The organism is Rhizobium mayense (assembly GCF_030272705.1).
Lineage (GTDB): Bacteria > Pseudomonadota > Alphaproteobacteria > Rhizobiales > Rhizobiaceae > Rhizobium > Rhizobium mayense.
In genome coordinates this window covers 1-40,572 of sequence record NZ_JARFYM010000044.1, presented here as the reverse complement: position 1 = coordinate 40,572, position 40,572 = coordinate 1, and the positions used below count along the sequence as shown (strand labels likewise).

Here is a 40,572-nt window from a genome sequence, read left to right as displayed (position 1 = left end):
GGTGCGACCATCGATGCTGACCTCCTCTCAGCCAGCATCTTGAATCACATTCGACATCAAAAGGGTATCCGCGATTCAAACATAATCAGAAACGCTCTAAGTGGCGATCTGCAACGACGGCCTTACGGATTTGTAAAGGGCTCGCGAAGTGCTGGTAACGTTCGTCGCGCAGGGTGTCGTCGCAAGATCGAGAACCCACACCGCAGCGGAAACCATAATGAAAACTGCTTTTGAGACTTTCTCGCGCGATTGCCGCCGGCCGCACGTTTGCGGCTCTTCCGGCTCCAGCATGCGCCGCGCTTCGGTGATGCAAGCGGCACCCGCCCGTGAGAAAATCGACACAAATTGGCGTTGAGCAGTTCGATTTGCGATTTGCCGTCAACCCTTCAAGAAGCAGGGCTATTGTGCCACCTGCTCCGATCCGTCGGAGGCATCTTAAATTCACGGATCTCTATTCGTGTGCCGAATGGCACGATTTACCCCAGCGCCGAAGACCTCAATGCGATTGCAAGGAACTCCGATATTGACAGTCGATCGCCATCGGCTTTGCAGCGTCGGCCGTATTACATCGGGAGATGGGATCGAGCGGTTATCTGCACGATATTACCGATGTAGCCCGAAATGAATGATATCTACCTGCGGAAACAGGAATTCGATAAGCCCCCGGGCTGATGCAGGAATTCACAACCTTGAGCAACAATACGTCACGAGCCCGTTCAGTGGATAAATTACCTGTCATCGCGGGCAAAGCGCCTGTAATTCGGGCTCTCTATGAGGCCTTTTACAATCAAAGAGATATCCCGTCCCTCAGGGCGGCCCTTTTTGAACGCGTCGCTTCTAATCCCGCCGATGCGGCCGCCCTCATGGACCTTTCGATTGTTCTGCAGTCCCTCGGCGAGGCGGAGAAGGCAGCAATTCATCAGCGAGCGGCGCTGGAGGCAAGCCGGATATTCAGGATTCGCAATGGCCGTGGCACGGGGCCGAATATTCTGGTCTTCGTCAGCCCCGGCGACTTCATGGCGAATACGCCCATCGAATTCCTTCTTGAAAGCTCGGATGCTAATATTCTGCTTTACTACGTTGATTCAGAGACAAGAGATTTAGCTGACGTCCCCGAACATGACGTCGCTTTTGTTGCAATTGCCGAGGCGCCGGACAAGCGGCCGGTACTTGAGAATCTCGATCGTCTATTATCGGACTGGCCTGGTCCCATAATGAACAACAGCCCGAAGCGCATTATCGAGCTGACGCGAGACGGCGTTGCAGAAATGTTCCGAAACGAGCCCACAATCCTTGCTCCGAAAACCATGCGCGTTTCGCGCGAACAACTGGAAAAGCTGGCATCGGGCGAGCTCGCAATCTCATCGATCGGTGAGCTGGAATCATTGCCGATCATTGTTCGCCCCATCGGGACTCACGCGGGGAACGGACTGGATAAGATATCAACTCTGCCTGAACTCTCCATCTATTTGACTGCTCAGTCAGAGGATCAGTTTTATATCGCTCCTTTCATCGACTATAGCGGGCCAGACGGGAGGTTTCGAAAGCAGCGCATCGCGTTCGTCGACGGCCGCCCTTTCGCGAGCCATCTTGCGATCTCCGATCACTGGATGGTGCACTATCTCAGTGCCGGAATGACTGAATATGCTGAGCGGCGTGCGGAGGAGGCGGAGTGGATGGCAAATTTCGACACTGATTTTGCCAGGCGCCATGCTCGCGCATTCGACGCACTTCAGTGCCGCATTGGGCTCGACTATTTCACCATCGACTGTGGCGAACTGCCCGATGGGCGCCTACTTCTATTCGAAGCAGACGTGGCTATGGTTGTGCATTCCATGGATTCAGAAGCAATTTTTCCCTATAAAAAGCAAGCCATGCGCAAGCTTTTCTCGGCATTCGAACTAGCGCTGCAGCAATGCGTCGCGCGAACGAAAAAAGCGCAGCAGTGACCTGCGCACCCGCTGTCGTGCGCGGCGAGGCTACGAAGAGACTAAGCAAATTGCCGCCAACTACGATGCCGGATTCCGTCTCGGCGATTCGTATGAGCCTGTTCACCATACTCGCTATCACCAAGAGATGAGGCTTCTGCAACTCACCCACAAGCCGGGTAGAACTCGTCCCGCCGAAACACTCTGCTGTCGCACACGCTTTTCTTCGCTTAGCTACCGTTAAAACGGAGCGAGCGAGCCCCCGCCAGGCTTTTCAGGATCCGACTTACCGAGCTGAGAGAGACATTGTCCGAAGGCCGAGTGCATTGGATAGATCCGCGAGATGGGGACAATCCAGTTCGGCTCTGTCCCAGGAAAATCCAATTCGATATCCGCCGAACCAGACATGGCGCCGGATAGGATTCCGCGCGCGGTATCGGCGTCCGAAAGCATTACGCTGGTTGGGGTTAAAGCCTTGGCTGTGACCTGCCAGGTAGCGTTATGAGCAACAATTCCGATCTTACCTTGACTTGCCTGGGGAAGGTTCCAGGCGGCGTCGCTGATAATCCAGGCGATACTCTTGAAACCTTTGCGGAACTCAACTTTCTGCCCGAGCCCACTATCCCAAACAAACGCGCAATAGCCGCCTTGACTCGCTGTGTAAGCGATGGACCACTGGCCTGGGGAGACAGCGAGGTCTGCAGCTGCAGATGGTCCCATGCAAAATGCGATCGCTGCCATAATTATTGCCAGTTGCCGCATAAGTGGACCTCCAAGATACACGCCCTAGCCAGCATAACGAGCAATCCTTGCCTTTTCATTATTTCGGAGGAGCCTCGCAAAGTTCGAGACCGGTAACTTCTCTGGGGTCGAGCACAGTTTGTTAGGCCGGAGTCCGTCATTCCATCTTCAACAAGGCGCTGAAGTCGGTCGGACTGACGACCAACGATGTGGATTCGCTCAATCTTGCCTTCGAGGCATCCGGCCCGGCGCTGGTGCGCGGCGATGTCGACGCTATCGTTGAGACCGGAGACGTAGCCGCAAAGCTGGTCGATGCAGGTCAGGATCGCGTCCTCCTCGATGCCAACGACCATCCCGAATGGGCCGCGCCCTACATCATTTCCGTCAACAGCGAGTTTACGCGGAAATACCCCGACATCCTCGCCCGCTTGTTGAAAGTCGACATAGAGCTTTCCCGCTGGGCCGAGGCACATCCCGACGACACGACAAAAAACTTCTCAGACGAGACGAAATCCTCGGAGAAGGCGGTCCGCAAGACCTATGCCGACGGACATTTCTATCAGGATCCCCGCATCACGGACGCAGCGGTTACATCGCTGAAGGGTGAAGAGGCGTTCATGGCAGAAGCCAAGTTGCGCAAGGGCTCCGTCGACTACGACAAGTGGATCGATCGCAGCTATCTCGATGCCCGTTACAAACTTGCGGATGCCAACCAATAGAACGGAACGGTCTTCTATCTGACGACTGCGCTAAAACCAGCTCAATTACGGTTGCTCTTGAAGAAATTCGAACTTGCGACCCGTGGTTTGGTCACACGGCAGGCAGCGGATCTGTACCTTCGCTTAGGATTGCCAGATATCTACGGTAGCTGAAGACACGGCCGCGCTTGCGACCGGTCACCTCGTCGACAATCCCCAAGCGCTCCAGGTCAGCGAGTGCTGAATTGACGGTCGGCGCGGAAAGGCCTGTCATTTGAACGATCTGATTTGCCATATGAAAGGGGTTTTGCTGAAAGAGTTCGTGAATACGAAGGGCCGATCCGGCTCTGTCGCTCTCGGTTGTAATCTTCTCTCTATCTTCCTTGAAAAGATCGACAATCCGAGTAGCAGCTTCGAATGCTTGGTTGGCGGTGTCGGCTACACCTGTCAGGAAGAAGTCTAGCCAAGCTTCCCAGTTTCCATGTTCACGGACCTCCTGCAGTAATCGATAGTATTCCCTTCGATGGGCTTTGAGGTAAAGACTGAGGTAGAGCAATGGCTTGCGTAGAACACCGTTCATGCACAGGTAAAGGGTGACAAGCAGACGACCTATACGGCCATTACCATCGAGAAATGGATGGATCGTTTCGAACTGGACATGCAGGAGGCCGGCTTTGATCAGTGCCGGTAGCCGCGATTGATCGTCATGTATGAAGCGCTCGAACGCATCCAGACAGCTTCCCAACTCCGTTACCGGCGGTGGCACGAAGAGTGCGTTACCTGGTCGCGTGCCTCCAATCCAATTCTGCGAGCGCCGAAACTCTCCTGGATCCTTGGTTCCCCCTCGCCCGCTTTGCAGTAGTCGTGCGTGCATCTCTCGGATCAGGCGCAATGACATTGGCAGCGTTTCCAAACGCTCCAAACCGTACATCATCGCATCAACATAATTGGAAACCTCACGAATGTCATCGACGGGTTGCCCCGCTTGAGCCTCGGTCTCAAATCGCAAAAGATCGGAAAGCGTCGACTGTGTGCCTTCAATCTGCGAGGAAAGAACTGCCTCTTTTCTTACATACATGTAAAGGAATAGCTCCTGGCGCGGGAGCAGCATTGTGATGCCATCCAGGCGACCTAGCGCACGCTCTGCCAAACTGAGGCGCTCCAATAGCGAAAGCACATCGATGGATGGTTCAGGCGGCAATGGCGGAGGCACGAACGCCCGCACTGTTTCGCTCGCTGCTGTTGTTTCGACGAAACGGCCGAGGCGCAAATTAGGTTCGGAATCAAACATAGCCCAGTATGAATTCCGTCCGTTATTTAAGCAAGCGCCCCTTTATTTAAATAAGCATCAAGCTTAGGTAAGCGCGCTTAATTAGCGTAGACCATTTTTCGCTGTATCAAGCGCAGGCGCCGGGTTACAAGCTCCATTAAATCCGTGCCAATGGACTTGGCCGCCAGCCGACGGGCTGTCTCCCAATACATCATTTCTTAAAGCTGCGCTCCTATTCCCGCTCGCCCTCGGCATTGGTGCCGAGGGAAACGGAATGAGCATGCCCAAACAAGATCTTTCATCACGTCATTTTCAGCAAAAAATCTCGGAATTCAGTGACGTGCACATCGCATCGATCGCCTCGAAGCGGGCGCTGCGGAATATCCGCCCTTGAACTTAATTATCTATCGGAAGCCGCCGCTCAAGCTAAATGGCCGCATCGACTGGACAGCGATCGGGCAGGCCTGCGGTATCGAAGACGAATTGACCGCAGAACTGAAGAAGCAGCTATGCCCAGGCTTGGACGCGATCATCCGATGGCTCGGTGCTCCACCGGCTGCCGAAGACATTCGGACGAGGCCGGCCGGCAGATCGAGCAAGGCAACGCCGGTCCCACGTGGCCCTTCCGGTGCTACACTATTGCCTTCCTGGGTGCCGGCTTGTGATCGCCGGCGATGGTTTCACCAAAGGGACCGGTATTGACCAATGAACTTGAAGCCTTGACGGGATGGGCAAGTGGCAGATGCGGTAGAACCAATTCGCCGAACCGGTAGGCCTCTTCGAGATGCGGATAGCCAGACATGATGAAGGTGTCGATACCGATCTCGCGGTATTCTTCCATCCGTTGCCTCACCTGATCCGGATCGCCGACGAGCGCTGTGCCTGCACCGCCTCTAACCAGGCCAACGCCTGCCCACAGGTTCGGACTAACCTCGAGTTTGTCGCGCCTACCGCCATGCAGGCGGCTCATGCGGCTTTGGCCGACTGAATCCATTCGCTCGAACACTTTCTGTGCCTTGGCGATTGTCTCGTCGTCTAGAAACTGAATAAGGTCTTCGGCAGCCTGCCAGGCTGCGGCGGCCGTCTCACGTACAATGACATGCAACCGGATACCGAAGGTAACCTCTCGGCCTTCCCTCTCCACCAGCGCTCGAACCTCGGCGATTTTCTTCGCCACCTCTTCCGGGGGTTCTCCCCATGTCAGGTACTTGTCGATTGTTCGGGCGGCAACCTCCTGCCCGATGCCGGAAGAGCCCCCGAAATAAAGCGGCGGATGTGGCGTCTGATACGAAGGATAGAGCACCGATCCGTTTTCGATGTCGAAATGCTTTCCCTTGTGGTTCACCGTCTCGCCGCGGAGCAGCGCCTTGTAGATATGGAGAAATTCCTCAGTGATCTCATAGCGCTCGCTATGCGCATAGTGGATGCCATCGCCTTTGTTTTCGACCGGATCACCGCCGGTCACGACGTTGATCAGGAGCCGGCCTTCCGAGATACGGTCGAGGGTCGCCGTCATACGCGCGGCAAGCGTCGGCGAAAGTAGACCCGGCCTTACAGCAATCAGATAGCGCAGCTTCTCAGTTAGCGGCGCTAAGGCTGAAGCAACCACCCAACTATCTTCGCAGCTTTTACCGGTCGGAATCAGGACCCCGTAATATCCAAGCGAATCTGCGGCTTGGGCTACTTGTTTCAGATAGGCGAGATCCACATTGCGCCCGCCAAACGAGGTGCCCAGATAGCGGCTATCGCCATGGGTCGGCAAAAACCACAGGACGTTGATCTTTTCTGGAGGGGAACTCATCGTAGCGTCTCCAGGGTGAGCGATCGCGCGCCCACTATCGTTTCGACCCCAGACCTTCTCGTAATGTTCATGTCGGACCCTCTATGCAAGATTTGCCCGAGGGTATGGAGGTTTACGCTTAATACATAGAATTAGTGTTCTATTTTATCCAGGAATTGCAGAAGAAGATGATCCAGGTATTTGCAATCGAGCAATGGCATGCCGCTGGCGGAGTGAGGCGTGCTGCACCGTGCGAACGCGAGGCCTGGTTTGCCGTTGTCGCTGCCCCTCCCACACGTCAAATCCGCTAGCGAAGACGGCCGGGAGTTCCGACGCTTTCCAGCGTCTTGCCAAGGTGAGGCTCGCCGGAAGATCGCAGGAGCACAGGCACCGGAGCAAGACTTTCCAAATTATATTAAAACTATAGAAATTACCGCCTTAAGAAATGTACCAACTTCGCGCACCTATTACCCGTTGTTTCAAGGAGGCCCCCATGACCGTAATAACGGGACGCATAGCGCCTACCCGTCTCGTGCCCACTCGATTGGAAAGCGACGACGAGGTGATTGCGGCAGCCCGCACTCTCGCGAGTCGCTTCGCAGCGGGCGCCGCCCGGCGGGATGCTGATCGCATTCTGCCTTTTGACGAACTCGATCAACTGTCACAGTCGGGGCTTCTCGCAATCGCCGTCCCTGCCGAATATGGCGGGCTGGACGTATCGAATTCCGTGCTGGCGGAAGTGACGGCGATCATCGCCGAAGCTGACGGCTCCATCGGGCAGATCCCTCAAAACCATTTCTATATTCTGGAAGCGCTGCGGACGGACGGTAGCGAAGAACAGAAGCGCTTTTTCTTCGGCCGCGCGCTGGCGGGCGATCGCTTCGGCAACGCACTGTCGGAGCGCGGAACGAAAACGGTCGGCCATTACAAAACCCGGATAGTCGCGGACGGCTCTGGCTACCGCGTGACCGGAAAAAAATACTATTCGACCGGCGTACTTTTTGCCGATTGGATCACGGCCTTCGCGCTCGATGCGGATGACCAATTGGTCATGGCTTTCCTGCCGAAGGGAACGGAAGGCATTGAGATCATCGATGACTGGGACGGCTTCGGTCAACGCGCGACGGGCAGCGGTACGACAATTCTCAATAACGTTTATGTCAGCGCCGACGCGGTCGTGCGCCATCACAAGGGGTTCGAGCGTCCGACTACGATCGGCTCGGTCGGCCAGATCATCCATGCCGGCGTCGATCTCGGTCTTGCGCGGGCCGCCTTCGCCGAGATGATCAGCTTCGTGCGCACCAAGTCTCGCCCCTGGATGGATAGTGGTGTGGAAAAGGCATCGGACGATCCGTTGACGATTGCCAAGGTCGGCCAGATCGCGATCAAGCTTGAGGCCGCCGCCGCACAGATCGAACGTGCCGGCAGCAAGGTCGATGCTGCCCAGATCGAAACCACGGAAGAGCGAGTCGTCGAGGCAACGATCGCCGTTGCTGCGGCAAAGGTGTTGACGACAGAGATTGCCATCGAAGCTTCCAACACCCTGTTCGAACTCGCGGGCACCTCATCCGTGCAATCGGGCCTCAATCTCGATCGCCACTGGCGCAACGCCCGCACGCATACGCTCCACGATCCCGTGCGCTGGAAATACCATGTTGTCGGCAACTACCACCTGAACGGCGTTCTGCCTCCCCGCAACGGTGCTCTCTAATTCCTCCCGAGCAAACGAACGCCCCATGCCTGCCTTCAGCCATGGGGCGTTCGTTGAGGTGCTACACCGTCGATCAGCTATAAAGGCTGACGTCTGGAGTCTTGTCGTTCAAGACGAATTCGCCGACTTCCTTCGCTTTGTAGAAGACCGGGTCATGGAGCGTATGCGTGCGCACATTGCGCCAGAAGCGGTCGAACCGGTACTTGTCGGCCGTCGAGCGCGCGCCCGTCAGCTCAAAGACGCGAGACGTGATGTCGAGCGAGACATTGGTCGCGTGGACCTTGGCGGCATAGGCCTCGGCCGCTGCGGCGCCGCGTTCGCGGGCGGTGACGGAGTGCCCTTTCGCCAGCTCCGTTTGAACGGCGGCGGCAGCACTGTCGGCCAAGGCGGCGGCAGCCTTCAGCGAAGCGGTGAATTCTCCGACGCGTTCGAGAATATAGGGATCGTCGGCGGCGCGCTCGACGCCAGACGTAACCCAGGGCCGCGTCGTCGAGCGCACATAGTCGATCGCCGCCTGCAATGCTCCTTCGGCCGTGCCAAGATAGAAATTGACGAAGACCAACTGAATGAGCGGCGTGTTGAAGGTCGAAAGAACCGAGGATGCCGCATCCGGCGCGACAGGCTCGCCGACAAAATCCTCCGCGTAAACGGGGAAGTCGCGGAATTCGACGCTGCCGCTGTCCGACAGGCGCTGGCCGAAATTGTCCCAGTCGTCATTGGCGATGTAGCCGGGCCGGTTCGTGCGGATGGTGAAGCCAACGACCTTGTCGTCCAGTGCTGCGTTTGCATTGATGTAGTCGGAGACGTGGGCGGCCGTCGAGAAGGTTTTCCGCCCGTTCAGGACATAGCCATTGCTTCGCCGTGTCAGAGCGAGCCCGGGATCGCGCGGGTTGACGGCGGCTCCCCAATAGAGGTTTTCCGCGACCGTCTCTTGGCCGAGCGCATCGGCGCGCGCGGGATCGAGCGCCCAGTAGACGTATTGGCTGTTGACGAAATGATAGCCCAGGAGCTGCCCGATGGAGCTTTCGCCCCTGGCAAGTATGCGCACCAGCCGCAGGCCATCGACCCAGTCCAGCCCGCCGCCGCCGATCTCCCGTGCATGCAGCGCGGTCAGCAATCCGGCCTTCTTGAGTTTGATGATCTCGGCAAAAGGAGGTCGGCCCTCGCGATCGAGTTCGGCGGCGCGCTTGGAAAGATCCGCAGAGATCTCGATGGCACTGGCGAAAAGGTCCTTGCGGGTCGTGCCCGGATTGGTCGCGAAAAGGACGTTGGACTGGCTCATGGATTGAGAACTCCCGTTCTATGAAACAAGACCGGTGACGCTCGTACGACTGTCACCGGAAGATCGATCTGGCCGAGCCTAGAAAAGCTTAGCTGGGATCCAGCTCGCAGTTGCGGCGTCGCTGGTGCTAAAGGCTGGAATTTTCTGTGCCAACTCCTCGATCGTCTTGACGCCTGCTGCCCGCAGCGACTCCTGGGTCAGGAGCGCCGGTTTGACCGAGATCTGGTGGGGAACATCCTGCCCGGCGATCTGCAGCGCCGCGGCACGGACCGAGACCGCGCCGACGACGGCCGGATTGGTCGCGACCGTCGCCACCCAGGGGCTGCCGTCCGCAGTTATTTCCTGGATATCGGCGGTCGATACGTCAGCCGAATAGATCTTCAATTTGCCGGCAATGCCGAGGTCGGAAGCGGCAAGCTTTACCCCGCGGGCAAATTCATCGTAGGGCGCAAAGACGACGCTGATATCCGGATTGGCCGTCAGCGCGGCCTTTACCTGGTCGGCTGTGGTCGTGGCGGTCGTATCGCTGACATTGCCGAAACGGGCCTTTTCAACGACGCCCGCATTCTCCGCCTTGAACTTGTCCCAGATCTCGTTGCGGCGATCGAGCGGTGCAAAGCCCGCGACATAGACATAACCGGCATTGAACTTGGTGCCGTTGTCCTTGACGGCCTGTTTCAGCGCGAGGTCGGCGATCTCGTGGTCGCTTTGCTCGACCTGCGGGATTTTCGAGTTGTTGAGATTAACGTCGAATGCGACAACCTTAATGCCCTTGTCGAGCGCCTGCTGTACGACGTCGCCGAGCGATTCCGGCAAGCCATGGTCGATGACGATGCCGGATACGCCGAGATTGATGGCCTGCAAAATCTGCTCACGCTGTTCGGCGGCATCCTGGCGTCCCGGGAAGACACGCAGGTCGATGTCGAGAGACTTTGCCTGCGCTTCGGCACCGGCCTGATAGGCCTGGAAAAAGTCGCCTGCGGATATGTAGCTGATCAGCGCAACCTTGACGCCGCCCTTGTCGAAGGGAGCAGGCGCGCCGGCAATGCCTCCGGCAACAGCAGCTTGCGCAAACAGGAATGGAATGGCAGCGGCAGACAAAGCGAGCTGTGCGGGGGGTTTCATTGTCGCGATCCTCTTGATCAATCAAATGCGTCGTCTCACGGGTCGGCAGCTCCAGCGACGCAAATTTATTAGATATAAAGCCTATAAATTTAGTAGATTAAATCGTCTGATTTTGGTGACGTTGCTAGATTCTTTGTTTCCTTCGACTGACCGCGACAGCAAAGCCTTGCCTGGAGATTCGAGGCTCGGCTGAGCAGTATCAAGTCTTCCAAGCTCACCGGAATGCCGTTTGATGCCCCTGCTGACAGATGCCCCTGCTGACAATTGAAAATCTAACGCATAGCTTCGGCGCATCGCGCGCTCTTGCCGGCGCCGGATTGGCGATCGAACGCGGCGAGATCGTTGCGCTGATGGGCGCAAATGGCGCGGGCAAATCAACGCTGGTAAAGATCCTCTCCGGCGTAATCGCAGCCGATAGCGGGACGATCAATCTCAGCGGTCGGGCCTTTAAGCCGCGCAACCCGTCGGATGCATCGCGCGCCGGCATCGTCACGGTGCACCAATCCACGGATCTGATCGGAGCGCCACGGTTGACGGTTGCCGATGCGCTCATGCTCAACCGATTTGCCGATCGCAGCACCCGCTTTTTCGTCTCGCGGCGCGGTGTTCGTCGCGATGCTCAGGCAATGCTCAACGCGGCCAACATCTCTCTTCCCCTCGATCGCGATTTCGGAGATCTCTCGGCTGCAGACCGCCAGCTTGTGGCGATCGCCCGCGCACTCGCCCACCGCGCCGAACTGCTGATCCTGGACGAACCGACGGCGAGCCTGTCTCTCCAGGAAAGCCGTCAGCTTTTCGATGTCCTCCTGCGGCTCCGCGGCGAAGGGCTCGCCATCCTCTATATTTCGCACCGCACCGCGGATATCGAAGCCATAGCCGATCGCGCGGTGGTCATGCGGGGCGGTTGCGTGGTCGGCGCCTTTGCTCGACCCATCGATTTTTCTGCCGCAATCGAAACCATGATCGGCCGGAAACTGGATGTCGCTCAGGCGAACGCCCGACAGGCAACCGGGCCAATCGTTTTGGGGCTGCGCGACGCGCGACTGCTTCCGACGAGCGAACCATTCAATCTGACGCTTCGCCAAGGCGAAGTCGTTGCCATTACCGGCGTTCTCGGCGCCGGAAAGAGCCGATTGCTTTCAGCAATCTTCGGTGTTGGACGACTGTCTGACGGCGAAATGTTTCTCGATAGCAAGCCACACCTTCCGCGGTCGCCGGCGGACGCGATCGCCGCCGGCATCGCCATGGCCGCGGAAGATCGTCATAGTTCTTCGCTCATGCCGCCTGCCTGGCCCGGCAATTCGCTGGCCGCGACCATCAGCCTGCCGCATCTCGCCAGATGGTATCCGCGCGGTCTCCTTCTCGGTGGCCGCGAGGAATATGAGGCCGAGCAGGCAATCCGTCGCCTCGGCATCAAGGCGACTGGCCCCCTCGCCTCTGTCTGGACGCTTTCCGGCGGAAATCAGCAAAAGGCGGTCATCGCACGATGGGAAGCCGAACCCAGCCGCTTGCTTCTGCTCGACGAGCCTTTCCAGGGCGTCGATGTCGGCGCCCGCCGCGACATCATCGAGGCAATACGATCCCGCACGGATCGGGCAATGCTGATCGCAACATCCGATCCCGAGGAGGCTTACGAAGTGGCCGACAGGATCCTCGTTATGGACCGTCACACATTGCGGCCGGCTTCAGGCAGCGCGGCCGCGAACACCGTCATTCAAGGAATCTCAACATGACGACGATCGACGACGAGACGTCAACCAAGGCCGCGACGCGCCAGCCGGGAAACGACAGCTTTAACCTCAGCGCCATCGGCGCGTTCCTGCGGGCCAGTGCCGTCTTCATCCTGCTGGCGGCGATGCTCATCGGCTTTGCCGCCGCCCAACCGGTCTTTATCAATATCAGCAATCTGATGAGCATCCTACAAGCGGTCTCCGTGGTTGCAATCCTCGGTGCCGGCGTGACCGTGACGCTTGCCGTCGGCGGCTTCGATCTGTCGATCGGCGCTGTCGCCGCATCGAGCGTGATGGCGGCAAGCTATGCGATGATCGTCTGGCATCTCAATGCCTTCGCAACGGTGCCACTGGTGCTTGCCTTCGGCGCCATCATCGGTCTCCTCAACGCCATTCTCATCGTTCGCCTTCGCGTTCCGGATCTGCTGGCAACGCTTGCGATGATGTTTCTATTATCCGGTCTGCAACTTGTACCAACGGCCGGCCGATCGATCTCTGCCGGACTCATTCTCCCAGATGGCTCCAAAGCGACCGGCGCCTATGATCCCGCCTTCCTGACGATCGGCCGTTACAGCATCGCGGGCACGGTGCCCGTGTCCGTCGTACTGACGCTGGCCGTCGCGATCGGCCTCTTCGTCCTCACCGAGCGCACCCGCATCGGCCGGCTGCTATTTGCGACCGGCGGTAACGAGATCGCGACCCGGCTGGCGGGCGCCTCGACCGTGAAGCTGAAGACCCTTGCCTATGTCATCTCCAGCACGTTGGCGTCCCTCGGCGGCATCATCATTGCCGCCCGCGTCGGCCGCGGTGACGTTTCCTCCGGCGGGTCGTTGCTGATGGATTCGGTTGCGGCAGCCTTGATCGGCTTTGCCGTCCTCAATCTGCGCCGTCCCAACGTACTCGGGACGATTGTCGGTGCCGTCTTCGTCGGCGTGCTTCTGAACGGCCTCACCATGCTGAACGCACCCTATTACACGCAGGATTTCATCAAGGGCGCCGTGCTCGTAGGAGCCTTGGCGCTGACTTACGGCCTCGGCCGCAGCAATCCTTAATTCCGAGGAGAATAGATATGACCCGAGAAATCAGGCTGAACGCCTTCGACATGAATTGCGTCGGACATCAGTCTCCAGGGCTTTGGAGGCACCCGCGGGACAGGTCCTGGACATACAAGGATCTCGACTACTGGGTCCATCTGGCAAAGACGCTGGAGCGCGGCAAATTCGATGGTCTGTTCATCGCCGACGTGCTCGGCGTCTATGACGTGCTGAATGGAAACGTCGATGCCGCGCTTCGCCATTCGGCGCAGGTGCCGGTCAACGATCCGCTGCAGCTCATTCCGACCATGGCTTATGAAACCGAACATCTCGGCTTCGGGCTGACGGCCTCCCTTTCCTTCGAACATCCCTACACGTTCGCGCGCCGGCTCTCGACACTCGACCACCTGACCAAGGGACGCGTCGGCTGGAATATCGTCACCTCCTATTTGAACAGCGGCGCGCTCAATATCGGCCAGCCGGCGCAGACGAACCACGATGATCGTTATGATCTCGCCGAAGAATATCTCGAGGTCTGCTACAAGCTCTGGGAAGGTAGCTGGGAAGACGATGCGCTCGTGCGCGACCGCGAAAAGGGCATTTTCACCCATCCGGAAAAAGTGCACCCGATCCGCCATTCCGGAAAGTATTTCAGCGTTCCGGGCATTCACCTGAGCGAGCCGTCGCCGCAAAGAACTCCAGTGCTCTATCAGGCTGGTGCCTCCAGCCGCGGCAAGGATTTTGCCGGGGCGCATGCCGAATGTATCTTCGTTGCCGCCCCCTCCAAGCCGGTGCTGAAGCGCTATGTCGCAAATGTCCGCCAGGCGGCGGAACGGCTTGGCCGAAATCCGCGCGACATACTTGCCTTCAACCTGCAGACCGTGGTGCTCGGCGAGACGGATGCGCAAGCCCAGCGCAAGTTCAACGAATACCGAAATTATGCATCTTTCGAGGGTGCGCTAACGCTGATCTCGGGTTGGACCGGCATCGATTTCGGCCAGTTCGACCCGGACGAAGTGCTGCGTCACCGCCATACCAATGCTGTCCAGTCGGCCGTCGAGACCTTCACGACGATTGATCCGAGCAAGGAATGGACGGTCCGCGAAATGGCCGATTGGGTCGGGGTCGGGGGCTTCGGGCCGGTATTCGTCGGCTCACCTTCGACGGTCGCGGATCTGATGCAGGAATGGATCGAGGATACCGACGTCGACGGCTTCAACCTCGCCTATGCCGTAACGCCGGAAAGCTTCGAGGACGCCGTGGATCTGTTGGTGCCGGAGCTGCAGAGGCGCGGCGTCTACAAAACCGATTATCGGCGGGGAACGTTGCGCGAAAAACTCGGAGCTCGTGGACCGCGGCTCGTTGCACCGCATCCGGGAGCGAACTACCGCAATCTTCGGCCGACGTTTGCTCAATCGGCCGAATAGGCAGCACGCCCGTACTGATGTAGGTTCTTTTCCTCCGTATCCGTTTTTTTGGAAATTCGTGCCTCCCTATCTCCTATAATCTACCTAATCTATGGATATTGTTATTTGAGGGATTACCTATGGGCATCGAAAAATCTGAAACCGGTCTCGGAAGACGGGATTTGTTGAAATTGTCTGCCGCGGCTGGGGTGGCAATTGCTGGCGCTGCTCTGGTGGGGCAAAAGCCAGCCTCTGCGGAGGGCGAACTTTCTCTCAAGGGAAAGCGCATCGCCATCAGCGCAACGGGCACCGATCACTTCTTCGATCTTCAGGCCTATAATGCGCAGATTGCCGAGGTAAAGCGTCTCGGCGGCGAGCCGATCGCCGTCGATGCCGGGCGCAACGACGGCAAGCTCGTGTCGCAACTGCAGACGCTGATCGCGCAGAAGCCGGATGCAATCGTCCAGATTCTCGGGACGCTGAGCGTCATCGATCCCTGGCTGAAAAAAGCTCGCGATGCCGGCATCCCCGTTTTGACGGTCGATGTCGGCTCCACCAATTCACTCAACAACACCACCTCCGACAATTGGGGCATCGGCAAGGATCTTGCCCTGCAGCTTGTCTCGGACATCGGCGGCGAAGGCAATATCGTCGTCTTCAATGGCTTTTATGGCGTGACGCCCTGCGCGATCCGCTACGACCAACTGGTAAATGTGGTCAAATATTTCCCGAAGGTGAAGATCCTCCAGCCGGAATTGCGCGACGTCATTCCCAATACCGTTCAGGATGCCTTCGCGCAGATCACAGCGATCCTGAACAAGTATCCGGAAAAGGGATCGATAAAGGCAATCTGGTCGGCCTGGGACATTCCCCAGCTTGGGGCCACCCAGGCATTGGCCGCTGCCGGCAGAACCGAGATCCGCACGTACGGCGTCGACGGCAGCCCGGAAGTTCTGCAGCTCATCACCGACAAAAATTCTCCGGCCGGCGCCGACGTAGCGCAGCAGCCGGCGGAGATCGGCCGCACGGCGATCCGCAACGTCGCAAGACTGCTCGCCGGAGATACCTTGCCGCGCGAGACCTATGTCCCAGCCTTGCTGGCCAACAAGGACAATGTTTCGGACGTGGTGAAGAAACTCGGCATCGGCTGACGCCACTCAAATGCGATCCGGGCAATTCTCGGATCGCGTACTATTGGCGCGATGTCGGGAGAAATTGATATGACGGCCATTTCGGTCATGCAGCCGGCTAAGGCGCAGGACGACATCATCCGCTTCGAGGGGATCTTCAAGCACTTCGGCGGCGCGCAGGCCCTCGCAGGTGCGTCATTGATCGTCAAGCGCGGAACCATCCACGGTCTCGTCGGTCAGAATGGCGCCGGCAAGTCGACGCTGATCAAATTGCTCGCGGGTCTCCATCATCCGGACGGCGGTACGATCGAGATCGAGGGACAAAATTTCGAAGGATTGACGCCACACCTAGCGGAAGGACTCGGCATCCACTTCATCCATCAGGACCGGTTGCTGGTGCCGACGTTCACGGTCGGAGAGTCCCTGTTCCTCGGTCGCGAGCCACGGATTGCCGGAACCCCATTCCTCGATCGAAGGCTGATGCAGCGCCGCGCATCCGAAATCCTCGACGATTATTTCGGGGTGCGGCTTCCGAATGGCGCCCTGGTCGGCGAGCTTTCGACCGCCGAAAAGCAGATCATGCAAATTACCCGTGCGCTTCTGAACCGGCCGAAAGTGCTTGTTTTCGATGAGCCGACAGCAGCCCTCGTTCGCCGTGAGGCAGACATTCTGTTTCGGCTGATCCGCCGTCTGCGGGATGAAGGCGTCACCATCCTCTATATTTCGCATTATCTGAACGAGATCGAGGATCTCTGCGATCATGTCGCCGTGCTACGCAACGGGGTTGATGTGGCCTCCCTGCCGATCAAAAGCACCTCCGCTGTAGCGATTGCGCGGCTAATGGTGGAACGGGACATCAAGGAGATGTTCCCCAAAAGTGAGGTCGCGTTCGGCGATGAAATCCTCAAAGTCGAGCAGCTTGCCGCGCCGGGCAAGTACAGCGATATCAGCTTTACGCTTCGGCGCGGCGAAGTGCTCGGTCTCACCGGCCTATTAGGTTCCGGCGCAAAGGAGCTTGTCCGAACGCTCTTCGGCCTGGAGAAGCCGGCGTCCGGCAGCATGGAGGTCAGTGGCAAGACGGCACGTTTTTCCAACCCGACCCAAGCCGCAGAACACAATTTCGCGCTTGTTCCGCAAGATCGGCGCCGTCACGGAATCGCGCTTGATCTCAGCGTGAAGGAAAACATCAGCCTTTCGAGCCTGAAGCGTTTCACCCGTTTCGGTTTCCTCGATCGAAAAAGTGAACAGAATGAAGCCGATGGTTTGATCAAACGGCTTGAGGTCAAGACCAGCAGCCGGAACGCCTTGCTGCGCACGCTATCGGGCGGCAATCAGCAAAAGGTCGCGATCGCCAAGTGGCTGAGCCGTCAATCGGAAGTCTATCTTCTCGATGAGCCGACGGTAGGGGTCGATATCGGCTCAAAAGTCGAAATCTACAACATAATCGGCGAGCTGGCCGCCCGCGGCGCCGGCATTATCGTGCTTTCTTCCGATTTGCCTGAGCTCGTCGGCATCACGGATCGAATTCTGGTTCTCTTCCGCGGCCGCGTCGCGCGGGAATTTAAATCATCGGACACAACGGCGGATGAAGTCTTGGCCGAATCGACCGGATCCTTGGAGGGATTGCGCCATGTCGGCTGATGTAGAACTCGCGCCGTCCATAAGTTTCGAACCCGTGGAACCGCGTCGCCGTCAGGCCGACAGTGTCGCCGCTGCGGCATTGCGATATGGATCCCTGATCGCCTTTGCGGTCATCCTGGTGGTTTTCTCCCTTGCGGCCCCTTATTTCCTTAGCGTCGGCAACATCGGCAACGTTCTTGGACAGTCGGCGATCTCGGGCGTGCTGGCTATCGGATTGACCATCGTACTGATTGCGGGCGGCTCCAACGTCGTCAAGGGCGGGATAGACCTTTCCCTCGCGGCCAATATGGGCTTGAGCGCGGCCGTCTATGCCAGCCTCACGCAACTTGGCTACGGTGATGTGGTGGCAGTTGCGGCATCGCTTTTTACCGGCGCGCTGATTGGCACAGTCAACGCGCTTGCGGTCGTCGCCGCCGGCATTGTGCCCTTGCTCGCCACACTTGCCGTGATGAACGTGGTCGCCGGACTCGAATTGGTGCTGACGCAGAACACCGTTCTTCCAGCCTCGACACCATTGCTTTCGATGCTCGCGGCGTCGGATCCCTTCGGCATCCCCGTTCTCGCCTATCATCTGCTCGGCTTTACGGTGATTGCGGCTGCGGTCGTGCAATACACGCCGCTTGGCTTGCGTCTCTATGCTGTCGGCGAATTTCCGGAGGCGGCGCGTGCCGCCGGTCTGCCTCTTCGCAGGCTGCTGGCGGGAGCGTTCATCGCAAGCGGCGTTTGCGGTGGCATAGCAGGCATCCTCTCCGTTTCCTATCTCAGCGGCAGCACGACCGGCTCCGGCGAGATGCTGCTGCCTGTGGTCGTAACGGCTCTACTTGGCTCGGTTTTTTCGCGCCGGCTGGTGCCGACCGTCACGGGCACGTTGCTGTCGACTCTGCTGGTCGGGTTTCTGGTCAATGGCTTCCAGCTTCTCAATATTTCGAGCACGATGGTGAGCGGCGTCCAGGGCGTCCTCATTCTCATCGTGGTGTCGGCCACCACGCTGCTGCGCAAACAGGAGAGCTGACCATGTCGCTCCAGACCTCTACTCCCGTTGCAGCCGGCTTGCCCCGCGCGATCGCCGGCGGCCTGGGGCGCTATGGGCTGATCCTGGCGCTGGTCGCCGTCTTCGCAACATTCTCCATCGCGACGCCCACCTTCCTGACGCTTGCGAACCTGCAGAGCGTGTTGGTCAATAACTTCACGCTTCTCGCCATCGTTTCCATCGCCATGACCTTTGCCGTCTCGTCCGGCGGGATCGATCTCTCGGTCGGAACGGCGGTCGATTTCGCGAGCTTCGCCTTCGTGGCCCTGGTGCTTGCCGGCCAACCTGTCGCACTCGCCACGGCCGCCGGGTTAGGCGCGGGCGCGCTGGTCGGCGCTTTCAACGCGCTGCTGATCTCCGGCATTGGCGTATCGCCTTTCCTCGCGACGCTTGGCACGCTATTCATCGGCCGCAGCATCCAGCAGCTTCTGACCAACGGCGGCAATCCGGTCTATCTGCCGCCGACGGGCGTGCCGGCCTCATTCCGCTACCTTGGCCATGGCACCGTCGCTGGCTTCCCGGTGCCGCTGGCCGTTTCCATCGTGATCATTTCCGCAGCAACTATCGCTTTTGCCCGTACACGCTTCGGCCGCATCGTCCTGTCGATTGGCGTTCAGCCGAGTGTGGTCCGATATTCCGCCATCGCCTCGCGTACCCACGTGGCAGTGACCTTCATTTTGGTCGGACTGATAGCCGCCATCGCCGGATTGATTTTGACGGCGACGGTTACCGTCTACATCCCCTCCTCCGGCAACGCGTTTCTCCTGAATGCGATCGGTGCAACCTTCATAGGCACGACGCTCAGCCCGTTGGGTCGCCCGAACGTTGCAGGCACTGTTCTCGGCGTATTGCTGCTCAGCATAATCGCCAACGGGCTGTTGCTGACCGATCTTAACTTCTATTGGCAGCAGGTGGGAACCGGCACGGTGATCTTCGCAGTCCTGACCTTGAGCTTCGCAACCGGAAAATCCAGCATCGCCGCCTGAAAGCGGGATTGTCGCCGACGACGGTGATCTTTGCCGAGGCGGAGCGCTGCCAAATGAGATTGCAGGTTACGGCTGTTGCAGAAAACTCGGAACCACTACGACAACAACCTATACACCGCAAAAGCGCGGCAACGGTGAGCTCCATGTCTCTCGCCTGCGCTGTGGATCGCATAAGCCGCGGAACAATGAAAACAATTGTCCCCAAAGTCTATAAATATAGTTTGTTATTTCTCCCGCTCATCCGCTTTTACCCGTTACCCTTTGACGGTGGTATTAAGGGCCGTGCGGCTCTGAACAAAGGGGCTCAACATGAATTTCAGGAACTTGATTGCCGCTATCGCTGTCGGCGTCGGCACTCTTACCACGGCATTCGTTGCCGAAGCCGCGGACAAGAAGGTCGTCGTCGGCTATCAGACCGATGCGCTGCCCTCTTCCGTGGCGATCGCGAACGGCGAATTTGGCAAGGACACGGGATACGACATCGACTTCCGCAGGTTCAACTCGGGCGCCGAGATCTTTGCGGCCATTGCCTCCGGCGACGTTCAGGTCGGCTACGTCGGCTCCAGCCCATTTGCAGCCGCGGTATCGCGCGGCCTAGAGGTCAAGGCCTTTTATCTCGCATCCATCTCGGGCATCGACGAAGCTCTCGTCGTGCGTAATGGCTCCGGCATCGAAAGCCTGAACGATCTGAAAGGCAAGAAGCTTGCCGCCGCGCCTGTCTCCACCGACCACTATCAGCTCCTGGCGCTCATCAAATCGCTCGGCCTGACCGAAAAGGACGTTCAGGTCTTCGCAATCCCTCAGCCCGAGATCGTCGCCAGCTATAGCCGCGGCGACATCGACGGCGGCTTCGTCTGGGATCCTGCTCTGACGGAACTCAAGAAGAACGGAAAGGTCCTCGTAACCTCCAAGGATGTGGCGGACAAAGGCGCGCCGACGTTCTCGGCATGGGTTGCGACTTCGAAATTTGCTGCCGACAACCCGGAGTTCCTGAAGGGTTTTGCTTCGGTCATCAACAAATACTACGCGTCCTTCGCCTCGGATAAAGCCGCCTGGGGTGCGGGCAGCGAGAACGCCAAGTCGCTCGCAAAGCTTCTCGGCGGGACGCCGGAACAGCAAGCCGCGGCCTTGAAGAACTTGACGCTACTCACGCCCGAGGTCCAGGCATCGGATGCTTGGCTCGGCGGCGGGGACAAAGCGGGAGCCGGCAAAATCCTCAAGGACACGGCCACGTTCCTAAAAGAGCAGGGCAAGGTATCCGACGTGCTGGCGAATTACGGAGCCTTTGTAACCGCAGACGCACTCGCCGGCATCAGCAACTGATCCTCCCAGACGCCGGCGCACAGTTGCGCCGGCGTCGGACCCGCGAGAGTCAACAATGCTTAAAGTCGATCACGCCAGCGTCTTCTTTGCAGCCCGTGACGGGCGAACTGTCCACGCACTCGATCACGTTTCCTTCGATATTCCCGAACGCGGCCTCGTGGTTGCACTCGGAGCCTCGGGATGCGGCAAATCAACCCTTCTCAACGCGATTGCCGGTTTCCTTCCGCTTTCCGATGGCCGGATTACGCTTGATGGCCGCGCGGTCGAACGGCCGGGTGCCGATCGAGGCGTCGTCTTTCAGAAAGACTCGCTGCTGCCGTGGAAGTCCGTTTTGGACAATGTCGCGGTTGGCCTGAAATTCGCCGGCGTGAACCGAAAGGAACGGCAAGCGCGTGCCTTGGAACTGCTGCGGCTCGTTGGTCTTGATGAATTCGCCGGCGCCTTTCCTTACGAGCTGTCGGGCGGCATGCGTCAGCGGGTCGGGATCGCGCGAGCTCTCGTAACCGATCCCGACATCCTGCTGATGGACGAACCATTCGGCGCGCTCGACAGTCTCACCCGTGAGCAGATGCAGGAGTTGCTGGTTTCCGTTTGGAATAAGACGGCAAAGAAGGTTTTCTTCATCACGCACTCGATCGAGGAGGCCTTATTCCTGGGCACGCAGGTCTTGGTCATGTCGCCGCGGCCGGGTCGTGTCGTGGCACGCTTCGATCTCGATTTCGTCCGCAGCCTCGCCGAAACCGGCGACGCGCGTGCGATCAAGGCCTCGGCCAAATTTGCGGAACTGCGCGAAGAGATCCGAGCCATTGTCCACAGCAGCTAAGACTACAGGAGCGCCGCATGAGCGACATAATCCAGACCTCACCGGTTGCGGCGCACAGAGAGGATCGCCAGGTCAAGCTGGTGAAGATGGCAAGTTTCGGCGCCGGCGAGAAACCGACGGTGCTGATCAGCCTGGTTACCGCCTTGGCCATATTGCTGTTGTGGTGGCTGGTATCCGCGCTCCGCGTTGTTCCCCACCTCTTCCTGCCGCGTCCGGACGAGGTGTTGACGCAAATCAGTGTCATCTGTCGCGATGGTTATGCCGGAGCGTCGCTTTCCGAGCATGTCTTTGCAAGCCTATTCCGCATCGTGGTCGCAGCCCTCATCGCCACCTCCGCCGGAATTCCGCTCGGCTTGCTCATGGGGCTGAACCGCTGGGCAAAAGGGGTGCTCGACGCGCCGATCGAGTTCTACTGGCCCCTTCCACCGCTCTCCTATCTGCCGCTGATGATCATCTGGCTCGGCATCGGCGAGACGTCGAAAATCACGCTCTTGGTGCTCGCAATGTTCGCGCCGATCTGCCTTTCGGCCCAGGCGGGCGTTCGTTCGCTTCCGATCGAGCGCGTCAATGCCGCACGTTCGCTCGGAGCAAGCCGGCGGCAACTCTTCATCGATATCGTGCTGCCATCCGCCCTGCCCGAGATCCTCACGGGCATCCGAATTGCGCTTGGCGTCGGCTGGGGCACGCTGGTCGCCGCCGAATTGATCGCATCAACGCGCGGGATCGGTTTCATGATCATGTCAGCATCGCAGTTCCTGGCAACCGATGTCGTCTTCGTCGGCATCGGAATCATCGCGATCTGCGCGTTTGCCTTTTCGGCCACTATCCGCTTTTTGGAGGCATTCCTGGTGCCCTGGAAGGGCAAGCTCTAACTAGAGGCCGCCATTGGGACTTAGCATAGCGTCGCGTCGCGCGCTTTTGCAGTTCTCCAAAAGTCGACAGCCACCGGCCGTGGTCGAGCTCGTCTTTGCTTGACAGCGTTCGCGCCGCCAAGCGGTCATCATTCCTCCAGTGCACGCGGCAATGCCTGCCGAAACCGTTGCACCGTGAGTCGCTCGTGCGGCAGGTCATTCGTTTCACCGGCTCTTCGAGGCGCAGATTTGTCGCTCGTTTCGTCGCCCATGTGCCGTTGCCTTGGACACGCAGTGCCAACTCACGCAGCCCGTTTTGATTTTTCGAGATGCCTTTGTCGCGTGTTTGCGCGTGCTCGCCATCACTGTCGTCATGCCGCGCGTAACTTTGCGCAAGCAGCGAGTCTTTAGCTTCCGCTCATCCGCCATTTAGGTTTCCGCGACGGCTGAAAATGAAGCGGCTTGATGGCATACGCACGGATACCCCGGTATTTCAAACGCCGGCAAATCTACTAAGCTTTTGAGAACCCACATTTTGAGGCGCAACACGTACAGGCGCCGCCGAGGGACGGCGCCCGCCGGTTCAGTCGAATTTCAGAACAGGAGAACCAACCCAGCCGGGAAGTTGATCCGGACGCGCGGGGGCGAATATCTCGTAATAGACGCAACCCTCCGGGCCGGTTCCGATCGCGGCATGGCGGGAGCCAGCCGGAAAAAAGACCATCTCGCCGGCATGTGCTTCGATCTCCTTCCCGTCGAGGATGAGCTTACAGATGCCCGAGACCATCACCAGGATCTGCTCATTGTCGTGCCAGTGCGTCTTGCCATCGAAAACCGCATCGGCAGACGTTTCAATACGCACTGCGGAGATTTTGTCGGCGGAGATGCCCTTGCGCGAAGAGCCGGGACGCATGCCGGCCACAGCCGGCAACTTGTTCCAATTCGATCAGCATGGCGTCCTCACACGCTCGCAATCAGGCCGCCGTCGACGCGAATGACCGAGCCGGTGAGATACGATGCTCGGCTGCTGGCGACAAAGGCGACGACATCGGCATATTCCTGCGGATCGCCATAGCGGCCGACGGGGATCGATGCCGTGCTGGCCGCCGAAATATCTTCGACTGCCTTGCCCTCGCGTTTGGCCCTCTGTTCGTCGAGGAAGGTGATGCGCTGGGTCGCCACGCGTCCAGGAAGGACCACATTTACAGTTACGCCGTCTCGGCCGACTTCGCCGGCGAGCGTTTTCGACCAACCGAGGAGCGACATGCGCAGGGAGTTGGAAAGTCCGAGATTTGGGATCGGCGCGACGACGCCCGACGACGTCGAGGTAATGATCCGGCCCCAGTTCCTTTCCCGCATCTTTGGCAAGACCGCATCGCTGATGGCGATGACCGACAGCACCATGCTGTCGAAATATTTGCGCCAGCTATCGGCACTCTGGCCGGAGGCCAGCGTCGGTGGCGGGCCGCCGGTGATATTGACGAGGACATCGACCGAACCGAGCTGCTTTTCGATGGCAGCGAGATTGGGTTCGACCGCATCGAGATTGGCAAGATCCCATTCGAGCGCGATTGCCGAGCCGCCCGCGGTACGGATATCAGCAACCGTTTTGTCAGCCGCCTCCTTGTTGATGTCGGCAACTGCAATCTGTGCTCCTTCGGCTGCGAGCGTTTTAGCGATTGCTCCTCCAAGTCCGCCGCCCGCCCCCAGCACGAGGGCGGTCTTGCCTTTCAGTCCGAGATCCATAGTGTCTTCCTTCCAGTGGTTATCGATTACAGGCCTGCATCAGGTCAGCCGGCCATCCAGCCGCCGTCAACCATAAGATTGACGCCGGTAACGTAGCTCGCCATGTCGCTTGCGAGAAAAACGGCAGCGCCCGCCACGTCGCGAGGTTCGCCCAGCCGCGGCCAAGGCGTTCGCCGCCGCGAGTAGTCGAGCGCGTCGGGATTGTTGGCGACGCCTGGCTTGCCGGTGATGATCTTGCCGGGTGCAATGGCATTACACACGATGAGCTCGTCGGCGTGATCGACAGCGATCTGCCTGGTCATCTGCACGACCGCTCCCTTGCTGACGCCATAGGGAAAGTCACCTGGGCAGGCGACCATGCCGTGTTGTGACGAAATATTGATAATGCGGCCGCGCGTCTCGCCCACCGGCTCCTGCTCGACGAACTGCATGACCGCCCGTTTGCAGCAGTAGAAAAAGCCGGTTACGTTGACATCGATCACGCGCCGCCACTGTTCCGGCGAGGTGCCGAGGAGATTGGTCGAGGTGTAGACCGCCGCATTGTTGACCATGACGTCGAGCCGGCCGAACTCCGCAACGGTATTTGTGATAAGGGCATCAACGTCCGACCAGGAGGAGATGTCCGTCTTGGCGAACATGCCTCTCCCACCCGCAGCACGAATGCACGCAAGCGTCGTGTCGCCGCCTTCAATCGGGTCCTCGATGATATCGGCAATCACGACGGCTGCCCCTTCCTCGGCGTAACGCAGAGCGATTGCCCGCCCGAGACCGGAACTCGCGCCGGTGACGATTGCAATTTTTTTATCGAGCAGAGGCATGGTGCGTTCCTTCAAGCGGCGCTGCTGCGGACGACTTGACCGCGACTAAGAGAAGTGAGATTTGCGCCCTCGACGATCCGTTCGCCGTGCAGGAAGACCGCCGTAAGCGCAGCCGGGATGCGCCAGCCGTCGAAAGGCGTATAGCCGGCCCGTGATGCCTGCTCGGCGTTTCTAAGGACAGTCGATCCAGCCAAATCCACAACGAGGAGATCGGCGTCGTAGCCGACCGCGATCGCACCCTTTGACCGACCCAAACCGAACCTGCGGGCCGGTGCGTGAGAGCACATGCGAACCAGCGCTGAGAGACTGATGATGTCTTCGCCGACAAGCTTCAGCATAACCGGCAACAACGTCTGCAGCCCGGGCATGCCGCCCGGAATGTCGGCAAAAGCGGGGTAGGATACAGCCTTCTCGGCGGGGCTGTGCGGAGCGTGGTCGGTGGCCATGATGTCGATCGCGCCTTCGGACAAAGCGGCGCGGAGCGCCTGAACGTCCTCACGGGCGCGGAACGGCGGCGAGCCCTTCAGTCTTGAGCCTTTTATTTCATAGTCATCAGCCGCAAAGAACAGGTTCTGGGGCGTGGTCTCGATCGTCACGTCGGCCATGTCTCGAAGCTTGCGCCATGTTTCAATGCCGAGACGGGAGTTGACTTGACGGACGTGGACGCGCGCACCTGTCTCTGCCGCAGCGATGACCGCGCGCGCAACGCCGCTCGCCTCGGCAAGGGGCGGTCTGCTTTCAAGAAACGCTCCGATGTCGCCAGCCCGATTGCGCAACGCGCTGCCAAGCAGGATCGATTGATCGCCCGGCGAAACGCCGACGACGATGTCGTGGGGCGCTATTTGACGCAAAGTCTGGGTTACGGCCTCCAGGCTGTCGAAGAGATAGTCCGCCGGCACGTCGGCGGTAAAGAGTTCCAGTGAGACCGGGCCGAGCTTCAGCAGATCCTCGAGCAGAAAGTGAGACCGCGAAACGACAGCCTGAAACCCAACGTCAACATGCAGCCTTCCCAAGCCCATCGCCATCTTTTCGGCGAGCTGCCTGGGGGTCGCCGTCCAGGGATCGTCCGTCGGCATGTCGAGAATAGTGGTTACGCCGCCGAGCGCCGCGGCGCGGCTACCGCTGTCGAAGTCTTCCTTCTGGGTCAGTCCCGGTTCGCGCAGATGCGCATGCGCATCGACAAGTCCCGGCATCAGATACTTGCCCCCGGCCTCGATGAAGCTCCGCGCCATTGCGGTCTCGCCTGGCACGAGCAAGGCCGCAATCCGGCCGTCGCGGATTGCGACATCAGCGCGATGCTGACCATCCGCGTTGACGACCGTGCCGCCCGTGATCACTGTATCGAACACAACTCCTCCCTGTTCCTACCAGAGACCCGCAAGCCGCGGCTCCTCATGCGTGACAACTTCGACGAGGGCCGCCCGTCCCGCCTTTACCTCATCGAGCGCCTGCAGCAGTGCCGGCCCCAGCAGTGCCGGCTCGGTGACAGTCACTCCAAAGCCGCCGAGCGCTTCGGCGATCGGCGCGTAGTTGCCGCTCATCCGGTTGGCGCCATATTTCTCCGTGGCAATCGGCATGCTTTTGGCATAGCCACCGAGAACATTATTGCGCAGCACGACAGTGAGGACCGGAAGATTGCAGCGTATCGCCGTCTCAAAATCGATGCCGACCATGCCGAACGCCGACTCACCCATCAGATTGACGACCGTCGCCTCTGGGCGGGCAAGCTTTGCGCCCATTGCGAAGCCAAGACCGCTTCCGAGTTGGGTCGTCTTACCCCAACCAATGTAGCTGCCAGGCGTATTTGCGACGAAGAAAGGGCAAAACTGATCACGCGGATTTCCGGCATCGTGCGTTACGATCGATGTCTTCGGATCGAGAACCTGCATCAACTCCCAGACCACGCGATAGGGCGAAATCGGGTTGCTGTCCGATGTTAGCAGCGGCATCCATTTTTCCATGAAGGCTGCGCGGACGGCTGCAATCTCGCTCGCCGGCTGCGCGCGGCGAGCAAGCGGCAGCCGATTGCGCCGGATAAAGGCGATCATCTGCCTTATCACCGAACCGACATCGCCAACGACACCTTGGGTGATGGCGTAATCCTTGCCGATATCGGCCTCGTCGAGGGTAACCTGCAGGATCACCTTGTCGTCGGGAATGGGCAGAATGTAGTAGGAACGCGTCAAGCTGCTGCCGAGAGCCAAAACCAGATCAGCTTTTGCGAGGAAGTGGTCGACGGTCGCGGGACGTGCTCGGCCTGCGGTCCCGAGCGCCAGCGCATGATCTTCCGGAAATCCGCTCTTGCCGTTCGGCGTCGTCATGACGGGAATCTCAAGCAGTTCGGCAAGCTCGACCAGGGATGCGCTCGCGCCTGCCGACAGCACACCCTGCCCCGCCCAGATCACCGGCGATGCAGCACCAAGCAAAGCGTCCACCAGTCGGGCCAGCTCGTGATCGTCGGCCTGCGGAATACTGCGAGCCGGACGCAGATGATCGGAGGGCGAAGCAATGGTGCTCTCGGCCAGGAGGTCCACCGGCAGTTCAAGCAGCACGGGCGCCGGTCTGCCGTTTCTCACGCGCGAGATCGCCGCATGCATCAATTTCGGCAGATCTTCGATGCGGGTAACTGCCTCGCACCACTTGGTGATGTGGGAAAAATTCCGCCGGGATTCGAAGTTCGGCGCAACGGCTTCCGAGCCGCGCGGGTAGCCGGTTGGCAGGAACAGCAAGGGCACGCGGTCGTTGAAAGCCTGGGCAATGCCTGCGAAGGCGCTTTCTGCGCCAGGGCCATACTGAACGGTCACCACGGCGAGCTCTCCGCCGGCTGACGCGCGAGCATATCCTTCCGCGATGTTGACGGCGACACGCTGCGTCCGCGCAATCAAGGGCGGAATGTCGAGCGCTGCGGCGGCATCGAAAAGCTCGCTCGCCGGAAATCCTATGATCTGTTTCACGCCCTCTTCCTTGAGGACGCCGGCGATATACTCGGCACCATTGATGCGCTTGGCCACCGTATTTAGACATTCACCGGCCAAATTATGCATGCCATCAGCCATGGTGATCAGCCCAGTAGCGAGCGATATCCTCGCGCCGCATGAACGCAGCGCCCGGTGTTCTCTTGACGTGTTCGATGACATCGCGCAGGCCCGAGGCGCGGTTCGGCTGTCCCATCCAGCGGGCATGCACGCCGACCGTCAACATTCGCCCTCCGGTTTCTTCGGCCTCGCCAATCATGTAGTCGATTGCCGAACGGCAATCCTCGGCAAAGTCGCGTGGATTGCTGTATCCAGGAGCGATCAGATAGCGGCTGTCGTTCAACGTCTTCGAATAGGGGACGACAAGCAGACGCGTCCCCTCGTGGTCGAGAAAATAGGGAAGGTCGTCATTGCAGGGATCCGAATAATAAAGGAATCCACCCTCCTTGACGATCAGGTCCCGGGTGTTGACGCTAGGAAAAGACCGGCAGTTCCAGCCAAGCGGTCGTTTCCCGGTCAGAGACTCGTAAAGTGCGATCGCCTCGTGCAGCTGACGCTCTTCCTCCTCACGCGGCATTGTTGAATATTCGCTCCAGCGCAATCCATGACCGAGGAGGTCGTGGCCGCGTGCCACCATCCACTCGACAACGGCAGGGTTCTTCTGCAGCGCGACGGCGCAGGCGGAAACCGTTACCGGTATCTCGTAGCGGTCGAAGAGGCGTGCCAGACGCCAGACCCCGGCGCGGCTGCCGTATTCGAAATGGGTTTCGGTCCCGAGATCGCGCACCGGCGGGCTGTTCGGGATATTATATTCGCCCCAGTTGTCGTTGCGGCCGTCCTCCTGCCAGGAATATTCGGCCCCTTCTTCGTAATTCAGGACAAGGTTGATCGCCAGCTTGACGCCATCAGGCCAGGTAATCGACGGCGGCGTCGGTCCATAGCCGACAAAATCGCGGGACTGGTCGTTCTTAGAAGTGCTCATCATCATTCCCCCTTCATTTCGTTATCGAGGATCCAGTCCATGTATTCGTGGAACGCCTGCTTGGCCGAACGCGGCTTCCAGCCGGTGTCGCGCTCTATGCGGGCGATGTCGTAGGCACCCCACATGCCGTCCTTGAGCGAAACGTCCTGGATGATATTGGCGGTCTCCGACGGACTGATTTCCACCGTCAATCCGGGCGCGCGCTCCTCTGCCCACGCGATAACGTCGCCGATTGTGGCCGTCTCGCCGCTACCGATATTGTAGTGGCGGTAGCGCAGACGTTCTGAGCGCAGGAGTGCGATGATCGCCTCCGCCACATCGACCGAGCTCAGATAATCTCCGACGGGCTCAAAACTGTTCGGACGGATTGTTTCGCCGGACAGCGCCATGTGCGCCACCTTGTTCGGGACGTGCCGGAAATTGCGGCTCTCCGTTGCGCGGTCCATCGGACCATAGACCGACGAAAGTCGCACTGATGCGGCCGAAAGACCGAAAAGGTCTGCATAGCGGTTGACCACCATCTCGGCTGCGAACTTGGAGATGCCGTAGAGCGTCAGGGGTGCGACATAACCGTCTTCGGGAAGCGGCTCGCCGGTCCAATCCGGTCCATGATGGCGATAGATCGCACCCGAACTCACGTAGATCAGTCGTTCGACGCCACGTTGTCTGCGCAACCACTCCAGAATATGGACCGTGCCCATGAAGTTGACGTCGACAATGCGGGAGGGATTTTCCGCTTCCGGCTGGCGTTTTGCCTCGGCAGCGCTGCCCCTGGCGATCGGCGTGACGGTCGCGCCATGAACGACAAAGCGGATGTCATGCGCATCGAGCGCCGCTTCCCATTGCGGCGGATCGCAAATATCGGCGATGACCACCGATAAACGGTCGCGCACCGGCGCAAAATAGCGTTCAGCCTGGCCATCGAGCCCGGCTCGGTCGAGGATAACAGCGTTCGAGGCTGGATTCTGCTCGAGCCACGTCCTGACAAGAACGCTCATAACAAATCCGGTGCCGCCGGTAACAAGAAGGGTCATGTTTCAATCCATCTCGGGTTCAAGGTCGAAAAATCAGCGCGTCGCATAGCCGCCATCGGCAAGAAGGTCGGTACCGGTGATGAAGGAGGCATCCGGCGACAGCAGGAACGCGGCAGCAGCAGCAATTTCCTCCGGCAAGCCGATCCGGCCGAGTAGATGCGCGGGTCCAAGACCAGCATTGGCAGCTTCGAGATCGGGCCAGCGCTGCAACAGCCGCGGCGTGCCGACGGCACCAGGGGAAAGCGAATTGATGCGGATACCTTGGGCCGCATGGTCGACAGCCATCGCCTTGGCCAGATGGACGAGCCCTGCCTTTGCGGCGCAATAAGCGACAGCCTTGCCGACAGCGACATGGGCGAATTGCGAAGCGATGAGTACGACGGAGCCACCGCCGCCTTCGACCATCGCTGGAAGCGCATGTTTGCAGGTCAGGAAGGCGCCGGTCATGGTGACGTCGATCTCCAGCCGCCACTGCTGCTCGGCGAGATCGATGACGGTACCGTCGAGGGAGGGCGCGGCGGCATTGTGCACAAGACCATCAAGACGACCGAAACGCTCAAGCGCCGCTTTCACCGCCGTCGCCGCCGACCGGTTATCGGTCACGTCGCATTGAACGCCGAACGCCGTCTCGCCGAGCTCCCGGGCAAGCGCCGTTGCCCCATCCAGGGAACGATCGGTGCAGACAACTGACGCGCCCTCGCCGGCGCACCGGCGCGCAATCGCCGAACCGATGCCGCTTGCTGCCCCAGTTAGGAAAACGACCTTGCCTTGCAGTCGCGATGTGAATGGGGTCATGATGCCAGAACCTTCGATAGGCCTTGTTGCGGCGGGAAGGGCCGCTGCCTTTCGATGAACCGCCCGCGACCCGGCTCGGCGGTTACCTTTCCGTCAATCCAGACGATATCGCCGCGCGAGATTGTCGTGATCGGCCAGCCTTTTACAACCTGCCCTTCATAGGGCGTGTAGTCGGTATTGTGATGCAGGAGCGAATTGGTAATGGTCACGGCGCGGTTCGGATCCCAGATCGCGATATCGGCATCGGCGCCGAGGGCGATGCGGCCCTTGCGGGGATAGAGGCCGAATAGTCTGGCAGGAGCACCCGCAGTCAGGTCGGCAAATTTCTGCAGCGAGATCAGACCGCCATTGACACCGGCCGAAAACAGCAGGGGAAGACGGGTTTCGATACCAGGAATGCCGTTCGGAATCCGATGGAAGGGTGTGTTCGGGCCGCCCGCGACCTTGTCGGCATAGTGCCAGGGCGAGTGATCGGATGTGAAGACCTCGAGCGTGCCATCAAGGATCCCGGACCAGATTGCCGGCTGGTTTGACTTGTCGCGCGGCGGTGGCGTGCACACGCATTTGGCGCCGGACAGATCATGCGTGTCGATGTCTTCGGCAGACAGGAAGAGATATTGCGGGCATGTTTCGGCATAGATCGGGAGGCCCCGCGCCTTGGCGCGGCGGATTTCCTCCACCGCGCCGGCAGCTGCTACATGGCTGACGAGGATCGGCGTCTCGATCAGTTCGGACAGACTGATGGCACGGAAGGTCGCCTCGCGGTCGCCAATCTCAGAATGGACTTTTTCATGATAACGCAGCTGCGTCTTGCGGGCACCGATGAATTTTTCGGTGAGCCAGCGGATGCAGGCGTCGTTCTCGGCGTGCACCATGACCATCGCGCCTTGGGCGCGGGCGAGGTCGAAGACGTTCAGCACCTCATAGTCGTCGAGCTTGAGCCCTTCATACGTAAGGTAGATTTTCATCGATGTGCAGCCGTCGGCGATCAGTCCCGGTATTTGGTCGCGCAGAACGTCGGCCGAAGGATCCCCGACGATCAGATGGAAGCCGTAATCGATCCGCGCCTTCGGCCGTGCTCGGTTATGATAGTCGTCGACAATGTCGCGGAGCGATTGGCCGCGCATTTGCATCGCAAAGGGAACCACCGTCGTCGTCCCGCCGCAGAGCGCCGAAAGAGTGCCGGTGTCGAAGTCATCGGCTGTGGCCTTACCTTCCCAGGGTTGCTGGTCCATGTGGCAATGAGTGTCGACTCCGCCGGGCAGCACGAAACGTCCATCGGCCTGGACCTCTTCGCGGCCTTCAGGAAGTCCCGTTTCAAGCGCGACAATCACACCGTTGCGGATGCCGATATCGATCTGCCGGGTCTGATCGGGCAATACGACAAGGCCACCGCGGATGACGAGATCAAAGGTTTGCTGCGATGTCATTCTTTTCCTCCGGAAACGAGGCACGGTGTGACGCCGGCCCGCGGACGGCGCAGAAGATTCACGCAAGCGGCAACCGCAACCAGAAAAGCGCCGCTGCCGAGAAGGATGAAGAGAGCCTGCGGTGCAAATCGCTCCATCAGACCCGCTGCCAGACCGGGCGTCAGGATGTTTCCGACGGAATAGACCAGCAATAATCCGCCTGAAGCCGAGACCATGTGGCGGCTGTTGAGACGGGAATTCGCATAGGCGATGCCGACCGGATAGATGGTCAGCGCAATCATCCCATAAGCGAAGAACAGGGCGTAAAGCAGAGCGTGGGGGCCGTCGCCGACAAGAGCGATTGCCGCGCACAGGCCGACTGCCGTCGCCCCCTGCAACAACAAGAGCAACCGGCGGTCGATCCGATCGGAGAGCCAGCCGACCGGTCCCTGAGCAAGCATGCCGCCGAGGCTGAAAGCCGTGACGAGCGATACGGTGGAGACCGCATCGATGCCGATGCGTTCGCCGTAGATCGGCGTCATCGTGTAGAGATTCATGTTGGTCATGCCGGCCTGGAAGACACTGACGACGGTGACCGGAGCAAGCAGGGCCAACTGCCAGATACCGAACCGTTTATCGGTGGAGCCGCCATTGGAGCCTTCAACCGGTGGCGGCAGGGGCAGGGCCGGCCAGCGCCCGCCGACGAAGCGCGCGTAACAAAAGCCCGCCAGGATTACGACAAGTGCGATAAGAAAAAGATGGGGCGAATGCGGGCCTGCAGCCTGGACAAGCAACTGGCCGAACATCACGGCCAGCGATGTCATCAGCATATAGATGGAAAAATAGGCGCCACGATTGTGCTGGTCGGCGTAAAGATTGATCCAGCTCTCGGAAATGACGAAGAGCGTCGCCATTGCAAAGCCGTTTGCCAACCGCAAGCAGAACCATACGGCCATGTCTGCTGTCAACATGAAACCGCAGGTCGCACAGGCGGCAAGCAGGGCGACAATGAGAAACGCTCGTTCATGGCCAAATCGGAACACGAGAAACCGTGCCGAGAGGCAGCCACCCAGGAAACCGATCGGAAATGCCGTGAGTAGCAACTGTATGACGCTTGCCCCGATTGCCGGATCGGCGAGCTTCAGAGAAACCGTCGTGGTCAAAAGAGCGTTCCCCGTGCCGATAACACATATGCTCGCCATGATCGGCAGCACGGCACGCAGCCGCGCGGCCTTGTGCCACGACCCCGTCAAACCTCCCCCGATACCTCCCATTGCTTATGCCTTTTCCGCCGGAGCCAGGATGGATGGCCTTGCCGCGAGATCGCCGGGTTCGATGTGGCAGAGGATCTCGTGCGTATCCGACATCTTGCGCAGAGGCGGCGCTACGGTGTCGCAGATCGTGCCGAGCTTGCGATGGCAGCGGGTGGCGAACCGGCAACCGGCAGGCACGTTGACCGGGCTCGGCGTCTCGCCCGAAAGCCGAACCCGCTCACGCTGGGTTTCGTCCGGATGCGGGCTGCGGATCGCCGAGAGAAGCGCCTCGGTATAGGGATGTGCACCTTCGCCAAAGACCTCCTCGACTCTCCCCTGTTCCATGATCTTGCCGAGGTACATCACGACGATCTTGTCGGCGACGTGACGCACCAACGCGAGATCGTGACTGATAAACAGCATGGTCGCATGCTTCTCTCGCTGAATGTCGAGTAAGAGCGAGACAACGGCGGCCTGAACTGAAACGTCGAGCGCCGAAACGGGCTCATCCGCGACGATGAGGCTCGGATCGGCCGCAAAGGCGCGGGCGATAGCGATGCGTTGCTTTTGGCCGCCGGAGAGCTGGTTCGGCTTGCGGTCGGCGACCGCCGGCGATAGGCGCACCATCTCCAGGAGTTCGCGAACGCGCTTCTCGATTTCGGCCTTCTCCTTGCGGATACCGAATTTCTTGATTGACCGGCGGATCGAAAACCCTGCCGAGTGCGACGGGTTGAGCGTGCTGTCCGGATTTTGGAAGATCATCTGGATCTGCCGCAACATCTCGCGAGGCCGCTCACGAGCCTGTAGCTCGGCGATATTTTCGCCTGCAAGCCGGATCTCACCGGACGTCGCCTTGTCCAGGCCGGTGACAATGCGGGCAAGCGTGGACTTGCCGCATCCGGACTCGCCGACCAGTGCAACTATTTCAGCCCGTGCGGCGTCGAAGGAAATCTTCTCATTGGCCTTGACCGTCTTCTGATAGCCGATGGCATAGAGACGGCTGACATCGGACAGCGCGATCGCCGTCGCCTTCTCGGTATTCTCTGTCGGCGACGGCGCGTTTGCGTGCGGAACCTCGATCGGCTGCTGCCAACGCACGCATCTGACGAGATGGCCCTCACCCGCCACTTCGAGTGCAAGACCGGGTTGGTCGCAGCGCCCTGACACGTATCCCGCACATCGTGGAGCAAAAAGACAGCCTTGCGGGCGTTCCGAAGGGAGCGGAATATGCCCGGGAATAGCTGCGAGGGCCCGGCTGCGCTTGTCGCTGGTTATATCAGGAATGCAATCGATCAGGCCACGTGTGTAAGGGTGTTTCGGCCGGCGGAAGACCTCGGCGGTGCTGCCCTCTTCGACCATCTCGCCGGAATACATGATGCCGAGACGATCGCAGCTTTCGGCGATCAGGCCGAGATTGTGTGAGATGAACAGCAGGCTGGTCGAATAGCGCTGGCGGAGTTCGGCAATGAGGTCGATAACGGCGGCCTCGACCGTAACGTCGAGGCCGGTCGTCGGCTCGTCGAGGAGGAGAAGCGACGGCTTTGCGAGAAGCGCCATGGCGATGACGACACGCTGCTGCTGGCCGCCTGAGAGCTGATGCGGGTAGCGCCGGAGCATGTCGCCGGGATCGGGAAGCCGAACGTCTGCAAGCATCGCTTCGGCCATGGCAATGGCCTCTGCCTTGGTCGAACCAAGATGGAGGAGCGGCACCTCCGCGAGCTGTGCTCCGACTGTTTTGACGGGGTTCAGAGCGCTCATCGGGTCCTGATAGACCATGGCGATCTGCCGGCCGCGAATTGCGCGCAGGTCCTTCGTCCCGGCACCGACGAGCTCCTTGCCGCTGAAGCGGATGCTGCCGTTGGCAATAACGCCGGTATTGCCGAGATAGCCCATGATCGCCATGGCTGTCGTGCTTTTGCCGCAGCCGGATTCGCCGACGAGACCATAACTCTCGCCGGGCATGACGCTGAAAGAAAGGTCCGGAATGGCGACGACAGTTTCTGCCTTGCCGCGGAATTCGATCCGCAGGTTTTTGATTTCGAGGACAGGCGCCTGGCTAATCATTGACGCTCCTTGAAGACTGGTCGTGATTGCATTCATGGCTTCCACGCCTCACGCATGCCGTCAGCAAGGAGATTGAATCCAAGAACAAGGGTGACGAGGGCAAAGGATGGGATGAGCGACATGTGCGGCCAGACATTGAGAACCGTGACGCTCTCCTTCACCATGCCGCCCCAGTCGGGGTTCGGTGGCGGCAGACCAAGGCCCAGAAATCCCAGGATGCCAATGGTGATGATCGTATAGCCAATGCGCAGACAGGCATCGACGATCAGCAGGCTGCGGCAGTTCGGAAGCAGCTCGACGAGCATGATGTAGATCGTGCTTTCGCCGCGCAGTTTCGCAGCAGAGATATATTCCTGCTCTTTCAGTCCTAGCACCAGGCCGCGTGTGATACGCCCTATACCCGGCGCCGAGGCGATCGTCGTCGCAATGACGATGTTCAAGACCGATGGTCCGATATTGGCGATCAGGATCACGTAGATGACGAGAACCGGAAAGGCCAGGATGATGTCCGAGAACCGGCTGATGAGCATGTCGATCCAACCGCCGTAGTAGCCGGCAATCATGCCCATCGTGATGCCGACGATCATCGCTACGGCAACTGAGAGCGGCGCAACGGAGAGAACTGTTCGGGCTCCGAAAATCAGGCGGGCAAGCACATCGCGGCCAAGAACGTCGGTTCCTAGCCAGTGGGCGGCCGACGGATAGGGGTTGGCCATCGCCATGACGTCGGAATCGGTTGGCGATGGTAGTGGCAGGATCGGCGCCAAGATCGCCATCGCGATCCAGAAGATCACCAGGCAAAGGCCAATCAGGGCGGTTCGAGAATGGAGGATGCGCTTCCAGTTCGCATGGGAGACGCGCTTTGCGGGCGCCGGTGCGGCGGCGATTACGTCTTGAACGGCCATGATTACCTCACGCGAATACGTGGATCGAGCAGCATGTAGCCAAGGTCGCCGAGGAGCTGCGTGATGACGGCAACGGCGACTGTGATCAGCGTGGCGGCCTCCAGGGTCGCGATGTCACCGAACAGGCTGGCGTCGAGGATGAGCCTTCCGAAGCCCGGATAGGCAAAGACAAGTTCGGTCACAACGACACCGCTGATCAGGAAGTTGATCTGCAGCAGCAGGACCGTGAACGGCGCGATCATCGCATTGCGGAGCGCGTGACCGAGAACCATCCGGCGCGTGCTCATTCCCTTGAGGATCGCGGTGCGGATATAGGGCCGCTCCATGACGCCGATCATCGAAACGCGGATCATGCGGGCGACATAGCCGAAGTCGTAGATGACAAGGACGGCAACCGGCAGGACAAACTGGTAGGGGACCGCCCAGCCGCCGTCGCTGTTGAGCGGGCTTGTACCCGGCAGGATCGGCCACAAGATCACGAAAAGAGTGACCAGGAAGACGCCCGAGGCAAATTCAGGAATGGATGTGAAGGTGATACAGATGACCGACAACGTACGGTCCAGGACGCCGCCCTCTTTGAGGCCGGAGAGGATGCCGAAAATGATCGACAGCGGCACGATCAACAGGAAGGCGAGCCCCGCAAGGATCGCGGTGTTGCCGAGACGCTCCCAGATCACGTCATTGACCGGCAGCTTGTTCAGCGTCGAATAGCCGAAGTTTCCGAAATATTGTGCGCCGCGCGGATCCTTGAAATTAAGGCCGGTCGACGGATCCTGGAGCGGATCGGGGATGGCGCCGACCAGCACCCCAAGCCAGCGACCGTATCGGACGACTAGGGGATCGTTCGCCTTCAGTTTCTCCGTCAACAGGTCGACCTGCTGCTGGGTCGCGAAGGGGCCGAGAGACTTACGCGCCACGCTACCCGGCGTGAATTCGCAGACGGCAAAGACGAGGAACGAAGCGCAAAGCATCGTTAGCAGCATCATTACCAAGCGTTTGAAAAGGAATTTCGCCATAAGCGGAAGGATCCGATGTCTGGGCAGAGCACCCGACCGCACGAACGCGGCCGGGTGCTGGCCGGGAGATTAGGCTGAGATCGCGTATTGGTGCGCGAAGATGTACTGAGAAGGATGCAGCTCGAAGCCCTTGACCTTCTTGTCCATCACGGTCGAGAAGATGCGCCAGAAGGGCTGCACGATCGGACCGTCGTCCTGCATGATCGCCTCGATCTTGGCCATGACCTTGCTACGCTCCTTCGGGTCGAGGATGCCTTCGGCCTCCGTCAGCAGCTTGTCGAAGTCTGGATTCGAATAGTTCGACTCGTTCCATGCGGCGTTCGAACGGTACGCGAGCGCGAGCGTCATGATCGCGAGCGGCCGGTGACCCCAGGCCGTGAGGCTGAAGGGGGCCGTCGTCCAGACCTCCCAATACTGGGCGCTCGGGAGCGCCTTGATATTGATTTTAACGCCGATGTCGGCGAACTGTTGGGCAAGAACCTGGGCGGTATTGAGCTCCCAGATCGGGTCGGGGCGCGTGACCATGTCGAACTCGAAACCATTAGGATAGCCGGCGTCAGCCAGAAGCTTCTTGGCCTTCTCGATGTCGCGGGAATATTTCGGAAGAGCCGCGTATTCGGGGTGTGACGGCGCAACGTGGTGGTCTTCGGCCGGAATGCCGGCACCGAGAAGCGAGGTCTGGATGACCTTGTCACGATCGATCGCAAAGCGCATCGCCTGTCGGACGCGCTTGTCCTTGAACTGCTCGATGTCGGGATGCATGCGCGCTACGATGGTCTGGGTCGTCTCGACCTTGTAGACCACCACATGCGGGAAGTTCTTCATCGAATTAATCTGGACCGCGTCGGCCTCCGAAAGCCCGTCCACCTGCTTGGAGGCCATGGCGGCGATACCGGCACCCGGGTTGTCGCCGAGGTCGACATATTCGAATGTGTCGAGGAACGGACCCGTACCCCAGTAGTCTGTGCGTGCCTTGTATTTGGCACCTTTGCCGACGACGTATTCGGTCAGGACGAAAGGTCCCGTTCCGTTGGCATCGGGACCGAAGGCACCGTTTTCGGCCGGGTCGATGATGAACATTGGATAATGATAGAGATGTTCGGGGACGGCGATCTGCGGTGCAAAGCAGTTCAGGCGAACCGTGTAGTCGTCGACCTTTTCGATTGCGTTGTCGGCCCAGAGCTTGCTGGACTTCTTCGGATTGCCTTTTTCGTCCTTTTCGCCGCCGTCATATTCTTGAACAAGATAGCCGGTGAAGAGACCCAACACTGATGAGCCTACTTTCGGATCGCTGACCCGTTTCAAGTTCCAGACGACATCGTCGGCCGTTAGCGGCCTGCCGCCCTTGCGCCACTTTACATTCTTGCGGACATGCAACGTCCAGGTTTTCAGGTCATCGCTAACGTCCCATTTTTCCAGAAGATAGGGATGAGTGATATTGTTGCGATCGGTAAAAGTCAGATACTCGCAGACCTGGCGGATGACATTCGACTTTTCGGCGAAGTCGGCCAGATGCGGATCCTTGATCTCCATGCAGCGCATGCCGATGCGCAGATTGCCCCCTTTCGGCATGTCTTCGGCCCGAGCGGCATTGCCCGGCATCGCGACGCCGGCGAGCGAGTACGCAGCCGCTACCGAGACGCCGAGCAGCGTCGCTTTGCGCAGAAATTCGCGGCGGCCGATCGAACCGCTCGACATCTGTTCGACCAGTGTCGGGATATAGGAATGCTGTTTCTCATTCACGGTAGTCTTCTCCTAGTTCGCGCGTTAACTGTTCCGAATTTTTTCTTGGTTGGACCGGGCGGCGGTCAATGTCCTCCGCGCGCGGTCGCACCGGACTTTTTGTCCGTTCACTGTTCCGTCTTCTTGGAAACTAAATCGGGATCGACGTCTGTGACATGCAGCGATCCGACCTCTTTTGTGCGCGAATCGACATTGTTCAGGTCGATGTCGCCTCCCGTCGTTTTTCGGCCTTTCGGGTGGCGGCCGGGCTTTCGTGGAACCGCGTGCGGTAGGATCGTCCGAAATGGGACGCCGACTGGTATCCGCAGATCTCGGCAATCTGGCCGATTGCCAGTTCCGTGTAAGTCAGAAGCTCTCTGGCGCGCGTCATGCGGAGCTCGATGTAGAATGTCGAGGGGCTCTTGCCGAGATTGCTGTGGAACAGCCGCTCAAGCTGGCGCAGCGACAGCGCGACGCTGTCGGCGAGGTCGGAAATTTCCAGCGGGTCTCCGAGGCTCGCCTCCATCCTCCGGACCACGAATGCAAGCTTGCCGTTCCTGATGCCGAAACGGTCTTCGGGTGACATGCGCTGGACGTCATCCTGGCGCCTTATCTGCGCATGATTGAACTGGTCCGAGATCAGTGCCGCCAGATCCCGGCCTTCGACTGCGGCAATGAGATAAAGCATCATATCAAGCGTGACCGTCCCGCCGGACGAAGTCAGGAAACGGCCGTCAATTGCGAAGATATCCTCGGTCGCCAGGCAGTTCGGAAACTCGGCGCGGAAACTCGCTAGCGACTCCCAGTGGACCGCGCATCGGCGCCCCTCGAGCAATCCGGCCTTTGCGAGGTAGAAAACGGCCGTACTCACAGCACCCAGAACACAACCCTCGGAATAGGCTCGCCTTAGCCATGCGAAGATCGCTGCATCGTAGGAATCAGCGTAATTGACGCCGGCACAAACAATGACGATATCGCATCGCGACTCCCGGCCGATCGCGGCGTCGGCGTCGAAGCCCAGTCCGCTGCTCGAATTCACCCGACCGCCATCCGCCGACAGGATCAGCCATTCAAAGGCCTTGCGCTTGGCGAGACGGTTTCCCTGCCGCAGGGAATCGAGTGCCGCGGCGAAGGTCATCAAGGGAAAATCGGGCACGAGAAAGAAGCCGATGCGGATCGGCCGGCGTCCCTGTGCCAATTGTTTTAGTGTGTAAGTCTGCTCCATCATGGGCAAGCTCCGGGCATCCGCGCTGACGGCCGCTTGGGCGACCGCAGGTGTTGGTGAGCAAGAGACGATCTACTATCCTGACAACAATCTTGGGCCAATCCGAAAATGACTGAACCTACTGCCAGGCGACGATTGG

General features: G+C 59.5%; 32 protein-coding genes and 1 pseudogene. 13 read left to right on the top strand and 20 right to left on the bottom strand.

Annotated elements, in window-relative coordinates; all coding sequences use genetic code 11:
* Positions 1-689: 689 nt before the first annotated feature.
* Positions 690-1,949 (top strand): ATP-grasp domain-containing protein, encoded by a 1,260-nt coding sequence (locus PY649_RS31195; RefSeq protein WP_285872781.1) that lies wholly within the window; start codon positions 690-692, stop codon positions 1,947-1,949.
* A 219-nt stretch (positions 1,950-2,168) separates the two neighbouring features.
* Here the strand turns inward: PY649_RS31195 and PY649_RS31190 are convergent, their stop codons facing one another.
* Positions 2,169-2,690, bottom strand: a complete 522-nt coding sequence (locus tag PY649_RS31190; protein ID WP_285872779.1) for a hypothetical protein — start codon at positions 2,688-2,690, stop codon at positions 2,169-2,171.
* Positions 2,691-2,821: 131 nt separating this feature from the next.
* On the opposite strand from PY649_RS31190, the pseudogene PY649_RS31185 reads away from it, so the two are divergent.
* Positions 2,822-3,388 (top strand): annotated as a pseudogene (locus tag PY649_RS31185) (aliphatic sulfonate ABC transporter substrate-binding protein); the annotation flags it as partial.
* Between the two features lie 91 nt (positions 3,389-3,479).
* Here the strand turns inward: PY649_RS31185 and PY649_RS31180 are convergent.
* Both PY649_RS31180 and ssuD read right to left on the bottom strand, forming a co-directional pair.
* Positions 3,480-4,658 (bottom strand): Fic family protein, encoded by a 1,179-nt coding sequence (locus PY649_RS31180; RefSeq protein ID WP_285872778.1) that lies wholly within the window; start codon positions 4,656-4,658, stop codon positions 3,480-3,482.
* 610 nt (positions 4,659-5,268) lie between these two features.
* On the bottom strand, positions 5,269-6,438 hold the full coding sequence (gene ssuD, locus PY649_RS31170) for an FMNH2-dependent alkanesulfonate monooxygenase (protein WP_285872776.1): 1,170 nt from the start codon (positions 6,436-6,438) through the stop codon (positions 5,269-5,271).
* Between the two features lie 472 nt (positions 6,439-6,910).
* Between ssuD and PY649_RS31165 the strand changes: the two genes are divergently transcribed.
* Entirely contained in the window at positions 6,911-8,128 is a 1,218-nt protein-coding gene (locus tag PY649_RS31165; RefSeq protein ID WP_285872775.1) for an SfnB family sulfur acquisition oxidoreductase, read from the top strand.
* A gap of 73 nt (positions 8,129-8,201) precedes the next feature.
* Here PY649_RS31165 and PY649_RS31160 read toward each other — a convergent pair whose 3' ends face one another.
* Complete coding sequence (locus PY649_RS31160) at positions 8,202-9,410, bottom strand: acyl-CoA dehydrogenase family protein (protein ID WP_285872774.1); 1,209 nt, start codon at positions 9,408-9,410, stop codon at positions 8,202-8,204.
* Positions 9,411-9,488: 78 nt separating this feature from the next.
* Positions 9,489-10,535, bottom strand: coding sequence for a substrate-binding domain-containing protein (locus PY649_RS31155; protein WP_285872773.1), 1,047 nt, complete (start codon positions 10,533-10,535; stop codon positions 9,489-9,491).
* 248 nt (positions 10,536-10,783) lie between these two features.
* Between PY649_RS31155 and PY649_RS31150 the strand changes: the two genes are divergently transcribed.
* The 10 genes from PY649_RS31150 (at position 10,784) to PY649_RS31105 (ending at position 22,510) form a co-directional block, all read left to right on the top strand.
* On the top strand, positions 10,784-12,268 hold the full coding sequence (locus PY649_RS31150; protein WP_285872772.1) for a sugar ABC transporter ATP-binding protein: 1,485 nt from the start codon (positions 10,784-10,786) through the stop codon (positions 12,266-12,268).
* Entirely contained in the window at positions 12,265-13,317 is a 1,053-nt protein-coding gene (locus tag PY649_RS31145; protein ID WP_285872771.1) for an ABC transporter permease, read from the top strand. The genes PY649_RS31150 and PY649_RS31145 overlap by 4 nt, the downstream gene beginning before the upstream one ends.
* A 17-nt stretch (positions 13,318-13,334) precedes the next feature.
* A complete protein-coding gene (locus tag PY649_RS31140) occupies positions 13,335-14,726 on the top strand; it encodes an LLM class flavin-dependent oxidoreductase (protein ID WP_285872770.1) in 1,392 nt (463 codons plus the stop codon).
* A gap of 119 nt (positions 14,727-14,845) precedes the next feature.
* Complete coding sequence (locus PY649_RS31135) at positions 14,846-15,856, top strand: sugar ABC transporter substrate-binding protein (RefSeq protein ID WP_285872769.1); 1,011 nt, start codon at positions 14,846-14,848, stop codon at positions 15,854-15,856.
* Positions 15,857-15,925: 69 nt separating this feature from the next.
* The gene (locus PY649_RS31130; protein ID WP_285872768.1) at positions 15,926-17,476 is read left to right on the top strand and encodes a sugar ABC transporter ATP-binding protein; all 1,551 of its coding nucleotides are present in this window, start codon (positions 15,926-15,928) and stop codon (positions 17,474-17,476) included.
* Positions 17,466-18,488 (top strand): ABC transporter permease, encoded by a 1,023-nt coding sequence (locus PY649_RS31125; protein ID WP_285872767.1) that lies wholly within the window; start codon positions 17,466-17,468, stop codon positions 18,486-18,488. The genes PY649_RS31130 and PY649_RS31125 overlap by 11 nt, the downstream gene beginning before the upstream one ends.
* A 2-nt stretch (positions 18,489-18,490) precedes the next feature.
* Entirely contained in the window at positions 18,491-19,492 is a 1,002-nt protein-coding gene (locus PY649_RS31120; RefSeq protein ID WP_285872766.1) for an ABC transporter permease, read from the top strand.
* 309 nt (positions 19,493-19,801) lie between these two features.
* A complete protein-coding gene (gene tauA / locus PY649_RS31115; RefSeq protein WP_285872765.1) occupies positions 19,802-20,815 on the top strand; it encodes a taurine ABC transporter substrate-binding protein in 1,014 nt (337 codons plus the stop codon).
* 55 nt (positions 20,816-20,870) lie between these two features.
* Positions 20,871-21,638, top strand: a complete 768-nt coding sequence (locus tag PY649_RS31110) for a taurine ABC transporter ATP-binding protein (RefSeq protein WP_285872763.1) — start codon at positions 20,871-20,873, stop codon at positions 21,636-21,638.
* A 17-nt stretch (positions 21,639-21,655) separates the two neighbouring features.
* Positions 21,656-22,510 carry an ABC transporter permease subunit gene (locus tag PY649_RS31105; protein WP_285872762.1) on the top strand — a complete coding sequence of 285 codons (855 nt, stop codon included), beginning with the start codon at positions 21,656-21,658 and terminating at the stop codon, positions 22,508-22,510.
* A 562-nt stretch (positions 22,511-23,072) separates the two neighbouring features.
* Here PY649_RS31105 and PY649_RS31100 read toward each other — a convergent pair.
* From PY649_RS31100 to PY649_RS31030, 15 genes are all read right to left on the bottom strand, one after another.
* The gene (locus tag PY649_RS31100; RefSeq protein WP_285872761.1) at positions 23,073-23,402 is read right to left on the bottom strand and encodes a cupin domain-containing protein; all 330 of its coding nucleotides are present in this window, start codon (positions 23,400-23,402) and stop codon (positions 23,073-23,075) included.
* Positions 23,403-23,449: 47 nt separating this feature from the next.
* The gene (locus tag PY649_RS31095; RefSeq protein ID WP_285872760.1) at positions 23,450-24,235 is read right to left on the bottom strand and encodes an SDR family oxidoreductase; all 786 of its coding nucleotides are present in this window, start codon (positions 24,233-24,235) and stop codon (positions 23,450-23,452) included.
* Positions 24,236-24,279: 44 nt separating this feature from the next.
* A complete protein-coding gene (locus PY649_RS31090) occupies positions 24,280-25,053 on the bottom strand; it encodes an SDR family NAD(P)-dependent oxidoreductase (RefSeq protein ID WP_285872759.1) in 774 nt (257 codons plus the stop codon).
* 11 nt (positions 25,054-25,064) lie between these two features.
* Positions 25,065-26,402, bottom strand: a complete 1,338-nt coding sequence (locus PY649_RS31085; protein WP_285872758.1) for a dihydroorotase — start codon at positions 26,400-26,402, stop codon at positions 25,065-25,067.
* A gap of 15 nt (positions 26,403-26,417) precedes the next feature.
* Positions 26,418-28,109, bottom strand: a complete 1,692-nt coding sequence (locus tag PY649_RS31080) for a thiamine pyrophosphate-requiring protein (protein WP_285872757.1) — start codon at positions 28,107-28,109, stop codon at positions 26,418-26,420.
* Entirely contained in the window at positions 28,102-29,013 is a 912-nt protein-coding gene (locus tag PY649_RS31075) for an allantoinase PuuE (RefSeq protein WP_349644453.1), read from the bottom strand. The genes PY649_RS31080 and PY649_RS31075 overlap by 8 nt, the downstream gene beginning before the upstream one ends.
* Positions 29,013-30,044 (bottom strand): NAD-dependent epimerase/dehydratase family protein, encoded by a 1,032-nt coding sequence (locus PY649_RS31070; RefSeq protein WP_285872754.1) that lies wholly within the window; start codon positions 30,042-30,044, stop codon positions 29,013-29,015. Before PY649_RS31070 ends, PY649_RS31075 begins: the two co-directional genes overlap by 1 nt.
* 33 nt (positions 30,045-30,077) lie before the next feature.
* Positions 30,078-30,839 carry an SDR family NAD(P)-dependent oxidoreductase gene (locus PY649_RS31065; RefSeq protein ID WP_285872752.1) on the bottom strand — a complete coding sequence of 254 codons (762 nt, stop codon included), beginning with the start codon at positions 30,837-30,839 and terminating at the stop codon, positions 30,078-30,080.
* Complete coding sequence (hydA, locus tag PY649_RS31060) at positions 30,836-32,269, bottom strand: dihydropyrimidinase (RefSeq protein ID WP_285872751.1); 1,434 nt, start codon at positions 32,267-32,269, stop codon at positions 30,836-30,838. The genes PY649_RS31065 and hydA overlap by 4 nt, the downstream gene beginning before the upstream one ends.
* Complete coding sequence (locus PY649_RS31055) at positions 32,266-33,522, bottom strand: MFS transporter (protein ID WP_285872750.1); 1,257 nt, start codon at positions 33,520-33,522, stop codon at positions 32,266-32,268. The genes hydA and PY649_RS31055 overlap by 4 nt, the downstream gene beginning before the upstream one ends.
* A 3-nt stretch (positions 33,523-33,525) precedes the next feature.
* The gene (locus PY649_RS31050) at positions 33,526-35,601 is read right to left on the bottom strand and encodes a dipeptide ABC transporter ATP-binding protein (protein WP_432761439.1); all 2,076 of its coding nucleotides are present in this window, start codon (positions 35,599-35,601) and stop codon (positions 33,526-33,528) included.
* Complete coding sequence (locus tag PY649_RS31045; RefSeq protein WP_285872748.1) at positions 35,598-36,470, bottom strand: ABC transporter permease; 873 nt, start codon at positions 36,468-36,470, stop codon at positions 35,598-35,600. The genes PY649_RS31050 and PY649_RS31045 overlap by 4 nt, the downstream gene beginning before the upstream one ends.
* 2 nt (positions 36,471-36,472) lie before the next feature.
* Positions 36,473-37,486 (bottom strand): ABC transporter permease, encoded by a 1,014-nt coding sequence (locus PY649_RS31040; RefSeq protein WP_285872746.1) that lies wholly within the window; start codon positions 37,484-37,486, stop codon positions 36,473-36,475.
* 69 nt (positions 37,487-37,555) lie between these two features.
* Positions 37,556-39,229 carry an ABC transporter substrate-binding protein gene (locus PY649_RS31035; RefSeq protein WP_285872745.1) on the bottom strand — a complete coding sequence of 558 codons (1,674 nt, stop codon included), beginning with the start codon at positions 39,227-39,229 and terminating at the stop codon, positions 37,556-37,558.
* A 196-nt stretch (positions 39,230-39,425) separates the two neighbouring features.
* The gene (locus PY649_RS31030) at positions 39,426-40,436 is read right to left on the bottom strand and encodes a GlxA family transcriptional regulator (RefSeq protein ID WP_285872744.1); all 1,011 of its coding nucleotides are present in this window, start codon (positions 40,434-40,436) and stop codon (positions 39,426-39,428) included.
* Positions 40,437-40,572 lie beyond the last annotated feature (136 nt).

What these genes read in the sequence shown, in the direction of transcription:
- PY649_RS31090 (WP_285872759.1), bottom strand. Translation starts at nt 25,053, where the DNA reads ATGCCTCTGCTCGATAAAAAAATTGCAATCGTCACCGGCGCGAGTTCC.
- PY649_RS31045 (WP_285872748.1), bottom strand. Translation starts at nt 36,470, where the DNA reads ATGGCCGTTCAAGACGTAATCGCCGCCGCACCGGCGCCCGCAAAGCGC.
- PY649_RS31100 (WP_285872761.1), bottom strand. Translation starts at nt 23,402, where the DNA reads ATGCGTCCCGGCTCTTCGCGCAAGGGCATCTCCGCCGACAAAATCTCC.
- PY649_RS31130 (WP_285872768.1), top strand. Translation starts at nt 15,926, where the DNA reads ATGACGGCCATTTCGGTCATGCAGCCGGCTAAGGCGCAGGACGACATC.
- tauA (WP_285872765.1), top strand. Translation starts at nt 19,802, where the DNA reads ATGAATTTCAGGAACTTGATTGCCGCTATCGCTGTCGGCGTCGGCACT.
- PY649_RS31145 (WP_285872771.1), top strand. Translation starts at nt 12,265, where the DNA reads ATGACGACGATCGACGACGAGACGTCAACCAAGGCCGCGACGCGCCAG.
- PY649_RS31160 (WP_285872774.1), bottom strand. Translation starts at nt 9,410, where the DNA reads ATGAGCCAGTCCAACGTCCTTTTCGCGACCAATCCGGGCACGACCCGC.
- PY649_RS31110 (WP_285872763.1), top strand. Translation starts at nt 20,871, where the DNA reads ATGCTTAAAGTCGATCACGCCAGCGTCTTCTTTGCAGCCCGTGACGGG.
- PY649_RS31080 (WP_285872757.1), bottom strand. Translation starts at nt 28,109, where the DNA reads ATGGCTGATGGCATGCATAATTTGGCCGGTGAATGTCTAAATACGGTG.
- PY649_RS31150 (WP_285872772.1), top strand. Translation starts at nt 10,784, where the DNA reads ATGCCCCTGCTGACAATTGAAAATCTAACGCATAGCTTCGGCGCATCG.
- PY649_RS31120 (WP_285872766.1), top strand. Translation starts at nt 18,491, where the DNA reads ATGTCGCTCCAGACCTCTACTCCCGTTGCAGCCGGCTTGCCCCGCGCG.
- PY649_RS31125 (WP_285872767.1), top strand. Translation starts at nt 17,466, where the DNA reads ATGTCGGCTGATGTAGAACTCGCGCCGTCCATAAGTTTCGAACCCGTG.
- PY649_RS31180 (WP_285872778.1), bottom strand. Translation starts at nt 4,658, where the DNA reads ATGTTTGATTCCGAACCTAATTTGCGCCTCGGCCGTTTCGTCGAAACA.
- PY649_RS31070 (WP_285872754.1), bottom strand. Translation starts at nt 30,044, where the DNA reads ATGACCCTTCTTGTTACCGGCGGCACCGGATTTGTTATGAGCGTTCTT.
- PY649_RS31030 (WP_285872744.1), bottom strand. Translation starts at nt 40,436, where the DNA reads ATGATGGAGCAGACTTACACACTAAAACAATTGGCACAGGGACGCCGG.
- PY649_RS31155 (WP_285872773.1), bottom strand. Translation starts at nt 10,535, where the DNA reads ATGAAACCCCCCGCACAGCTCGCTTTGTCTGCCGCTGCCATTCCATTC.
- PY649_RS31095 (WP_285872760.1), bottom strand. Translation starts at nt 24,235, where the DNA reads ATGGATCTCGGACTGAAAGGCAAGACCGCCCTCGTGCTGGGGGCGGGC.
- PY649_RS31165 (WP_285872775.1), top strand. Translation starts at nt 6,911, where the DNA reads ATGACCGTAATAACGGGACGCATAGCGCCTACCCGTCTCGTGCCCACT.
- PY649_RS31065 (WP_285872752.1), bottom strand. Translation starts at nt 30,839, where the DNA reads ATGACCCCATTCACATCGCGACTGCAAGGCAAGGTCGTTTTCCTAACT.
- PY649_RS31075 (WP_349644453.1), bottom strand. Translation starts at nt 29,013, where the DNA reads ATGATGAGCACTTCTAAGAACGACCAGTCCCGCGATTTTGTCGGCTAT.
- ssuD (WP_285872776.1), bottom strand. Translation starts at nt 6,438, where the DNA reads ATGAGTTCCCCTCCAGAAAAGATCAACGTCCTGTGGTTTTTGCCGACC.
- PY649_RS31135 (WP_285872769.1), top strand. Translation starts at nt 14,846, where the DNA reads ATGGGCATCGAAAAATCTGAAACCGGTCTCGGAAGACGGGATTTGTTG.
- PY649_RS31040 (WP_285872746.1), bottom strand. Translation starts at nt 37,486, where the DNA reads ATGGCGAAATTCCTTTTCAAACGCTTGGTAATGATGCTGCTAACGATG.
- PY649_RS31190 (WP_285872779.1), bottom strand. Translation starts at nt 2,690, where the DNA reads ATGCGGCAACTGGCAATAATTATGGCAGCGATCGCATTTTGCATGGGA.
- PY649_RS31050 (WP_432761439.1), bottom strand. Translation starts at nt 35,601, where the DNA reads ATGAATGCAATCACGACCAGTCTTCAAGGAGCGTCAATGATTAGCCAG.
- PY649_RS31055 (WP_285872750.1), bottom strand. Translation starts at nt 33,522, where the DNA reads ATGGGAGGTATCGGGGGAGGTTTGACGGGGTCGTGGCACAAGGCCGCG.
- hydA (WP_285872751.1), bottom strand. Translation starts at nt 32,269, where the DNA reads ATGACATCGCAGCAAACCTTTGATCTCGTCATCCGCGGTGGCCTTGTC.
- PY649_RS31140 (WP_285872770.1), top strand. Translation starts at nt 13,335, where the DNA reads ATGACCCGAGAAATCAGGCTGAACGCCTTCGACATGAATTGCGTCGGA.
- PY649_RS31105 (WP_285872762.1), top strand. Translation starts at nt 21,656, where the DNA reads ATGAGCGACATAATCCAGACCTCACCGGTTGCGGCGCACAGAGAGGAT.